The sequence below is a fragment of the Bifidobacterium primatium genome, assembly GCF_002802875.1.
Lineage (GTDB): Bacteria > Actinomycetota > Actinomycetes > Actinomycetales > Bifidobacteriaceae > Galliscardovia > Galliscardovia primatium.
In genome coordinates this window covers 416,038-460,876 of the sequence record NZ_PEBI01000002.1, presented here as the reverse complement: position 1 = coordinate 460,876, position 44,839 = coordinate 416,038, and the positions used below count along the sequence as shown (strand labels likewise).

General features: G+C 61.2%; 34 protein-coding genes (1 of these 34 cut by a window edge). 15 read left to right on the top strand and 19 right to left on the bottom strand.

The window, feature by feature from the left end:
* A partial coding sequence (purC, locus tag CS006_RS05735) for a phosphoribosylaminoimidazolesuccinocarboxamide synthase (RefSeq protein WP_100510817.1) occupies positions 1–603 on the bottom strand: 603 nt, incomplete at its 3' end.
* Positions 604–721: 118 nt separating this feature from the next.
* Positions 722–1,678: a sugar-binding transcriptional regulator gene (locus CS006_RS05730; protein WP_243386767.1), complete on the bottom strand. Its 957-nt coding sequence runs from the start codon at positions 1,676–1,678 to the stop codon at positions 722–724.
* A 280-nt stretch (positions 1,679–1,958) separates the two neighbouring features.
* On the opposite strand from CS006_RS05730, the gene CS006_RS05725 reads away from it, so the two are divergent.
* The 6 genes from CS006_RS05725 (at position 1,959) to CS006_RS05700 (ending at position 8,090) form a co-directional block, all read left to right on the top strand.
* Positions 1,959–2,948 carry a phosphotriesterase family protein gene (locus tag CS006_RS05725; protein ID WP_100510814.1) on the top strand — a complete coding sequence of 330 codons (990 nt, stop codon included), beginning with the start codon at positions 1,959–1,961 and terminating at the stop codon, positions 2,946–2,948.
* A gap of 6 nt (positions 2,949–2,954) precedes the next feature.
* Positions 2,955–3,632: a 3-dehydro-L-gulonate-6-phosphate decarboxylase gene (locus CS006_RS05720; protein ID WP_100510813.1), complete on the top strand. Its 678-nt coding sequence runs from the start codon at positions 2,955–2,957 to the stop codon at positions 3,630–3,632.
* A 144-nt stretch (positions 3,633–3,776) separates the two neighbouring features.
* Positions 3,777–4,754 carry a sugar kinase gene (locus CS006_RS05715; protein ID WP_100510811.1) on the top strand — a complete coding sequence of 326 codons (978 nt, stop codon included), beginning with the start codon at positions 3,777–3,779 and terminating at the stop codon, positions 4,752–4,754.
* A gap of 32 nt (positions 4,755–4,786) precedes the next feature.
* The gene (locus CS006_RS05710) at positions 4,787–6,127 is read left to right on the top strand and encodes an MFS transporter (protein ID WP_100510810.1); all 1,341 of its coding nucleotides are present in this window, start codon (positions 4,787–4,789) and stop codon (positions 6,125–6,127) included.
* Between the two features lie 160 nt (positions 6,128–6,287).
* Positions 6,288–7,175: an L-ribulose-5-phosphate 3-epimerase gene (locus CS006_RS05705; protein ID WP_100510808.1), complete on the top strand. Its 888-nt coding sequence runs from the start codon at positions 6,288–6,290 to the stop codon at positions 7,173–7,175.
* A 222-nt stretch (positions 7,176–7,397) separates the two neighbouring features.
* Positions 7,398–8,090 carry an L-ribulose-5-phosphate 4-epimerase gene (locus tag CS006_RS05700; protein WP_100510109.1) on the top strand — a complete coding sequence of 231 codons (693 nt, stop codon included), beginning with the start codon at positions 7,398–7,400 and terminating at the stop codon, positions 8,088–8,090.
* Between the two features lie 582 nt (positions 8,091–8,672).
* On the opposite strand, the gene CS006_RS10585 is transcribed toward CS006_RS05700, so the two are convergent.
* The gene (locus CS006_RS10585) at positions 8,673–9,752 is read right to left on the bottom strand and encodes a PASTA domain-containing protein (RefSeq protein WP_165777266.1); all 1,080 of its coding nucleotides are present in this window, start codon (positions 9,750–9,752) and stop codon (positions 8,673–8,675) included.
* 494 nt (positions 9,753–10,246) lie between these two features.
* On the opposite strand from CS006_RS10585, the gene CS006_RS05690 reads away from it, so the two are divergent.
* From CS006_RS05690 to CS006_RS05680, 3 genes are all read left to right on the top strand, one after another.
* Complete coding sequence (locus tag CS006_RS05690; protein WP_100510919.1) at positions 10,247–10,816, top strand: cupin domain-containing protein; 570 nt, start codon at positions 10,247–10,249, stop codon at positions 10,814–10,816.
* Between the two features lie 212 nt (positions 10,817–11,028).
* On the top strand, positions 11,029–11,970 hold the full coding sequence (locus CS006_RS05685; protein ID WP_100510918.1) for an AEC family transporter: 942 nt from the start codon (positions 11,029–11,031) through the stop codon (positions 11,968–11,970).
* Positions 11,971–12,126: 156 nt separating this feature from the next.
* Entirely contained in the window at positions 12,127–12,909 is a 783-nt protein-coding gene (locus CS006_RS05680) for a glycyl-radical enzyme activating protein (RefSeq protein ID WP_100510806.1), read from the top strand.
* Between the two features lie 168 nt (positions 12,910–13,077).
* Here CS006_RS05680 and CS006_RS05675 read toward each other — a convergent pair whose 3' ends face one another.
* Entirely contained in the window at positions 13,078–16,815 is a 3,738-nt protein-coding gene (locus tag CS006_RS05675; RefSeq protein ID WP_163200259.1) for an anthrax toxin lethal factor-related metalloendopeptidase, read from the bottom strand.
* 357 nt (positions 16,816–17,172) lie between these two features.
* On the opposite strand from CS006_RS05675, the gene CS006_RS10755 reads away from it, so the two are divergent.
* Positions 17,173–17,328, top strand: a complete 156-nt coding sequence (locus tag CS006_RS10755; protein ID WP_163200258.1) for a hypothetical protein — start codon at positions 17,173–17,175, stop codon at positions 17,326–17,328.
* Positions 17,329–17,516: 188 nt separating this feature from the next.
* The gene (gene hypD / locus CS006_RS05670; protein WP_100510804.1) at positions 17,517–19,943 is read left to right on the top strand and encodes a trans-4-hydroxy-L-proline dehydratase; all 2,427 of its coding nucleotides are present in this window, start codon (positions 17,517–17,519) and stop codon (positions 19,941–19,943) included.
* A gap of 105 nt (positions 19,944–20,048) precedes the next feature.
* Here hypD and CS006_RS05665 read toward each other — a convergent pair whose 3' ends face one another.
* Positions 20,049–23,531, bottom strand: coding sequence for a DEAD/DEAH box helicase family protein (locus tag CS006_RS05665; protein WP_100510803.1), 3,483 nt, complete (start codon positions 23,529–23,531; stop codon positions 20,049–20,051).
* A gap of 513 nt (positions 23,532–24,044) precedes the next feature.
* Between CS006_RS05665 and CS006_RS10750 the strand changes: the two genes are divergently transcribed.
* Complete coding sequence (locus tag CS006_RS10750; RefSeq protein WP_165777265.1) at positions 24,045–24,218, top strand: hypothetical protein; 174 nt, start codon at positions 24,045–24,047, stop codon at positions 24,216–24,218.
* 135 nt (positions 24,219–24,353) lie between these two features.
* Here CS006_RS10750 and CS006_RS05660 read toward each other — a convergent pair whose 3' ends face one another.
* The 14 genes from CS006_RS05660 to CS006_RS05595 all read right to left on the bottom strand — a co-directional run bounded on the left by CS006_RS05660 (position 24,354) and on the right by CS006_RS05595 (position 39,460).
* Positions 24,354–25,460: a restriction endonuclease subunit S gene (locus tag CS006_RS05660; RefSeq protein WP_100510802.1), complete on the bottom strand. Its 1,107-nt coding sequence runs from the start codon at positions 25,458–25,460 to the stop codon at positions 24,354–24,356.
* A 190-nt stretch (positions 25,461–25,650) separates the two neighbouring features.
* Entirely contained in the window at positions 25,651–27,138 is a 1,488-nt protein-coding gene (locus CS006_RS05655) for a type I restriction-modification system subunit M (protein WP_100510801.1), read from the bottom strand.
* Between the two features lie 255 nt (positions 27,139–27,393).
* The gene (locus tag CS006_RS05650; RefSeq protein WP_100510800.1) at positions 27,394–28,530 is read right to left on the bottom strand and encodes a proline racemase family protein; all 1,137 of its coding nucleotides are present in this window, start codon (positions 28,528–28,530) and stop codon (positions 27,394–27,396) included.
* A 103-nt stretch (positions 28,531–28,633) separates the two neighbouring features.
* Positions 28,634–29,212, bottom strand: a complete 579-nt coding sequence (locus CS006_RS05645; RefSeq protein WP_100510799.1) for a TetR/AcrR family transcriptional regulator — start codon at positions 29,210–29,212, stop codon at positions 28,634–28,636.
* Between the two features lie 230 nt (positions 29,213–29,442).
* Positions 29,443–30,180, bottom strand: a complete 738-nt coding sequence (gene prdB / locus CS006_RS05640; protein WP_094662941.1) for a D-proline reductase (dithiol) protein PrdB — start codon at positions 30,178–30,180, stop codon at positions 29,443–29,445.
* A gap of 57 nt (positions 30,181–30,237) precedes the next feature.
* Positions 30,238–30,426, bottom strand: coding sequence for a CBO2463/CBO2479 domain-containing protein (locus CS006_RS05635; RefSeq protein ID WP_100510798.1), 189 nt, complete (start codon positions 30,424–30,426; stop codon positions 30,238–30,240).
* A 51-nt stretch (positions 30,427–30,477) separates the two neighbouring features.
* Positions 30,478–32,271, bottom strand: a complete 1,794-nt coding sequence (gene prdA, locus CS006_RS05630; protein ID WP_100510797.1) for a D-proline reductase (dithiol) proprotein PrdA — start codon at positions 32,269–32,271, stop codon at positions 30,478–30,480.
* Positions 32,272–32,322: 51 nt separating this feature from the next.
* Positions 32,323–33,528, bottom strand: a complete 1,206-nt coding sequence (locus CS006_RS05625) for a proline reductase-associated electron transfer protein PrdC (RefSeq protein WP_100510917.1) — start codon at positions 33,526–33,528, stop codon at positions 32,323–32,325.
* Between the two features lie 396 nt (positions 33,529–33,924).
* Positions 33,925–34,662 (bottom strand): amino acid ABC transporter ATP-binding protein, encoded by a 738-nt coding sequence (locus CS006_RS05620; RefSeq protein WP_165777272.1) that lies wholly within the window; start codon positions 34,660–34,662, stop codon positions 33,925–33,927.
* A 212-nt stretch (positions 34,663–34,874) separates the two neighbouring features.
* Positions 34,875–35,765 (bottom strand): substrate-binding periplasmic protein, encoded by an 891-nt coding sequence (locus CS006_RS05615; protein WP_100510795.1) that lies wholly within the window; start codon positions 35,763–35,765, stop codon positions 34,875–34,877.
* Positions 35,766–35,917: 152 nt separating this feature from the next.
* A complete protein-coding gene (locus CS006_RS05610) occupies positions 35,918–36,583 on the bottom strand; it encodes an amino acid ABC transporter permease (protein ID WP_100510794.1) in 666 nt (221 codons plus the stop codon).
* Between the two features lies 1 nt (position 36,584).
* Entirely contained in the window at positions 36,585–37,229 is a 645-nt protein-coding gene (locus CS006_RS05605; protein ID WP_100510793.1) for an amino acid ABC transporter permease, read from the bottom strand.
* Positions 37,230–37,621: 392 nt separating this feature from the next.
* Entirely contained in the window at positions 37,622–38,329 is a 708-nt protein-coding gene (orn, locus tag CS006_RS05600; protein WP_100510792.1) for an oligoribonuclease, read from the bottom strand.
* 87 nt (positions 38,330–38,416) lie between these two features.
* Positions 38,417–39,460, bottom strand: a complete 1,044-nt coding sequence (locus tag CS006_RS05595; protein WP_100510916.1) for a LacI family DNA-binding transcriptional regulator — start codon at positions 39,458–39,460, stop codon at positions 38,417–38,419.
* A gap of 370 nt (positions 39,461–39,830) precedes the next feature.
* On the opposite strand from CS006_RS05595, the gene CS006_RS05590 reads away from it, so the two are divergent.
* From CS006_RS05590 to CS006_RS05575, 3 genes are all read left to right on the top strand, one after another.
* Positions 39,831–41,588, top strand: coding sequence for a glycoside hydrolase family 13 protein (locus CS006_RS05590; RefSeq protein WP_100510791.1), 1,758 nt, complete (start codon positions 39,831–39,833; stop codon positions 41,586–41,588).
* 249 nt (positions 41,589–41,837) lie between these two features.
* Positions 41,838–43,106 (top strand): MFS transporter, encoded by a 1,269-nt coding sequence (locus CS006_RS05585; protein WP_100510790.1) that lies wholly within the window; start codon positions 41,838–41,840, stop codon positions 43,104–43,106.
* Positions 43,107–43,973: 867 nt separating this feature from the next.
* Positions 43,974–44,839, top strand: the beginning of a protein-coding gene (locus CS006_RS05575; protein ID WP_243386765.1) for an aryl-sulfate sulfotransferase. Its footprint extends 907 nt past the window's final position; 866 of the gene's 1,773 nt are visible here — the first part of the coding sequence; its start codon is at positions 43,974–43,976; its stop codon lies off the right edge, out of view.

Here is a 44,839-nt window from a genome sequence, read left to right as displayed (position 1 = left end):
CAGTCGGCAGGTGTCGGGGGTGATCTCGTCGGCCAGAAGAATGGCGCCGTCGGAGGTTCTTCCCTCCTCGATCTTGAAGTCGACGAGCCGCACGTCGATCTTGGAGAAGATATCGGTCAGCGCGTCGTTGACGACGTATGCGATGCGGGAGATCTCGGCGAGCTTGTCCTCGGTGACGATGCCGAGCGCCATAAGCCCGTCGTTGTTGATGAACGGGTCGCCGAGGTCGTCGGACTTCACGCAGAACTCGAGGATCGGCTTCTTCAGCGGCGTGCCCTCCTCGACGCCGTAACGCTTGGCGAAGGAGCCGGCGGCGGTGTTGCGCATGATGATCTCGAGCGGGAACATGTCCATCTTCCTCACCAGCTGCTCGGTGTCGGAGATCCTGCGGACGAAGTGGCTTTCGATGCCGCGAGCGCGCAGCAGGTCGAACAGCACGGAGGTGATGCGGTTGTTGAGGCTTCCCTTGCCTTCGATCTGTTCCTTTTTCTCGCCGTTGAACGCGGTGGCCTGGTTCATGTATTCGACCCACAGCACGTCCGGTTCGTCGGTCGCGTACATCTTCTTGGCCTTGCCCTGGTAGAGCATTTCGAGTTTCTTCATGGTTCGCCTTCTTTGCTTGCGTTTGCCTGGCATGGTTGCCTGTCGTCGTCCCGCCGATCGGCACAGACCGGCCTGACGGGCAACAGCGTATCACCGAAGGAACGGCCACGCCCGTCGGTCAGTGAACATCTGTTAACAGCTGTTCGGCGGTGTAGTCGTCGGTGACCAGGGCGGAGATGAGGCCGCCGCGCATGCAGGCGCGAATCGCGGGGATCTTCGGATCTCCCCATGCCACGGCGATGACCAGCGGAATGCGCCTCAGGCGTTCGATGTCGATGGATATCGTGCGGTCGCATAGTTCGGTGTGCACGTGGTTGCCGTCCTTGTCGATGTGATGGCCGCAGATGTGGCCGACCACGCCGTGGCGCAGCAGGTCGCCGGCCTTGCGCTGGTCGATGTAGGCGTCGAAGATATGGCCGGAACGGACGGTGGTTACCGCGCCGATGCCGCAGATGGCCACGTCGGCGCCGCCGCCGAGCGCCAGCGCCGTGGCGATCTGCGGTTCCTTGCGCATGGCGGCGGCGAGTTCGGCGTTCGAAAGAATCATCGGCACCGGCAGCGCGGTGAACGTGCCGCCGAGCCTTTGGGCAAGCATGCGGCAGATGTCGGGAGAATCGGTCATGGGATTGTCGGGGCTCAATGTGCCGATCATCTGGGCGACGTTCGACTTCGGCCAGTCGAGCACGGGCAGTTCACGCACGGTGGCGCCCACCGCGTTGCCGTTGGAGACGGTGATCAGCGAATCCGGCGCGCAGGTTTCGGCGAACAATGCGGCCGAATACCGCGGCACGACAATCTTCGGGTCCTCGTCGGGCTTCACTTCGGCCACACGGGCGTGTTTGAGCCCATACTTCTTCTTCAGCCCCTCCTCCAATGTGCGCATGCGTTCCAACGCGTGGCCGATGCTGATGTGCACGATGCCGGCCTCGCGCGATTCCTTGAGCAGTCGGGATACGGTCGGCCTCGAATAGCCGATCTCCTTGGCGATCTGCGCCTGGGTCTTGTCTTCGAGATAGTAGGAGCGCGCCACCCGGAGCATCAGATCGACGTGTTCCCGTGATGTTGAGGTGGCCATAATCGATTCGTCGTTGAACATATGTTTATGTTATCGCGATTAACCATTGACACGCCAGCGAAATCACATGCTTTACAACAAAGGAAAATCAACGGTTTTTCATCACCGACAATCATGAACAGCCGTTCGTATGAACATGTGTTCACAGCATCGATGGATTGGCGTGTTGCATTGCCATAGATTGTGAATCGTCAACGACAACGACCACGGGAACGGTCCCGAGGCCAGATGAACAACCAAGGCCCGTCACGGATGACGGGTCGGAACAAAGGAGTACACCATGGCATTCGCACGCACTATCTTCGGAGACGTCGACCCCAGCACCCTCGGCGTCGTGGACTGCCACGACCACCTGATCCGCGTCGGCGCGGGCGAGGTCTACATCGACGGCGACCACCAGCTCGACTCGGTCGAGAAGGCCATCGAAGAGGGCGGCTACTTCGCCGAGGCCTCCAAGAAGTGGAGCCCCAACGGCGGCACCGTCGTCGACATGTGCCCCATCAACTGCGGCCGTGACCTCAACAAGCTGGCCGAGGTGACCAAGGCCGTCGACGGCCTGCAGGTCATCGCCGCCACCGGCTTCCACCGCGAGCACGTCTACCTCGAGACCCAGTCCCACTGGATCAACCGCTACAGCGTCGACAAGGTGGCCGAGCTGGTCATCGCCGACATCCGCGAGGGCATCGACAAGAACGACTACTCCGGCCCGATCGTCGAGCGCACCCCGTACAAGGCCGGTGTGATCAAGGTCGGCACCGCCTACGGCAAGATCACCAAGTTCGAGCGCAAGTGCATGGAGGCCGCCGCCATCGCCGCCATCGAGACCGGCTGCCCGATCAACACGCACACCACGTACGGCACCTGCGGCCTCGAGCAGGCCGAGGGCTTCCTCGAGCTGGGCGTGCCGGCCAACCAGATCGCCATCGGCCACATCCAGCGCAACGCCGACGTCTACTACCTTGAGCAGATCCTCAAGCTCGGCGTCTACCTCGAGATCGACGGCACCAACCGCATCAAGTACCAGCCCGACTCCAACCGCATGATGGAGCTCAAGGCGTTCTACGAGGACGGCTTCGCCGACCGCATCCTGCTCGGCACCGACTCCGGCAAGCGCGGCTACCAGAAGGCCTACGGCGCCACCTCCGGCGTCGACTACAACCCGGCCGTCGACGGCCCGCGCATGGTCGACGAGGGATTCGACCGCGAATACATCGACAAGCTGCTCATGAAGAACGCCCAGGAGTTCTTCACCTTCAAGAAGGAGGGCTGATCAACGATGGCGGAAGCAACCGAGAAGCTCGCCCAGCCGCGTCTGCAGATCGCGCTCGACACCACCGACATGCCGAGCGCCCTGCGCCCCCTCAACCAGGCCATCGACCAGATCGACGTGATCGAATGCGGCACCATCCTCATCATCGCCGAAGGTCTCAAGGCCGTGCGTGAGATTCGCGCCCTGTACCCGAACAAGACCATCCTGGCCGACGTGCGCATCGCCGAGGCCGGCGCCCTCATCGCCCGCAACTGCTTCGAGGCCGGCGCCAACTGGGTGTCCGTCGTGGCCGGCGCCTCGCTCACCACCGTGGAGCAGGTCGTCAAGGTCGCCGACGAATTCGGCGGCGAGGTGCAGATCGAGCTCGGCGAGGACTACGACGCCGACAAGGCCCGCAAATGGAAGGAACTTGGCGCCAAGCACGTCATCGTCCACCGCTCGCGTGACGCCGAGGTCGCCGGCACTCTCAAGTGGGGCGAGGACGACATCAAACGCATCAAGGAGCTGCATGCCATGGGCTTCACCGTCACCGTCACCGGCGGCGTGAACGTCAAGGACATCCCCTTCTTCGAAGGCGCCCCCGTCGGCGTGATCATCTCCGGACGCGGCATCGTCAAGGCCGACGACCCGCTGGCCGCGGCCACCGAGCTGAAGAACACCATCAGGACCGTCTGGCCCGAATGACGGCCGACGATGCGGCGACTACGACGACGGCGCATCACAAACCCACAACAACACAACGGGGCATCCCCCTGCACGGGGATGCCCCTATACGAAAACCCTTATCCAAAGATTTCCAACACGATTATAGTCACAAGGAAGTGCGCCATGACCGCATCCACCCCTGAACCCAGGACCCCCAAGTACGATCTGTCCACCATCGGCGAAGGCCAGATCCGATTCACCGTCGAACGCGGCGAACGACTGATGTTCACCCGCTCCGTACACATGAACCCCGCCTGCTCCGAAGCCAACGTCGCCGGCCTGCTCAGCCAGCTCGGCCGCGAGACCCTGTGGACCAGCTCCCTGCCCGAAGGCGACCTCGGCGACTACATCCTTTCCGAATACCGTTCCGTCGGCGTGCACATGGACACCATGGTCCGCCGCCCCGGCGGCCGCACCGCCCTGTACTTCATGGAGCCCGGCGAATACCCTATGCCCGCCAACGTCATCTACGACCGCGAATGGACCACCTTCCGCGCCACCGGCATCGAGGACTACGACTGGGATGAGATCCTCGACACCAAGGTCATCTTCCTCACCGGCATCACCGCCGCCCTGACCGACACCACCGCCGAGGTCGTGCGCTACGCCGCCGACGAGGCCGTGCGCCGCGGCGTCGAGGTGATTCTCGACGTGAACTTCCGCCGCAAGCTGTGGAGCGGCGAGAAGGCCCGCGAGGTGCTCGAGCCCATCGCCAAGGAAGCCACCGTGCTGTTCTGCTCCATCGCCGACGCCGAAAAGGTGTTCGGCATCACCGGAACCCCCGAAGAGGTCACCGCCGAACTGCAGAACCGTTTCGGATGCAAGTACGTCGTCTCCACCAACCACACCGAGGGCCCCTACCTGCGCGGCCGCGAGGGCTTCTACCCGTACCGCACCACCCCGGTGAACGTGGTCGACCGCCCCGGCGCCGGCGACTCGTTCGTCTCCGCCACCATCCACGGCTATCTCTCCGGCAACATCCGCGAAGGAGTCAAATGGGGCCAGTACGCCTCCAAGGTGGCGCTCACCCACAAGGGCGACCTGACCCGCGTGCGCCCCGGCGAACTCGACATCCCGCTCGGCACCGACATCGACCGCTGACCCACGGCATCCACCAACGTCAGGAGAAACCCATGGCCAACGCCACCGTCACCGCATACGAGCAAATCGACTCCCGAGCCCTCACCGGACACCAGAAAAGCCTCGTCGCGCTCGCCGTCATCGGCAACATCGCCGAATTCTTCGACATCTTCATGGTCGGATTCGTCATCTCCCTGCTCACCGGGGCATGGAACCTGACCGGCATGCAGGCGGGCATCATCACCTCCTGCACTGGTCTGGGCACCGTGGCCGGTTCGATTCTGTGGGGCCGCATGTCCGACCGCATCGGCCGACGCGGATCGTTCCGCTGTTGCGTGCTGTTCTTCCTGGTATTCACGGTGCTCACGCTAATCATCCCCGACGGCGCATGGTACCTGTATGCGGCCTGTCGAGTGGGCGTCGGCATGGGCGTCGGCGGACTCAACATCACCTCCATCCCGTACGTTCAGGAATTCGTGCCCTCCAAGCAGCGAGGCCTGCTTGCCGGACTCGCCTCCGTGTTCATCCCGATGGGCCTGCTGCTTGGCTCCGTATGCCAGCGCATCGTCGGCGACAACTGGCGCATGCTGGTCGCCCTGAGCCTCGTCTCCGTGCTGCTGCTCATCTGGATCCACTTCGTTCCCGAATCGCCGCGCTTCTACCTGATGCACGGCCAGCCGGACAAGGCCCGCAAGTCCCTCGCCTGGGCGATGAACATCCCCGAGGACGAGGTCGGTGAACTGCCCGAGATCAAGGAGGAGAAGAAGGCCTCCTATGGCGAACTGTTCTCGCATCATCTGCGTCCGCTCGTCATCGTATCCCTCGGCTCGTTCTGCTTCATCCTCGGCAGCTTCGCCATCCAGTCGTGGGGCCAGACCCTGCTCAAGGACGGCTTCGGATTCGACACCGAAATGGTCGCCTACCTGTTCATGGGCGTCGCCGTGGCCGACTGCATCGGCCGTTTCGGCTCCGCCTGGCTCGCCGACCGCATCGGACGCCGCTGGACGATGTTCCTCTACGGCATGATCGGCGCGGCCGCCTGCTTCGCTGCCGCGTTGTTCCACGGCTCCGGCTGGGCGTTCTACGTCGAGGTGCTCATCATCATGATGTTCGCCGACGGTGTGTTCGGCATCATCAACGCCTTCGGCTCCGAACAGTTCTCCAACGACGTGCGGTCCACCGGCATCGGCCTCGGCTACGGTCTCGGCGCCATCGCCAAGATCGTCGGCCCGTCGCTGATGGGCGTTCTCGTCGGCGGCAGCGCCGTCTCGCAGAACATCAGCCTGAGCGTCATCACCACCGCGTTCACGTTCTTCGGCGTCTGCCTCGTCATCGGCGCGATCATCTACCTGTTCGCCCAGGAGACGAAGAGCAAGGACCTCGAATCCCTGTGATTCCCGAAAATCCCGGTGTTCGTCGGGCATGAATCATGCTCCGACGAACACCGTCACCGAATCGACGCCTTCAACTGCGGCGATCTCCCGCACATTCATAAACCCATCTCCACCTGTATACCCATACTTTCCCGCATCCATACTTCCTAAGGAAATCATCATGACCGTCAACGCCGTCGGCATCTATGAAAAGGCCCTGCCCACCGGACTCACCTGGGAGGAGACCTTCGAACTCGTCCACGATCTCGGCTTCAACTTCCTCGAATTCTCCGTCGACGAAAGCGACGAACGCCTCGCCCGCCTCGACTGGACGCAGCAGGAACGCGCAGACTTCCGCAATGCCATGTGGAAGACCGGAAGCCGCATCAACACCCTCATGCTCTCCGGCCACCGCCGCTTCCCGCTCGGCTCCGCCGACCCCGCCATCCGCGCCAAAGCGCTCGAGATGATGGAGAAGGCCATCGACCTGGCCGTGGACCTCGGCGTGCGCAACATCCAGATGGCCGGCTACGACGTCTATTACGAGCCGAAGACCGAATCAAGCCGCGAATGGTTCATCGAAAACCTCAAGACCTGCGTGGAGATGGCCGCCAAGAAGATGGTGATGCTCTCCATCGAAACCATGGACGACCCGTTCCTCAACTCGCTGAGCAAGGTCGACTACCTCAAGACCCAGATCCACAGCCCGTTCCTGCAGGCCTACCCCGACGTCGGCAACCTCACCGCATGGCCGGAGAACGATGTTGCCCACGAGATCGAATCGAACATCGACAACATCGTCGCCGTGCACCTGAAGGACACCAAGCCCGTGACCGCCGACTTCCCCGGCCAGTTCAAGGAGGTGCCGTTCGGAGACGGCACCGTCGACTTCGAAGCGGTGCTCCGCCTCTTCCACCGACTCGGGTACAACGGCAGCTACACCGTGGAGATGTGGACCAGCAAGGCCGAGGACCCCATCGCCGAAGTGAAGAAGGCCAAGGCCTACTTCGACGACCTCTTCGCCCGAATCGGCATTATTCAAGAACCCGTCCTGAGCCGTGCGGCGTGATTGCATGATGGAGTGTCCGCGGCGTTGCTCCTCGGTCGACGTACCTGCACATGCCTTCCCTCGGTGCGCCTTGCGGACACACGCATCATGCAATCACGAGCCAGCCTCCCGACGTGAATCCCCGGTTAGTGCAATCTCCGGACCCCAGCGCACCTCTCGGATGCTGGCATACGTTCATCCAAGACTTACGAAAACCCAACCCTCTACGAAAGGAAACTGATTATGGCTACGTTGGCTGATTATGGTCCCGAAGTGCGTGCCGAGGTCAAGCAGGTGCGCGAGGTGGTCTCCAACCTCCACCAGCAGCTCATCAAGTGGAACCTGGTCGTGTGGACGGCCGGCAACGTGTCCCAGCGCCTGCACACCGCGGACCTGATGGTCATCAAGCCGTCCGGCGTGCGCTACGAGAACCTCACCCCGAACTCCATGGTCGTCACCGACCTCGAGGGCAACGTGGTCGACGGCTCCGAGGCCCCCAGCTCGGACACCGCCTCGCACGCGTACATCTACCGCCACATGCCCGACGTGTACGGCGTGGTGCACACCCACTCCACGTACGCGACCGCGTGGGCGGCCACGGGCCAGGACATCCCGTGCGGCCTGACGATGATGGGCGACGAGTTCGGCGGCCCCGTGCCGGTCGGCCCGTTCCGCCTCATCGGCTCCGAGGCCATCGGCAAGGGCGTCGTCGAGACCCTCGCCAAGTACCCGAAGTCCCCGGCCGTGCTCATGCAGAACCACGGCCCGTTCACCATCGGCAGGGACGCGGAGGCCGCCGTCAAGGCCGCCGCCATGACCGAGGAGGTCGCGCACACGATGTGGGCCGCCAGGCAGCTCGGCGACATCATCGAGATCGACCAGGCCGACATCGACAAGCTCAACGACCGCTACCAGAACGTCTACGGCCAGCACTGATTCGATGGAGTGTCATCCGCGTTGCGGGAGACTCGACGTACCTTCGTACGCCTTCGCCTCCCGCGCCTTGATGACACACGCATCGAATCAATGCTCCGCACCGACGGAACATCCGCGGCGTTGCAGACGACTCGACGTACCCTCGTACGCCTTCGCCGTCCGCGCCCTTACGGCCACATACGTCAGACGGAGTGACTGCGGTTTTCGGCCGCTTGAGAGAACCTATTTAATAGAAGCGTCGTGGATTGGACCGCATTTTGACGAATATGCGGTCCAATCCACGACGTTTTATCATTTCCATTTTCAAAAACCGCATGATTTCAACGTTCTTGAAAATCAAAAACATGGTTTTCGATGGATTACGCTGCAAAAATCCCAAATCGCAACGCAATCCATTGATATCACCCAGTTTTCGATGGACGACGTCGCGAAATCCCCCGATTTGCAGTGCCGTCCATCGAAACCGTCCCGAGCCGATGGACGACGTCGCGAATCCGGGTTTTCACAGCGTCGTCCATCACTCATTGCACACGGCGGCTCCCGAATGCTCCCGAAACGCCTCAATCCGAGGCATACAGCGCATCAGCTCCGTCCGAGCTTCTGCTTGATGCCGCCGTGACCGGAGCACATGCCGCGATAGTTCGGGGCACCGGGCGCGGAAACGGACGTGGTGCCGTCCTCGCACACGGCCGACAACGTGCCGCTTCCTCCGCCGCCGCCATTACCGTTGCTTCCGCTGCTCCCGCCGGAGGACTGCCCGCTACCGCCGCTGCCGCCGCCCTGCGTGGATTGGCTTTGCTGTTGCTGAGCCTGCTGTTCCTGCTGCTGCTTGGCCTTGGCGGCCTCTTCGGCGGCCTTCTGCTCCTGTGCCTTGCGAGCCGCTTCCTTCTGCGCCTTCTTTTCCGCAGCAGCCTTCTCCGCGGCGGCTTTCTCTGCAGCCGCCTTTTCAGCTGCGGCTTTTTCCTCGGCCGCCTTCTTCTTGGCGGCCTCTTCGGCGGCCTTGTTGTGCACGGTGACGACCGGCGTGGAATCGTCGGACACCGACACGATCACCCAATTGGACTCTTTGACCACGGCCTTGCCGGTATCGCTCTCGATCTTGTAATCGCCGGCGTCATACCCCGCATCGGACAGGGCCTCCTTGGCCTTGTCCAGCTTCATGCCCGTCTCCGCATAGCTTCTCACACGGGAGAGGTCCTTCTCCACGGTGAGCGTGATAGTGACCGACTTTTTCGCCTGTCCGCCATCAGGGTCCTGCGATTTCACCGTCCAGATCTCATCCTTGCCGCCGTCACGGCCCGATATCTCGACGTTTTCGAATCCGGCGGTCTTCAAGTCGGATTGCGCGTCGATGACGTTCTGTCCGACGGTGTTCGGCACGGCAATGGACGGTTCCACGGCATACCCGATGCCGCCGATGACGAACACCGCCGCAATCAGCCAGCACCACCACCGTTTCCAGAACGGCTTCTTGGCGCGATGGCCGCCATGGCTTCCATGACGTCCGCGTCCGCCATTGCCGCCGCGTCGACCCCGTCCACCGGCAGATGAGGACTCATTTCCCGCCGGAGGGTTTGAAGGCGGCACCATCGGAGGAAGCGCCACGGTATCCGCCGCCGCGGGAGCCGTCACCGGCGGCTCGACCGATACGGCCGTGCCCATCGGCGGTGCCGCATGCCTCCACGATTCCTCGGCGGAAGCAGGGAAAACCGTCGTCTTCTCAACGTCTTCGCCACCTGGCCGCGCTGTCGGATTCGATGCATGCGCCCGTCGTGATTCCCTGAGTCCCATATGACTTCCTCTCCCTGCTTGCGTGTTCGCCGTCGAACCATTGAACGAACATCCCGAAGATTCACTCAAGTCTGTCGGATATTCGCATCATCAGACGTCGAGCCGTCGAAATACACGGTTCGACAGACGTTCTACGATGAACGGCCTCCTCGTTGCCTCCATCATATAAGGCCTGATATACGGGTCGCCATGAAGACTCGCCCCTCGTCGAATGCATGGACGCAAGGCATTCCCCTCTACAGTGGAAACCGGCATTCCGTTGCGGCACCTATGCAAATGCCGTCGGCAGCGGAACGACGAGCATCGAACATCGAAGAGGAACAGCCGTCGAAGGAGAAATCATGTCGCAGAACAATTCCGACTCCATGAACGATTCCGACCGGAATAATCCTGCTCGGCCGGTGCATGATATTCCGCCGCTGAGCGATTACGCACGCTCGATCATCGACAGGCTCGGATTGGAGGCGCATCCGGAGGGCGGATGGTATGTGCGTGACTGGCAGTCGGCATCGTTGGCGCCCGCCGATTTTGCGGGCGCGACACAGCCCGGCACCGCCACGTCCACCGGCGAGCGCCCGCTGGCATCATTGATCTATTTCCTGCTGCCCAGGGGTGATTTCAGCGACTGGCATCAGGTGGATGCCGACGAACTATGGCTGTGGCATGGGCCGGGCCGAGTGACGCTTGAGCTCGCCGGCGACGGTGATGCCCCGAATTCCGAAGCCGCCCACCGTATCACGCTCGGCGCCGGTCTGCGAACGGATTCGGGGGCCGAGCCGTTGATTGCCGAACCGTCGGATGGCCCGGTGACCGGCCACGCGGTCGTGCCGGCCGGTGTCTGGCAGCGCACCATCCCCGGCGACGGGGACGCGCTGGTCTCCTGCGTGGTCAGTCCCGGTTTCACGTTCGCGGGCTTCACCCTCGCGCAGGAGTGATTGCCGGCAGTAAATCACCGGCGGCGATCAGCCGCAGCAGCGGCTTTTATCGTCGTCCCGTAGTACGGACGCCGCGAAGTCTTCCCATGCCACCGCGTCGATAATCGATAACCGGCATATGCAGGACGAACGCCCGGAAGAAACGTCATGACGGAATGGCGGGCTGTCCGGCGCTGCATGAAAACGACATCGAGACAACGGAATCGAGGCGAATCATGGGGCTCATCTCGGCGATGCAGGGGTTCTGCGTCATCGGCATCATCATTCTCATCGGCTATATCGCGGCACGCTTCCACATCGGCGGACCGACCGCGCAGATGGTGCTGAACCGGTTCAGCTACTTCGTCTCCACGCCGTGCCTGATGTTCGCCATCCTGTCGAAGGAGCATCTTTCCGACGTGTTCAAGCCGTCGATCGGCGTGGCCATCCTCTGCGCCACGATCACCGGCGTGCTGTTCCTCATCCTCAACGCCACGATCTTCCACCTCAAACCGGCGGACACCACCATCGGCGTACTCGACTCCATGTACATGAACGCGAACAACATCGGTCTGCCCATCGCCACGTATATTCTCGGCAATCCGGCGGCCGTCACGCCTATCGTGCTCATCCAGCAGGTATTGTTCACCCCGGCCGCGCTCACATCACTGGATCTTTCATCACGCGGCAAGGTGAGTGTGAAGGCCATCGTCTCCCAGCCGCTGCATCAGCCCATACTCATCGGCGTGCTCATCGGCATCGTCACGTCGGCGGCCAGCGACGCCGCCGGCTGGTTCGTCGTACCGAGCTACATCTACGATCCCATCAATATCGTCGGCAACTCCGCCGTGCCGCTGATTCTCATGGCGTTCGGCATGTCGCTGCATGGGTCGAAGCCGCTGGGCGGCGGCACCAGCCGTGCGGCCACCATCACCGCGGCGCTGCTGAAGAACGCCGTCATGCCGGCCGTGGCGTTCACCCTCGCCTATGCAATGGGATTCCGCGGTCATGAGCTGTATTCGTGCGTGATTCTGGCGGCGCTGCCCACCGCGCAGAACGTATACAACTACGCCGCCCGATACGACGCCGGCACCACACTGGCACGAGACGGCATCCTGCTCAGCACGCTTTCCTCCCCCGTGTTCATCTTCGTCATCGCCGCCTTGCTCGGCTGACCCGGCCCTTCCCCCATTGTTACGACCTCGTATAACGGCGTTAGAAACCGGTAACATACGGCGGACGTATGATGACGGCAGCCAAACAAGAACGTCGTATGCACCATGGTCCAGTTTCCGACCGAGGCATTCCCGACGACGAAAGGGGAAGGCGATATGTCAGGCAAGACACCATACGTATTCAACATCCAGCACTTCTCCACGCACGACGGCCCGGGCGTGCGCACGACCATCTTCTTCAAAGGCTGCCCGCTGCGCTGCGAATGGTGCCATAATCCCGAAAGCCAGCTGTTCACGCCCGAAATCATGACCGACAAGGACGGCAAGGTCCAGCATGTCGGACAGCAGTACACCATCGACGAGCTCGTCAAGGACGTGCTCAAGGACCATATGATCTACGACCAGTCCGGCGGCGGCGTCACGCTTTCCGGCGGCGAGGTGCTGGCCATGGACCATGACTACATCATGGAGCTCGTGCGCCGCCTCGATGAACAGGAGATCAGCATCGGCATCGACACGTGCGGCGTCGCCGCCTCCAAAACGGTCGAGGAGATGTGCGACTACGCCGACTTCTTCCTCTACGACCTCAAGTTCATCGACGACGACCTGCACAAGCGCTACACCGGCGGATCGAACCATCTCGTGCTGAAGAACCTCAAGATCCTCGCCGAGAACAACGCGCGTATATTCCTTCGCCTCATCATGCTGCCCGGCATCAACACCGACAAGGACATGATCGAACGCACCATGCTGTGGCTGCGCGCCAACCACATCCCCGTCGAACAGGTGGACATCCTCCCCTACCACAAGTACGGCATGGACAAGTACGCCAAGCTCGGTCGCAAGGCCATCTACTTCGAAGTGCCGTCGGACGAGCAGATGAACGAGGTCAAATCAGAAATCGAGAAATTCTACGACAACGTGACCATCGGCGGCTGACGGAGTCACGGCAGCGAGGATTTGCCTTCATTCAAGACATTCCGCTCATAGATATGGGGAGGGGTGACGATGGTTTCCACCGTTCCCCTCCCCTTTCTTATCAAGGCCAAATGGATTCTGACATGGCCCGGTCATGTCAGCGAATCCCCCACTTCCGGCTTTCGAGAATTATTCGGAAATCCTCAGCCTCCTTACGATGATGATTGCCACACCCACTATCAGCAATACGGCAACGCCCGCAATGACTTCCAATGCCACGCCGGTGCGGGCGAGACCACCAAAGGCAGTCAAGCCACCTTTCCTGCCGGTATCGCCGGATTGCGTGCCGAAAGATGCGGAAGTCGCGCCGGTCCCGTCCCCGGTTTTCGTCCCGGAATCGGCCGTCCGACCGGTGGGATTCGTTCCAGGCGCCGAGCCACCGGGACTCACCGACACCTCGGCGGGCCTCACATACAGGCCATCGACGTTTTTCGCATTCCTCGACTGGGTCACGTCCCGCAATCGCCAGGTCATCGTGTTCTTACGAATCGGCTTGAGCACCAACGTCGACCCGTTGTACTGGGTACCGGGCGTGGTCAGTGCCTTACCGTACTTCACGTTGACCAGATAGCCGTCATAAGGGTCGTCGGTATCGGTGTTCGCTGTCCACTTCCATTGCTGCGCGGGATTCTTGGCATCGAACACATGACCGGCGACACTCACCCGGCCATTGGCATCCGCCGTCAGACCAAGCGTCGTCTTCCCTCCAACGCTTTGGAAGGCGTAAACATCACCATGCCGCACGACCTTCCACGAATACATGGAATCCTGCAGATCATTGGCGGCACCCCATAGGGTATACAGATCGAGCTGCCCGCCGCCGGCCGCTGTGACCGACCGTTCAAGCAGATAAGTCTCGCCTCGGTCATCGGTATGGGCGGAAACCAGTTGGAACATGTCAGTGGCGAAGTCGGCGTTCTTGGTTTCTGCGGCATCGACCTTCGGAGGTGAGGTCCGTCCCATATCCACGCCGAAACGATTGGGAACGCTGTCCCATGGCGCAGGCAGAGAAACCGCGGGGAACAGTTCAGCGTAGACCTTATAAGTCATCGGATCATACTGCCTCATCTCATCTCGCGTGTTGATGGGGCCTCGTACGCCGTCATATCCGCCGTTGCCGCTTTCGCTCATCACATTGAACCATATGGCCGCCATAGTGGCGAAGAACTCGTCGGAATTCTGGTAGGCGTAGGTGTTCGCCCACAGCCCGGTCTTCTTGGCGTGTGCATATGCGGCATAGAACCGGTTCGCCAGGGTCTGGTCGGCCATGGTGTCAAGACCGCCGAGTTTGATGGCATGGCCGAACTCGTGGATGAGAATGTTCTCGTTCGTATACGCAGTGTTCTTTGCGGGATCGGCATTGCCTCTCGTGCGCAGAACGTTCTTCTCGGAAATCGAGGAGACGAATCCGTCTCCGGGATAACCGCCGTAGCCCTCCACATCGTACATGTCCTTGTTGAAGGCATATCGCTGCTCAGGAATGAGGTATACGTTCTCGTGCGAGCTGTAGATGGCCAGCGAATTACCGTTCCGCACCATTTCCTTGGCGATGCCCGTACCGGTTTTGCCGAGTTCGATGTCCACCTGTGTGGCGGCCGCCTCCATGGTGTTGCGGGCCACGGTATCGTCGGCCTTGATGACGATGCCTGTCTTCGACGTGATTTTCTGGGTGTAGAAGCTCACACGAGGAACTGTCTCGTACGTCGCATCCTGTGCGGCGCGACCTTCCGCATCCTTGATCGCAGATCCTTTGATCTGGAGGGTCAGCGGCTTGGAATCATCAATCTTGCCGTCATATGCGATGCTTGACATATGCAGGGTCGGATCGAGGTATTTCATACTGTTGGCGGAAGTGGCGCTGATTTCCTTGTTCTTCTGGTCGAAATACAGCGTATCTGTCACTCCGGAAGAGGGCTTGGATTTGAGCCGAATCGTCTCGCCGCCGTTCTTCAACGTGAAATTCTCGGGATTCACGGCCGCTTTCTCATCCACGTATTCGTTCCAGTACACTTCGAGGAACGTCCCTTCCTTAACGACCCGCACCTTGGAGACCTGTGGGCCAGCACGATTGCTGAGTTCCACGGTTCCGTCCGTTGAGTCGGGAACGAACGTATCGGGATAGAATCGTCCGTTTTGGGTTTCGTTGGTCACGGTCACCTTGGCAGCGTCCGCAGAGGCGACGTTCACAAGTATAAGCTTCGCGCCGTCCTTGGCTTCACCGTCGACGGCAAGCGCCTTCCCAGACACGACGTTCACCAGCAATGCCCTGCCATTACGATCACCGGGGGCGTCAAGGAACCGCCATTGCTGTGCGGTGTCACGCGAGGTCGGGGTCTTCGCAATCGTCACGGTATTGTCGGGACCCGCCGCGAGCGCGGATCTGCCGTCCTTGGCAAGCACTTGGTATTCCCCGTCGGCATCGGTGATTTTGGCGATCTTCCATGAATGCACGTCGGCCGCACCGTAGTTCCACCACAGGCACACGCCATCGTATCGTTCGAGGTTGTATTCGGTGCCGCCGGACATCAGACTAATGCGGAACGTATCAGTTGCGAAATCGTGCCGGGGCTCTTCAACGGGCTTCGGCGCGAACGGAGCCGGAACATATTCGTTCTTCGGCATGTCTTTCGGCGCCCACGGCGACGGTAGATCCGAAGCGGGGAATATCCTGGCAAAGAACGCATAGGTCTCGGGATCATATATCTTGAGATCGGAACGCGTGTTCACGGGGCTTCGTACCCCATCAGTCCAATCGGGCTTCTCCTGCATGACGTTGAACCATATGGCCGCCATGGTGGCGAAGAACTCGTCGGAATTCTTGATGGCATAGGTGTTTGGCCACATGCCTGAATCCTTACGGGATTGGTATAACCGCTGGAATTCGTTGCTCAATGTCTTGTCGGCGAGCTGGTCCATGCCAACGAGTTTGACGGCATGACCGAACTCGTGGATGAGAATGTTCTCGTTGGGGTATTTCGTCGTCCGTCCGTCGGCCGATTCACGGATACGCAGGATGTTGCGCTCTGCAATGGACGATACGGCGTTGTTGTACATGCTGCCGCCGTATCCTTCCACGGCATACATGGTCTTGCTGAATCCACCGCGATGCTCGGGCAAGATATACACGTTCTCCTGCGGCGAATAGATGGCCAGCGATGCATGGTTCTCCTTCATCTTCGCAGCGATGCCGTTATCGCTCTTGCCAAGTTCTATGTCCACTTGCGCGGCGGCCGCTTCCATGGCCTTGTCGCTCACAGTATCGTCAGCCTTGATGGTGATGCCGCTTTTCGAGGCGAGGAATTTCGTGTAGAAATTCATCATAGGAACGCCGGCATAGGTGGCATCTGCCGCAGCCTTTCCAGAGGCATCCTTGATTGCAGAGCCTTTGACCTCCAAGGTCAATGGCTTGGAGTCATCGATTTTCCCCTCATAGCCGATGCTGGACATATGCAGGTCGGGGTCGATTTGTGACATCACATTGGCATCGGTAGCCGCAAGCTCCTTATTACCTTTATCGAAGTAGAGCGTATCGGTATAATCGTTCCCCTTCGCTTTGAGTTTGATGGTGGTATCGCCGTTTTTTAATACGAAGTTCGCAGGATTCACCGCAGCAGTCTCGTCCACGTATTCGTTCCAATACACTTCGAGGTATGGAGCCTCGTTGAGAATACGGACCTTGGTTATTCTCGGACCATCTCCTGCGGTCGCGGATATGAAACCGCCCGTACCGACATTAATCCTGGTTGCGGCCTGGGCAGTCTGCGGACCTATCAATGCCGCCATGCAGCATGCGCATGCGGCCACGATGCCGATGCCACGACGTATTCGCGTGCCGGCCCTTCTCAATTGTTGTTGTTCTTCGTTCATGATGAGCTTCCCCTCGTATGAATGCCGTTCAATTCGTTTGCGACCAAATACCGCTGACGATGAAACAGGCATGGTGATGATGAAGAAAACAGAAACCTGCAATCGGGTCTGCACGCTCCGACAGGCTGCAATTCACTCTAGAACGCATTCTGTTGCGAACAGATGACGACAACGTGACCATCGGCGGCTGACGCCGGCGGCGTCGTTGACCGCCGGCCGTGCCATAATCGGCTATGGACGCCGTGTGAATCCATATGGGATTCTCGTGTTGCGGGACTGTTACGCCGATTACGACACGCATAACACGGCGGCGCTACGATAGCCGCAATACAACGCAATCGGAGGGAGGCCAAGGCGATGAACGATTTCGCAGCCGATATCGCATTCGATTCGCCGCTCTCCGCGTCCGCCCGCGTTTCCGGCCTGATGAACACGAACGCCTGCATGTATTCCCGCAAGCGCAGTCAGGGCCATCCCGGCGCACGAAGCGGCGCGGAAACCATTCTCAAATAACCGTCGAGCATATACGGCGAAGATCAACCGCTGCCTCGCCATCACACAGCCATAGCTGCATTCGACGGTCTCCCGACTGAGAGAATCTTCGCGATCACAAGCATTTTCCAGACGAGAGAATTCCGATATGGGATGTTCATACCCATTCCCCTGTTTCGTCATACCCGAAATTCAAAGGACTTTTCATCATGACCACTGCAACCATCACGCCGACCGATGTCGAGACCGGCATCAACTGGGACGAGAAGCGCGGCTCGACCATGCGCACCAAGCGTCTGCGCGAGCTGAGCGAGACCACGCATCCTAGCATCTCGCTCGAGCGCGCGCTCATCGAGACCGAGGTCTACAAGCAGTACGAGGGCAAGGTGCCCACGCCGGTGCTGCGCGGCATCTTCTTCAAGACGCTTATGGAGAAGCGCACGCTGTACCTGGGCGACGACGAGCTGATCGTCGGCGAGAAGGGCGTGGGCCCGCAGTCCGCGCCCACGTTCCCCGAACTGTGCTGCCACAGCCTTGAGGACTTCGACAACATGAACAACCGCGCGCACGTCTCCTTCTCCGTCACCGAGGAGCAGAAGGAGATCCAGCGCGACGTCATCATCCCGTTCTGGCAGGATCGCGCGTCCATGACCAAGATGATGAACATGCTGCCCGAGGAATGGCATCTGCTGTTCGAAGGCGGCATGTACACCGAGTTCATGGCCCAGCGCGGACCGGGCCACACCGTGGCCGACGGCAAGATCTACAAGTCCGGTTATGCGGATTTCATGAAGCGCATCGACGACGAGCTCGCCGCCATCGACTACAACACCGACATGGACGCCGAACACAAGCAGGCCGAGCTGCAGGCCATGCATCTCGTGTGCGAGGGCATGATCATCCTCGGCAAGCGCTACGCCGCCCTGGCCCGTGAGAAGGCCGAGCAGTGCGACGACCCGGTTCGCCGCGAGGAGCTCGAGCAGATCGCCGAGGTGTGCGACCGCGTGCCCGCCCATGCGCCACGCACCTTCCGCGAGGCGATCCAGATGTACTGGTTCACGCACATCGGCGTGACCAGCGAGATGAACAACTGGGACGCCTACTCCCCCGGCAAGTTCGACCAGCACCTCGAACCGTTCTACAACCGCGAGACGGCGGCCGGCACGCTCACCCGCGAGCAGGCGCGCGAATACCTCGAGTGCCTGTGGGTGAAGTTCAACAACCAGCCGGCGCCGCCGAAGGTGGGCATCACGCTCAAGGAGTCCGCCACCTACACCGACTTCTGCAACTTCAACACCGGCGCGCTGCGTCCGGACGGCACCTGCGGCGTGAGCGACGTGAGCTACCTGATTCTCGAGGTCATGGACGAGATGAAGCTGCTGCAGCCAAGCTCGAACGTGCAGATCAGCCGCAAGACGCCGGAGCATTTCCTGCACGAGGCCGTGAAGATCAGCCGCAAGGGCTGGGGCCAGCCGGCGTTCTACAACTCCGACGCCATCATCCAGGAGCTGCTGAACATGGGCAAGTCGCTTGACGACGCCCGCGAGGCCGGCATCGCCTCCGGCTGCGTGGAGACCGGCACCGCCGGCAAGGAGGCCTACGTGCTCACCGGCTACCTGAACGTGCCGAAGGTGCTGGAACTGGTGATGTACCGTGGATACGACCACTACACGGACAAGAAGATCGGCATCGACTGCGGCGACCCGCGCGACTTCACGAGCTTCGACGAACTGTATGCCGCGTTCGAGAAGGAGCTGAAGTACGTCACCGACGTCAAGGTGGCCGGCAACAACCTCATCGAGCGTCTGTTCATGGACACCCTGCCCGTGCCGCTGCTCTCGGTGATCACCGACGACTGCATCGCCAAGGCGCAGGACTACAACTGCGGCGGCGCCCGCTACAACACGAGCTACATCCAGTGCGTGGGCATGGGCACCGTCACCGATTCGCTCACCGTGTTCAAGAAGCAGGTCTTCGAGGACAGGCGCTTCTCCATGGACGAGGTGCTCGCCGCCTGCGAGGCCGACTTCAATGGCTACGACGACATGTTCGACCAGGTATTCAACCATACTCCGAAGTACGGCAACGACGACGACTACGCCGACGATGTGCTGCGCGAGGTCTCCGAATCGCTGCAGAAGATCGTGGCGGGCCGTCCGACGCCGAAGGGCTCCAAGACCATCGTGGAGTTCCTGCCGACCACCTGCCACGTGTACTTCGGCCAGACGATGATCGCCTCTCCGAACGGCCGCCACGAGCACATCGCACTGCCCGACGGCATCGCCCCGGAGAAGGGCGCGGACATCAATGGCCCGACCGCCGTGATTCGTTCCGCCGCGAAGATGGACCAGCTCAAGACGGGCGGCGCGCTGCTCAACCAGAAGTTCACGCCGCAGGTCGTGGCCGGCAAGAAGGGCATCCTCGGCATGAGCGCCCTGATTCGCAGCTACTTCGCCATGGACGGCCATCACATCCAGTTCAACGTGATCGACCGTGCCACGCTGATCGACGCGCAGAAGCATCCGGACCAGTACAAGGACCTCATCGTCCGCGTGGCCGGCTACTCCGACTACTTCAACAACCTGGACAAGGCCCTGCAGGACGAGATCATCGCCCGCACCGAGCAGACCCTGTAGTCAGTAGGTCGAATCAGAAGAAGTTCCCCGGACTCGTAAGAGCCCGGGGAACTTTTTTCATTCCACATATGCATATGCACGCCCATACACCCATACGCTCTGTCGTCATGCGGCCGGTGCCAGCGCATTCGCGTTAATCTCACGAATGCGCGCCACGATGCCGGCCATATCTTCCGTCTTGAACAGTTTGAGCATCGGCCGCGGCCTGTCGAACGGGGACTTGAGCAGATCGCCCGGTTCCAGGTACCCGTTGCGTTCCACGTAGTCGGCGACCTTGTGCATGAAGGCGATTTGCGCCTGGCTCCACTCCCCCTCATGAAGATAGTCGCCGAGCGCCGCGTTGACGGCGTCATGGTCGAGTCCGGCTATGCGTCGGATGAGCACGCCGAACTGCTCGCCCCGATACGTGGCCTCATAGTCGTCGCGGCTGCCGAGCTGTTCTACGAAGATGCGTTCCAGCGCACTGTAGTCGTCGGCGGTCATCGGCTCGTTGTGCCGCAGTTTGCGAATCACACCGTCGTCCCTATGCTCATTGACGTAGCGGTTGACCTTGGCCTTGTAATCCGAATAGTCCTCGCGCATGTCGAACGACTGCCCGACGACGCGGCTGGTCACCGGGTCGGTCAGGTCGGTGATGACGGACTTGCGTCGTCCTTCATCGGCGATGAACCGGATGAGATCACGCAACGCCACGCGGATGTCGTCAAGTTCGGCGATGGATGCGCCTTCGAGATATCCGCCGTCGGACGAGACGCGGTCGATGACCGCCTTGTGTTCACGCACCGCGCCAATGGTCATACGCTCGCGCAGCTGCCCGACCGTCTTGCGTATCTTGGCCACGTATCCACGTACGTCACCGGCCGCGGAATCCCCGCCGTCGCCACCAGCCGCCGCGACCATGAGTCCGTACATCAGCACGTCGAACCGCAGCGCATACACGTCGTCGCCATACGCCGCCATCGGTGCCAGTTCGTTGACGATCTCGTGCACCGCAGCGCTTGAGAGGAACTCGAATGCCTTGCGCCGCCGGTAGCGTTCCACGGCTTCGCGCCTGAGCCGCACGGCGACAGTGGTGTCGTCCAGGGCGGCGATCTGCCCGCAGACGTCGTCGATGCAGCGTTCCCGCAACGCCATCGCCGATTCGTCGTCGGTGAACGCACTGGACTGCAACGACTGGATGAGTTCGGTTTTGCGGGAGAATATCCGTTCGCTCAGCGACGTGGGTACGCTGCTGCTTACCGTCTGCTGGTGCTGTCGGAAGAACGCGAAGTTGCCGCAGTAGTCGAAAATGACGAAATGATGTTTGCCCACATATTCCCCGTCATGTCCGTCGAGGTTCTCCACGCAGTCGAGTTCGGGGCACAGTCGGGTGCCGCGGCCGATCATCTGCAGGAATTTGATTTTCGACCGGACGCGTTTGAAGAACACGAGGTTGACGACCGCTGGCACGTCGACGCCGGTGTCCATCATGTCGACGGAGACGGCGACGACTGGGTTCGGCTTGTCTTTGAATTCCTTGATGATGCTGCTGGAGCGGTCGTCGCTGCTGACCACCACTTTGACGAATCCGTTCGCGCTCATCGTCGGTTCGAGCGCGGCGAACCGTTCGGCGATGAATCGCGCATGCGCCTGGTTCTGCGCGAAGATGATGGTCTTGCCGATTCGTTCGCCGCCGTCGGTGCGGATGCCGTGGTCGAGCAGGTCTCGGATGACCGTGTCGACGGTGTCGGCGTTCATCACGTACGTGTTGATGTCGGAGGCGGCCACATGGTCGGGCACTGACGGCGAACCGTCAGCCGACAAACCGTCAGAGACCTCGCCGCCGTCGGGAATCTCGCCGCTGCCGAAGTCCTCCTCGAACCGTTCCTTGTCGGCGTCGGAAAGTTCGTCGTAGGTGATGCCCTCGTCGATGAACTTGGTGGAGGCCTCGACGTTGAGGTATGGCACGAGCACATTGTCACGCAACGCGGTCTCGTATTCATACACGTAGGTGGGTACGCCGTGTTCAGCGTCGAAGAAATCGTAGGTGTTGCGGTCCACTTCGTCGCGTGGAGTGGCGGTGAGTCCCACCATGAGCGCGTCGAAATGCTCGAAAATCGTGCGGTATTTGCGGAATATCGACCGATGCGCCTCGTCCACGATGATGAGGTCGAAATGCCCGGACGAGAATATGGGACGGTCGCCGCCGTTTCCGTCGTCGGCTCTCGTGGTGTCGATGGCATTGATCATGGTCTGGTAGGTGGAGAACACGACGGTCGCGTCGGCGTCCTTCTTGTTCTTGCACAGGTTGCACAGCCACCAGTCGGGATAGTAGTCGCCGAACGCGCCCTTTGCCTGTTCGACGAGTTCCACACGGTCGGCGAGGAACAGCACGTTCTTCACCAGCCCGGACCGCATGAGCACGTCGGCGAGCGCGGCGGCGGTGCGGGTTTTGCCGGTGCCGGTGGCCATGACGAGCAGGTTGCGCCGGCGGCCTTCGTGGATGTTCTCGCATACCGCGTTGATGGCTTCCAGCTGGTAGTAGTGTTTGTCGTCGCCAGCGACGTTGCGGTTCACCGGTATCTTGCGTGGGTCGATGGCCTTGCCGCGCCGGGTCATGAGTCGTTGCATGTCGTCCTGCGCGAACACCTGGCCGACCTGCCGGTAGTGGCCGTGGTCGTCGACGATGTATGTCATGTACCCATTGGAGAGGAAGATTAGCGGACGGTACCCGTATTCGCGTTCCAGACAGTCGGCGTAGAGCGTGGCCTGCTGGAGTCCCTTGCGCGGGTCGTATGAGGTTCGTTTCGCTTCGATGATAGCGAGCGGCCGGCCGTCGCGGCCTTTGAGCAGGTAGTCGATGAGGCCTCGCCGACCGGGTTCGCCCTCCATGTCGGCGACTTCGCGTTCGGTTTCCACGTCGCGGTCCATATTCCATCCGACGGATTGGAGGTCGAGGTCGATGAACCGTTTGCGTGTCTCGTATTCGGAGTAGTCGAGTTCGTCGGAGACGGTGACGGGCGGCTGCGATTCCTTGCGTTGGGCGAGCTGGTCGCCGAGTTCGCGGATCTTGCGTTCGAGTTCGGCGATGCGGCCGTCTTTTTCGTTAAGCTGCGCCTCGGCCTGTTTGCGTGCTTCATCCTCACGGGCCTTACGTTCCTTGGCGTCGATCGCGCGGCGTATGGCGGGTATGGCATTGGGATCGAATCCGCGTTTGACGTAGTGGGTGCCGTAGCTGTAGTCGATCCATTCAATGAAGGCGAACAGCACCTGCAAGGAGAATATGGCGTCCTCGGGCTTGAGCCGGGAGTTGCGGTGGGCTGCGATGTTGCCGGCTTTGATGACGTATTGGAACATTTCGCAGAGTTTTTCGTCCATGATGGCGGCACGGAACGTGGGCTCATGGACAAGTGACTGCAGGTTGTCCTTGTAGGGCATTCGTATGGTCTTGTCGGCGGCGTACATCCATTTGACGGCGAGTTCGAAGGCACGTCGGGCGCTCAGCGCACAGATGGTGGGTGAGAGCGAGAGCGCCTGTTCGGCCTCCACGCACGCGCGGGCGAACATCGCATAGTTCGGTTCGTCCATCAGAAACGTGAAATTCCCCATGCCCGGCTCCTTCGCTTCGCAAGTCACGACATTTCTCACTTTACCCGCGCGACGGGGGCCACTTTCGTATTGTGCTCACTGATTCCCGCCGCGACACGCCGGCATGGGTGGGGTTTCATGGCGGGATTTAGTGAGTGATGGATGTTTACGGCGGATTCGGTGGGTAAAGCGAAAACATGAATGAACTTGAATGATGTCACTGCCGCACGCCTTTATGACAAGAAGTCTGGCCACCTTGCGGAGACCAGACTTCTTTTTAGCATAAATGAGGAGGTTAGTCCTGGGCGTAAGCCCGATAACGGTTCGGCCCGACAGGGCGAAAGTCTTTGGCGCCCGCCTCGATATTTGCCCTGAAGGTAACGCAGCCTTACCGCTACAACACAGCATAGCACCGGACTGTGAAGGATGCCGATAAACTAGGGGGACCAAACCGGATTCTGGTAACGCGGTCTCCGGCAAGGTGGCGGCCGGCCAGCCGGCCGACTGCCGGCATAAATGAACAAGGAGGTTTTCATGGAAGGCAACAACCATGACAACCGTCCTGAGCGACGCGACCGGGAATACCGTGAAGGATTGATGACCGGACTGCTGCTTGCCTTGGCCAACCAGGTTGGTCAGGAATGGTCGGTAGCCATCATCATCACGGCATTGGTGCTTCTGGCGCTGAGCCTGAGACGAGGCCACTGAGTCATTTCAGTGGAAACGGCCGACGCCCTTGCGGGGGTCGGCCCCTCGTTGCAACAGAGCTTCGATTCCTGATGGACAACGGCGTAATTAAGCTGAAATGCAGCGTGGTCCATCGTTCCGGCATCGGGACGACGCTCACGCGAAGTACTGCTGGGCAAGACTGTCGTAAAGCGTCCGCAGACGGTCACACTCCGCGGTAATCGTGGACTTGAGCAACTCCACCGACGTGACAAACTCCGCGAACTGATTCTGGAGGGCAAGAGGCGGGACGATAATCGGCAACTCGGCAAGCATACCTTGGCTGAGATTCGAGATGTTTGCTCCACGGGTGCTGCCCAACAACTGCTGTTTTAATTCATGATTGGACAACAGACTGTTTACGAAAAATGGAGTGACTTCCTTTGCGGTTATCCTAAGCCGAATGCAAAAACCACTGTATGCGACTCGTTCAAAAGGAGAATTTACAATCATATTCCGACCAACGAGTTTTTTGTTTCCGTTGGATCTCACAAACAAGATATCGCCATCTTCAAGGAAGCATTCCTTAGCAGGAGAGGAAGCAAGACTGACAAAGGGCACTTTTTCATAGGAAGATATAGATGTCCGTGACCCGAAGTCCGATACCCCAATAACCCGTATCGATTCTCCCTGTTCCGAACGTTTGAAGTTCAGACCATTTTTCAATGTTCCCAAAGACTTAAGGTATCGCTTCTGCCATTTCCTCGGATTGTCTACGGGATCCCCAAACATCTCGATGAATCGGGATTGGATAAGGGCGTCGGCCTTCTCCAACATCTGATCGGCGAGAGTGATTTGCCCTTGAACAGAGTCCAAAATCTTGGCGATTCGCCGCTGCTCCGCCGCATCGGGAACACGGAATGTACATTCCTTCAGCCATTTGAAATGACGAGTATAGCCTTCATCCGGCAAATCAACAGCCCGTAATGCATGGAATAGATATCGGAGGTTGTCTTCCTCACGCACCTGTTTGAGCACCTTCGTGCCATCGGCACCGATGAAGAACGGTCGTTCGGCATATTTCACAGCACGGGTATGATCACCGAACACAATGGCCGGCACATCACTGTACAAACCTTCCGTCGAATCCGCATAACCGGCAATGGCATTCATGCTTTGATCGATGATTGGATACTTGCCGGATTTCTTATACTGTTTGGCTGGAATTTTAGTCGCCTTGCGGGTCGCGTCAGAGAACACTTGTTTGAACGCGAGTCTTGTCATCGTTGTTTCCTTTCTTGGCCTCCGCTGGCGGGGGCTGGCTCGCGTAGCGAGACTGGGGGTGGTTGGTCACGGCCGGAGAGGCGTCCAACCACCCCCAGTCGGCTTCGCTGACAGCTCCCGCTGGCGGGAGCATTCTCCCCTCAGTCGGCTACGCCGACAGCTCCCCTCCAGCGGGGAGCCAATACGTCAATCACTCACCGTCCTTGGCAAGCATTGTGTCGAGATCGTTGAGGCCATTGACGAAACGGGCATTCAAGTCGTGCAGGTCGGCCATCAGTTCGGATGTGGGCGGGTATTCCTTTTTCTCGCATTCGACCTTCACGTATTTGTTGAAGCTGAAGTCGTAATCGTTCTTCACGATGTCGTCGCGGGTGATGAAGAAGCTTTTCTCCGTACGCTCGCGCGACTCCTCAGCATCCAGATCATTCCAACGCTCGATGATGTCGGGAATGTCGTTGTGGTCCGGATCCTCGTCTCGCTTGTCGTCAAGGGTGTATCCGTCGTGTTCCATGTTGTACAGCCACACGCGGTCCGTGCTATCCGGGGCATCGGTCTTGGTGAACACGAGCACGGCGGTGCTCACGCCCGAATACGGTTTGAACACGCCGGACGGCATGTAGATGATCGCCTCAAGACACTGGTTCTCCACCAGTTCCCGACGCAACTCACGATACGCCTTGGCGTTGCTACGGAACAGCACGCCGTTCGGCACGATGCACGCGCATCGACCACCCAATCGCAACATGCGCAGGAACAATACGACGAATAACAGTTCCGTCTGCTTCGTGGTGATGATGGTCTTCAACGAATCATCCACGTCCTCGGCGTCAAGCGAGCCGGTGAACGGCGGGTTGGCGAGAATACAGCTGAATTTCGAGCTGATGGTGTTCAGGCGGGAGAGACTGTCCTGATTGCGCACGTCCGGATTCTCCACGCCATGCAGCAGCAGGTTCATGGAGGAGATGCGCACCATGGTCTGATCGGTGTCGAAGCCGGTGAACTGCGGGCCGTCGAACAGGTCCCAATCATCGGAAGTCATCTCGCTCTCGTAATGGGAACGAATCCATTCGGCCGCGGAGATAAGGAATCCGGCCGTGCCGCACGCCGGGTCGCAGATCTTCTGCCCGGGCTGCGGGTCGACCAACGCGACCATCATGTCGCGGATGTGCTTCGGCGTACGAAACTGGCCGTTCGCACCGGCCGTGTTGAGCTTGCTCAGCATGTATTCGTACAGGTCGCCCAGATCATCCTGGTCCTTCACGTAATTGTCGAGCAGGTCGTCGATGCCTTTGACGGCCTTCTCCAGCGTCTTCGGCTTGTTGAACCCGAACTGGGCGTCCTCCATGCTGTGCGCGAAGGCGTTGTCGGCGTGCAGGTTGCGGATGAACGGGAACGCCTGCTGGCCCACGATGGCGAACATCTCCTCCGACGTGCTCGCATCCTTGAAATTATGCCAGCGGACGGCCTGACCCTCCGGAGTCTGCGGGAAGATAGGATCAGGGACCGGCACGCCGGTGAGTTCAGCCATGCGTTCGGCGGCAAGCGCCTTGTCGTCCAGTGACTTCATGAACATGAGGTACGTAAGCTGGCTGATCACCTCGACCGGGTTGGTGACGCCGCCCTCCCACATACGCTGCCAGATGTCATCAACCTTGTTCTTTACCGCCCCGGTGATCATCGCCGCCCTTTCGTCGCCAGTGTCGCGCTGTTGCGCTATCGCGTTAGTGCGCTATCGCGTTGTCGCGCTCCCCCAACTGTACGGCAAAACACTGTGCCGGCATAACGCTTTGCCGCTTTGCCGCTTTGCCGGCAAAGCAGTGTGGTTCATCTACGGGTTTGTGGGTCTACTGCATACATGGGAAGACCGTTTTCGTGGTCCTCACGTATGCAGTAGACCCACAAACCCATCTGATAGACCCACAAACCCATCTTCCTACACCAGGAATCCCTCGGGGTAGATGTCGGTGGAGTCGAGTTCGAAGGTGCTGACCCCGGTGATGAACGCCTTGCCGGTGATCTGCGGGATAATGGCGTCATGACCGGCGACCGTCGTGCGCGAGGCCGGGCATCCGAGGAACTTCGAGCCGGTGATCGACTCGAACACACGGGTCTCGCCGATGTCCATCTTTCCGTGGGCCACGAGCGCGGCGAGTTTGGCGCTGGTGCCGGTGCCGCATGGGGACCGGTCGACCTGACGGCCGCCGAACACCACGCCGTTGCGATAATGACCGGTCGCTTCATCGTATTGGCCGAATTCCACCAAATCGACGCCGCGGATGTCGACCAATGGGTGCCGCACGTCGATCTGTTCGCGGGCGGCGCGCAGGATGGCCATGCCGACGTCGGCTATCTCCTGCGAATGCGAGGCCTCGATGTCGTATCCGAGACCAAGCGAATCGAAGTCCACGAGCGCGAAGAAACTGCCGCCGAACGATATGGTGGCCTCGACGTCCCGCACCGAGTCCGGAATGCCCGGCTCGTCCACGTGAATCGTCACCGAATCCATGGCCACGAACGCGGGCACGTTGGTGAGCGTGGCGTTCTCCACCTCGTGATTGCGCACGTGTACGGTGACGGTGATCAGACCGGCCGGGGTGTCGAGACGCACGTCGATGTCGTCGTCCGCGATGGCGGCGAACGACGGGTATCCGCCGGTGACGAGGCCGGATTCCACGGCGAACGTGGAGACGCCGATGGACCCGTGCCCACACATGTTGAGATAGCCGCCCGAATCGGTGAACACGGCTCCGAGATCGGCGTCGGGACGGGTGGGTTTGAACAGTATGGCGCCGAACATGTCGCGGTGACCGCGCGGTTCGAGCATGAGAATCTTGCGGACGGCGTCGTATTCGTTGATGAGCTTGTCCCGTACGGCGATGGCGTTCGGCTCGGCGTCGAGCGCGGACAGCCCGCTGACGAGAATGCGCGTGGGCTCGCCCTGCGTATGCGACTCCACGGTGGTCAGCCTCGGACTGGATGCGAACATCGCATCATTGAGAACGGCCTTCGCGGCCGCCAAGGTCTTGGTATGGAAGGCGGACGGAACCTGTATCGTGCCGGCAACGTTCATCGTGCATCTCCTTGAAACGGCGCCTCGAACGCGCCTCGCGGAAGAACGATGCCGGCTGCGGCTAACGGACGGTTGCCGAGGGACCCCGGACCGGCCGCCGAATCTACAGATGCCGCACGAAGCGGTCGAGCACTTCGGCGACGATTCTGGTGGGCTCCCCCACCAGCGGCTGCGAGCCCTGATGCAGGCACCAGTCGTACAGCATCGATCGTTCCGCCATCGCATACAGGCGGACAATGTCATGCGTGGAATAGTCCCGCGTGATCTCGCCGCGGTCCTGGCCGCGGGCGATGAGCCTGCGGTGGATGGCGAAGTAGAAGCGGTCCTGGTTCACCAGCGACCGGTCTCCACGCTCGTTGAGCTGCGACGCCAGCTGGGCGCTGAGCAGTTCGACCGGCACATGCTGTTCAATCCAGCCGAACATCTGCACATTGAGATACGGAATCTGCTCGACGACCGATCCGTCGGGGTCGAGTTCGGCGTCCATCTCGCGGTATTTCTCGTCGAACACGTCGCTCAGGGTTCCCAGCAAAGCCGATTTGCCTTGGAAATGATGGTAGAACGTACCCTTGGCGATGCCCGCCTTGGCGATGATGTCATCGATGGTGGTCTTCTCGTAGCCCTTCTCCTTGAAAAGGTCCCAGGAAGCGTCGATGATGCTGCCTCGTGCGTCTCGTGCCATGGACAGGTCCCGCCTTTCAACCCATGTTCCCTCATGAAGTCGTCACGTAGACATGGATACGTGAGTGACTCCATCATAGAACCGTATCGTTTGGACGTGTTCCCGCCGAATGCACGGGCCGGCTGGATATGTTGTTTGATTCGTTGTGATTCGATTGGATTCGTCGTGATGTGGGCGGCCGGCCTTGCACGACATCCGTCCGTGCGTGGCCGGCCGGTTCCCGACGTCTGTCACACGTTGTGGCGGTATTCGTAGGGCAGGGCCTTCATCTGGCCGAAGTGGTCGAACTCCTCCATCGCGTTGAGGGTGTCCTTGAGGATGCCCATCTGCATCTGCGGGTTGTTCGGCTCGCCGGCGTTGGACCCGATCGGCACGAGCGGCGCGGTGATGCGCGGGGCGCCCTGCTGGCGGGCGATCGGCGGCAGGGCCGCGATGATGCAGGTGCTCATGCCGGCGGCCTCGCAGCAGCGCAGCACCAGCGTGCAGGAACGGTGGCAGGTGCCGCAGCCGCCGGTGGCGAGCACGATGTCGGCGCCTTCGGCCTTGAGCTTCTTGGCGATTTCGGGGCCGGTGACGTGTTCGAACTTGTCGACGTTACCGCCGCCGCCCATGAATCCGAAGAACGTGGGGACGAGCGAGCCGATGAAGCCCTCCTTGACGAGTTCGCGCAGTCGGTCGATGGGCAGCATGGCGTTGACGTCCTTGTTGATGTCGGAGTTGTCGAATCCGCCGTGCGTGACCATGAGCTGGTCGGACGGGGTGTCGCTCGGGATCTCGCGGTAGCTCCAGTCACCGGCGGTGTTGAACGGCGTCTGGTCCTTCTTGTGGATGCCGCCGGAGGTGATGAACGCGACCTTGCACTCGCTCAGCGGCTTGGTCAGCGGCGTCCAGACCGGCTTGGGGGTCCATGGCACGTAGATTTCGGACTTGAGTCCCTTGGCTGTCGTCAGCTTGAATGCGGTAGGCATGATGTGCTCCTTAGAATTCGATGACGTTTCGTTTGTGTGTTGTCGTTATGCGACGGGTCAGATGACGTTGACGTAGCTGAGGTAGAACTCACACTCCTGGCCGACCTCGAGCGGCTTGTCGGTGTAGATGAGCCGCAGCGGCAGCGAGAGCACGCCCATGCGTCCGTTGACGCCTATGCGCACGCCCACCTCGGTGACTTCCTTGATGACTCCCTTGAGCAGGAGCGGCTTGAGTTCCACCTGCATGACGTCTCCTTCATCGTCGGTGATTGGATGGCCGGATGGCCGTTGGTTGTCTTACTTGACGAGCTTCTTGTTGGCCTCGATGACCGCCTCGTCCCACTTGTGCTCCGGCGGTTCGATGGGGATGCCGGCCATCTTGGTCTTGAGCATGAGGATGGCGCGGGCGGCGTCCTCCGGGGTGGTGGTGTTGTCGGCGAGGATCTCGTTCTCGAAGCCCTCCGGGTCCTTGTTGAGCTCGATCATGGCGTCCATGTATTTGTTGCCGACGACCAGCTGGCCCTGGTAGGCGGCGAAGGTGACGCCCACGACCGGCACTCCGCGCGAGCCGATGGCCGCGATGTTCTCGGAGAAGTCGATGTGGTTGTTGCCGAAGCCTTCGGTGGTCACAATCGCGCCGTCGACCTCCATGGCCTCGATGAGGGCTCCGAGTCGTTCGGAGACGAAGGTCTTCTCGTCGTTGACCTGCGGGGAGCCGATGAACACCACGCCGGTCAGGTCGAGCTCCTCGTCGGTCTGCAGGGCCTCGACCATGGGCTCGCGGAAGAAGTGCCTCGTGATCTCCTTGGTGGCCGGTCCGATGCAGGCGAGCGCGTGGATGCCGCCGTCGAGCACCTCGTTGGGGCTCAGGACCACGGGCACGTTGCCGAGGTCGACGTTCTTCTGTCCGCCCTTGACGCCGCAGGGTTCGGTGGGCACGAGCAGGTTGTCGTGCATGGCGCCCTGGCCCATGATCTCCTTGACGAGTACGACGCGCGGCTTTCCGGGACGCTTGACGTCCCTGAAGGTCTCCTCCTTGACGGGTTTGACGCCGTCGAGGTTCTTGATGGCCTCGCGGCAGGCGTGCACGATCACGTCGACGGCGCTGTGGGCGGCGAACGGTCCGCGGCGCTCCATGCCGGTGCCTTCCTGGATCTTCACGTCCACGCGGATCATGATGTCGCCTTCGTCGGGGCAGCCGGGGCGGCCGTAGCGGATCTTCTCGTCCATGTAGCCTTCGCAGGAGCCGAACTCATGCACCTGCACGCCGGCCTCGTCCATGCCGGTGAGCACGAATACCGCGCCGGAGAGCACGTTGGTCACGCCTTCGCCGAGCTTGCCTTCGGCCTTGGCGGCCACGGGGATGACGTCCATGATGGTGTTGGAGTAGACGTGGCGGTCGGACGGGTCGATGATGGTCATCTCGACGTCCTTGACCAGCGGGTCGGCCTTCTTGGCTGCCTCGACGAGGGACTCGTCGATGGTGAGCACGCCGTCCGCATACGACGTGGCGTCGCCGATCACGACCTTGGTGACCGGATAGTCCTTCTTGACGAGCGTGCGCATGACCTTTTCTGCCGGCTCGGGTTCCTCGGCGGGAGCGGGCGCGGAGGTCGGGGCCGAGGGAGGCACCGGGGCTCCGGCGACGGGCGCGCCGCCCGCCGGGAACACGAGGTCGAGTCCTTCGGCCTTGTCGAGGTGCAGGTGCACGTAGCCGTCGGATGCCGGAGCGGCCACGGGCGCGACCGACGCGGACGCACAGCAGGAGCACGGCTCGGATTCGTCGTCGGCGCCGTCATCGTCGGAAGTCTCGTCGGCGGGCTCCTCGGCCGGGACCTCCTTCACGCCGTCGAGCAGGTCGGGGGTGAGTTGGGTGAGCGCCTCGCCGTCGTTGACGAGCGTGGCGCCGAGGGCCTGCTGGATGGTGAGCCCCCCTTCCTTGAGCGTCATGAGGTTGGAGTCGACGAGGTCGGGGAAGATCGTGGGATCCTCGAAGTCGGCGGCGCTCAGCACGGTGCCGGCGGGACGGCGGCAGCACAGCACCGCCGGGTCGTTGAGATGCGCTTCGAGCGTTTCCTTGGAGAGCGACATTTCTGGTTCCTTTCCCTGTGATTGTTGGTGTGTTACGTTGTGGAAGTCTGGTTATGCGGCCTTCACGGTCTTGCGGAAGGCTCTGATGATGGGTTCGTCGCCGGCCCTCATGAAGGCGTCGGTGGCGTGGTGCACGCGCATGCCGAGTTTGGGTGCCACCTGCATCACCGTGTTCGAGCAGTCGGTGCAGTGCGAGATGAGCACGCTGGCCGCGCCTTCCTTCTTGAGTGCGATGATGTTCTGCGCCTGGCCGGGGCAGATGCCGGGGTTGCGGCATTTGAGCCGTCCGTTGGGCAGCCTGCATGCGTTCTTGCACAGGCGCACGTCCACGAGCGGCGCGCCCTTGGCCTTGACGATGGCCCGCAGCCTCTCCTCGCTGGCGCCGCATGCGCAGACGATGATGCCCATCGGGCCGGGGTCGGGGATTTCGGGACCGGCGATGATGATGCCGCCGCAGGTTTCGGATACCGTGCTGTCGAGCGAGCCGAGGCTGCCCATGTACGGGCCGCCGATCATGATCTGCTCGTCAGCGGTCGGTTCGTGCACATGCAGTGCGGCGAGCACCTCGCGAACCGTGATGCCGATGGGCACGTCGTAGACGACGATGCTCACGTCGTCGTCGAATCCGCTGCCTTCGATGTGACCGGCGACGGTGAGGTCCTTGGTGGTGACGGCCAGGTTCTCGACGACGGCGTCGTGCACGCGCATCAGCGATTCGACGTTCATGACGACGGCGCCGGCCGCGCTGGGGATGGCGTCGGGCGGCAGCAGCGTGCCGAGCACGTCGCGTACGATGGCGCGTTCGTCGCCGGCCGGGTAGCGGTCCTTGAGGAACGCGATCTCGATGCCGGGGTCGACGTCGAAGTCGTATGCGCCGGCCGCGGCGGCGTCGAGCGCCGCCTGCAGCGACCGGACGGCCTTGATGTTCTTCGGCTTGATGGCCACGATGCCGCGCTTGGCGCCGACCTGCCTCATGGCGATGGTCAGTCCGGAGAGCACCTTCTCGGGGTCGGTTTCGAGCCGTGCGGTGTTGTGTTCGAGTAGCGGCTCGCATTCGGCCGCGTTGGCAATGACCGTCTCGCAGCCCTTGCCGAACTTCAGCTTCTTGAATGTGGGGAATCCTGCGCCGCCCATGCCGACGAGTCCGGATGCCTCGATCTTGGCGAGCGGGGTCGCGTCCACGTCGGTGAGTTTTCTGACCGGTATTTCGGCGAACAGTTCCGCGGATCGAATGACGTGATGCTGTCGTGCTGTCATGAGATCCACCCCTTTCTTTATGCCGTCCACGTTCGTGATTGCCAAGGAATTTTATATTCGTTGTTCTAGAACGTGTTCTATTTTTAAAGTATAGACTTCCGTGTTACACGGCTTATTTTCTTGTGTTACCGTCAAGTTACCGTCGAAACATCTAGAACACAGTACAAAAAATGGTCTTCTTCACTTCAGCAAAGAAGACCACTGCACGGGATGGGCTCCCCATCCCCTCAGTCCGCTCTCGCGGACAGCTCCCCTTCCCCGAGGGAAGGGGAGCCAGAGGAAAAATACACCCGAAACCTACCTCCCCACGCGCACACTCTCCGGCTCCCCTCCCGACGGAGGGGAGCTGTCGAGCGCAGCGAGACTGAGGGGAGCACCCAAACACCCGAAACCTACCTACCTCCCAACGGCGCTGAGGAACTGCTTCGTCCGTTCGTTCACCGGATGCGCCATGATCTCCTTGGGATCGCCCTCGTCGATGATGCGTCCGTCGGCCATGACGACCAGATGGTCGCCGACGTCGCGCGCGAAGCTCATCTCGTGCGTCACCACGCACATGGTCATGCCGCCTTCGGCGAGCTCCCTCATCACGTTGAGCACTTCCCCGCTGACCTCGGGGTCCAGGGCGGACGTCGGCTCGTCGAACAGCATGACGGCCGGGTCGAGCGCGAGCGCGCGGGCGATGGCCACGCGCTGCTGCTGGCCGCCGGAAAGCTGCGAGGGCTTGTGGTCGGCGCGGTCCTCCAACCCCACGCGCTTGAGCAGTTCCATGGCCCGTTCCTCGGCCTCCGCCTTGCCGCGTCCGAGCACGTGCATCTGCGGGAACACCACGTTCTTCAACGCGCTCATGTGCGGGAACAGGTTGAACTGCTGGAACACCATGCCGCATTTGCGACGCAGCGCCATCAAATCGGTTTTGCCGAGGTTTTCGGTGAAGTCCACGAACTGCCCGTCGATGACCATGTTGCCGTCGTCGGGCTGCTCCAGCAGGTTGACGCAGCGCAGCAGCGTTGATTTGCCGGCGCCGGACGGGCCGATGATCGAGCACACCTCGCCGCGTTCCACGCGCAGCGACACCTCGTGCAGGATGGTGTTGCCGCCGTATGACTTCACCACGCCGCCGAGTTCGATCATGTATTTGCTGTGATCGATGTCATCGGTAGTGTTGGCGGCCACGGATTGCGAGACCAGCGTTGCCAATGTCATGATGATTTCTCCTTTGTCTGCGGCCTTTGCGCCGCATTCGTCCGTTCGATACATGCCCGCGGAGGCCGCCGAACGCGCGTCGTATGCGACGTTCGGTCGGCGGCTACCGTAGGCGGATATCGGTCCGCGTCTCCGTTGCGTCAGTTCGTGGCGGGGACGACGTACTGCTTGTCGCGGATCTTGGCGAGGCCTTCGTCCAGACCGTACTTCTTGAGCGTGGGCTTGACCTTGTCGTCCTTGATGATCTTCTCGATGCCCTTGTCGAACGCCTGGCCGAGCGAGGTGTTGCCCTTGGTGTAGGGATAGCTCACCTCGGGAGGCTCGACGAGCGAGTTGATGCGCTTGTCGGGGTTCTTGTTGGCGTATTCGACGACGATGTTGCTGTTGCCCTTGAATTCGTCGACGGCGGTGCCGTACGCCTCCATGATCATGTCGACGCGGCCGGCTTCGAGGTCCTGCTTCATTTCGACGGAGCTCGGGTAGGTCTTCACCTTGTCGCCGAAGACCTTCTGCATGTCGGCGAGCCAGCCGTAGCCGTCGCCGATGCCGATGGTCTTGATGCCCTTGGCGTTGATGTCGTCGATGGCCTTGATGTCGGTGCCTTTCTTGGAGGCGTAGCCGACGCCTTCGAGGTAGATGGAGTGCGGGAAGTCGACGACCTGCTCGCGCTTCTCGGTCACGTTGATGTCGCCGGTGGCGGTGTCGATCTGGCCGGAGGCGATGGCCTGCATGGCGTTGGCGAAGGAGGCCTGCTGGTATTCGACGTTCAGGCAGTTGGCGCCGGCGATCTGCTTGATGAAGTCGATGTCCATGCCGGTGGGGTTGCCGTTGTTGTAGCTGGAGTACGGCGGCTGGTCGATGACGCCGACGGTGAGCGTGCCGGATTTGATGGTCGCGATGTTGGAGACCAGCGGAGTACAGTTCGCCTTGGCTCCCGACGAGCTCGACCCGCCGCAGGCGGCGAGCGCGGTGACGCTCATGATTGCGGCGCAGGCCGCGGCCATCAGCTTCGTTCCTCGTGTGATGCGCATGATGTGTTCCTCTCTGTGATTGGCCGGCCGTGTTGTGGGCCGCGACCGGCTGGTTGGCGACCGTGTTGTGATTGTTGTGGGATTTTTGGCGGGCGGCGGTTGGTCGGGCCGCCGCGGGCACGTCCGATGGGCGTTCGGCCGACGATGGGGCGTCAGTAGCTGAGCGCGAGCCGGCGTTCGAGCCAGCGGGTGATCCAGGAGGCGGGAAGCGTGACGACGGCATAGCACAGTCCGGCGAGCACGAAGACGCGCAGGTATTGGAATGTGGTGGAGCCGTACGTGTAGGCCTCCTTCATGAGTTCCGGCACGGCCACGGTGTAGGCGAGCGACGTGTCCTGGAAGAGCAGGATGGTCTGGCCGAGCAGCGCGGGGATGATGGACCGGAACGCCTGGGGAAGGATGACGTAGAAGAAGGTGATGCGGTCGTCGAGGCCGAGGGCGTCTCCGGCCTCGTTCTGTCCGCCGGGCACGGCCTGGATGCCGGCTCGGAATATTTCGGAGCAGTAGCACGAGTAGTTCCATGCGAGGGCGATGATGGCCGAGGGGAAGCTTTCGAGCAGGATGCCGAAGCTGGGCAGTCCGAAGTAGACGAGGTAGAGGATGATCAGGGCGGGCATGCCTCGTCCGATTTCGACGATGACGAGGCCGATCGTGCTGACGACACGGTTGCGGCCCATCACCATCATGCAGAAGAGCAGGCCCAATGGCAGGCCGATAATCATGGAGACGCCGGCGAGTGCGGCGCTGATCTGCAGGCCGTGGAGCATGTTCGGCAGGCCTTCGCCCCAGAATTGCAGCAGTGGTTCCTTAGGCACCATGTCAGATCACCGCCTTGCGGAGGTTGGCATCGAGTTTGCGCGACAGCATGGCGATGGGGATGCTGAGCAGGATGTACAGCAGTCCGGCGATGGCGTAGGGCATGACGCCGGCCACGGAGTTGATGTTCTGCTTGGCGTAGCCCTGGGCCATGAAGACCATTTCGGCCACGGCGATGGTGGATGCGATGGATGAGTTCTTCAGCAGGCCGATCGCATATGTGGCGATGGATGGGCTGACGATGCGTGCGGCCTGCGGCACGATGACGCCGAAGAACGATACGACGCCGGGGATGCCGAGCGCGGCCGCAGCCTCATACTGACCTTTGGGCACGGCCTGCAGTCCGCCGCGGTAGATGTCGGCGAGATAGCCGGCGGAGATGAGGCCGAGTCCGAAGATCGCGGCCTCGAGCGCGGTGATGCGGAATGTTGGCGTGGACAGTCCGAATTTCAGCAGGAACAGCCAGACGATCATGGGTATGCCTCGCAGCAGGTCGACGGCGAGGCGGACTATCCATCGGACCGGTGCGATGCCGGTCCGCAGTCCCAGCGCCATGGGAATTCCGAGCACCGCGCCGATCGCGAAGGCCGCGACGGTGATGAGCAGTGTCATCGGAAGTCCGGAAAGCACTACGAGAAGCGGCTCCATACGAGCTCCCTTCACTAGCAACGCAAATGAAACCCCTGCAGGGAAAATCATGGGAAACGTTGGAATACCAGCCGATTCGGCCTGTTCGCTTCCTCCCTGCGTTGGTCATTATTACAGCGAGGGAAAAGTCCCTTTTGTTTGCCGCCATGTAAAACGGGAGTGAACCATGGTCTAGTTCGTAGTCCATTCGTAACACATCCGACCGCCACCCGATACAAAACGGCCGCCGCGGTCATCATCGACCGCGGCGGCCATCCATATGTGAATGGAGGACGATTTAGTAATCGACCTTCTCAGGAGCCGAGCCGCCAAGCGGAGAGTCCAGTGGACTCTCTGTAGGCGAGGGGAGCGACCGCCAAGGTCGCGCACAAATACTCCGAGAGAAGGACGATTTAGTAATCGGCCTTCTCAGGAGTATTGACGTCCTCGACGGGATTGCCGTTCTCCTCGTACTTGCGCAGGAGGCTGGTGGCCTCGATGTCGGCGGCGATGGCCTTGGCCTCGTCGGCGTCCGGACCGGGGGCGGGCGCGAAGAACGCCTTGCGGTAGTAGCGCAGTTCGTCGAGCGATTCGATGATGTCGGCGAGCGCGCGGTGACCGCCGTGCTTGGCCGGCTTGTTGAGGTACACGTTCGGATACCAGCGGCGCGAGAGCTCCTTGAGGGTGCTCACGTCGATGACGCGGTAGTGCAGCAGGCTCATGAGGTCGGGCATGTAGCGGTCGAGGAACTTCTTGTCGCTGCCGACGGAGTTGCCGGCGAGGTGGGCCTTGCCCTTGGCGGGCAGCCACTGCTTCACGTACTCGATGACCTTGCGCTGGGCCTCGTCGAGCGGCAGGCCGTTGGCGTTCCACTCGTCGATGAGGCCGGAGGAGGTGTGCATGTTGCGCACGAAGTCGTTCATATGCGCGACGGCGGCGTCGGACGGCTTGATGACGAGGTCGATGCCTTCGTCGAGCACGTTGAGGTCGAAGTCGGTCGGGACCACGGAGACCTCGCACAGTTCGTCGTGGAAGATGTCGAGTCCCGTCATCTCGCAGTCGATCCAGATCATGCGCGAGGCCGAGGAGTCAAAGGTCTCGTTGTCGTTATGCGATGCCATGTTCGCCCTTTCACCTGTGGTATTGGAACAGGCAAGCATACCTCGGTATCGCGATTTTCGCCGGGACGAACGTCTCCGAACGACGCCCTACGCTTCGGATTCGACGGCGGGGCCGGTGGTGTCGCGCAGGACCATCGATGTGGGCATGATGGCATACGGCTCCGAGGGGCATTCGCCGCGCATGAGGGACAACGCCCGGGCGGCGGCCTGCCGACCGGTCTCCACGGGGTTCTGATGGATGGTGGTCAGTCCGGTGATGTTGGCGATGTAGCTGTCGTCGAATCCGATGACGGAGACCTCGCCGGGGATGTCCCATCCGAGGCGGCGCAGCTCCTTGATGAGCGCGGCCGCGCAGGCATCATGCTCCACGCAGATACCGGTCGGGCGTACGGGGGCGCTGAGCAGCTGGGCGGCGATGCCGGAGTATTCCTCCTGCTCGCCAGGGCCTCCGGCGCGCGCGACGGAGGGGACGATGAGCACATCCTCGTCGCGGCAACCCACCTCCCTGGCCGCCTCGCGGAATCCATTCAGCCGGATCTCCGCACTGCATAGGAAGGGCGAGACGACCGGCTGCTCGATATAGGCCAGATTGCGGTGCCCGAGCGAATGCAGGAGTCTCACGGCGCTGCGCATGGCGGCGAAGTCGTCGATTCTTGCGGAGGCGTCCAATCCGTCGTCGGTGGGCGTGTTCACGCCGATGACCGGCACGGTGAGTTCGGAGAGGATGCGCTTCTTGTCGTCGTCGAGGTCGAACGAAACGACGATGACGGCATCGACGTTCTGGTTGTTCGGCAACGCCTTGAAAAAGCGGTCGAGGTCGCGTTGCTCCCACATCACGTTGGGGATGACGTCATACCCCTGCTTGGACAGCACCTCATAGATGCCCTCGAATGCGTGCGCGTTGAACCATCCGCTGATCTCGTTGGGCAGCAGCACGGCGACCTTCATGGTCTTGCCCCTTGCCAGCGAGGACGCGCTCTTCGAGAACGAGAAGTTGAGCCGTTCCGCGGCCCGCTCGACCTTCTTGCGAGTGTCGGGATTGACCTTGTCGAGGCCGCGCAGCGCACGGGATACGGTGGACACGGAGACTCCGGCCGCCTCGGCCACGTCGGAAATCGTGGTTCTTGCCATCATTCGCCTCCTTTGCCGACGTATGGCTGCTTACTCAGGTACTGGTCATTATACATAAAAACGTTTGCATATTTGACCATCGTTGCAATACCAACGTTTTAGCGCTCACATTATTACGACACGCCGATAACGTTTTGATAAATTTTATGCAAACGCTATTATCAATACCAACGCAACATCAACCGGAAACGGCACCCAAACAATCGCCTAAGATTCAACAGTCAAAGGAGACAACGAAAACGTAGGCAAAACTTAACATTTTCGAACCTTTGATTATCGTTTCCGTTAATGCAAACGCTTTTATAGAAAACTGAACACGCTGATACAAACGTTTTGACTAGAACGTTCAAAACCGATTCAAGGAGGAGTTATGGCACAGAACGCAAGCAGCGACCCGGCTCTGTGGTGGAAGCAGGCCGTCGTCTATCAGGTCTATCCCCGCTCGTTCAAGGATTCGAAGGGATCCGGCCTCGGACAGATCGCCGGCGTGACCGAGAAGATCGACTACCTCGCCAAGCTCGGCGTCGATGCCATCTGGCTCAGCCCCTTCTATCCCTCCCAGCTCGCCGACGGCGGCTACGACGTCGATGACTACCGCAACGTCGACCCCAAGCTCGGCACCATGGACGACTTCGACGAGCTCGCCAAGGCCGCCCATGAGCGCAACATCAAGGTGGTCGTCGACATCGTCCCGAACCACTCCTCCAACCTGCACCCCTGGTTCCAGGAGGCCCTGAAGGCGGCCCCCGGCTCCCCCGAGCGCGACCGCTACATCTTCCGCGACGGCAAGGGCCCCAACGGCGACATCCCGCCGAGCAACTGGGAGAACCACTTCGGCGGCCCGGCCTGGACGCGCGTCCCCGACGGCCAGTGGTACCTGCACATGTTCACCAAGGAACAGCCCGACTGGAACTGGAACAACCCCGAGGTGCGCGAGGACTTCCTCACCACCCTGCGCTTCTGGCTCGACCACGGTGCCGACGGCTTCCGCGTGGACGTGGCCCATGGCCTCGCCAAGGACCTCGACCGCGACGACCTCGACAACTACGTCGTGTGGTGCACCTCCGACCAGCCCGACGACGGCTCCCACCCGGTGATCGACCGCGACGAAGTGCACGAGATCTACCACGAGTGGCGCAAGGTCTTCAACGAGTACGACCCGCCGGCCTTCGCCGTTGCCGAGGCCTGGGTGCAGCCCAACCGCCAGTACCTGTACGCCAGCCCCGACGACCTCGGCCAGATCTTCAACTTCGAGTTCGCCAAGAAGGACTGGATTCGCGACGCCATGCACCAGGCCATCGAGGAGGGCATCGAAAGCGCCGACCGCTCCGGCTCCTCCGCCACCTGGGTGATGAGCAACCACGACGTGGTGCGCCACACCACCCGCTATGGTCTGCCGCAGGTGCCGACCAGCGAATACCACCAGCTCGCCAAGGACTGGGTGCTGCGCGACGGCACCACCTATCCGCTCGACAAGGAGCTCGGCACCAAGCGCGCACGCGCCGCCATCCTCATGGAGATGGCCCTGCCCGGTTCCGCCTACGTGTACCAGGGCGAGGAGCTCAGCCTCTTCGAGGTCGCCGACATCCCGTGGGACCGCGTCGAGGACCCGTCCGGCCACCGCACCTCGCAGGCCGCCAGCACCAAGGGCCGCGACGGCTGCCGCGTGCCGCTGCCGTGGACCGCGGCCGACGCCCCGAAGCTTGAGCACCCCGACGACGAGTTCGGCACCGGAGGCTCCTTCGGGTTCTCCCCCGCCGACGCCGCCGAGGAACCGCATCTGCCGCAGCCGGCATGGTACAAGGACTTCGCCGCCGACGTGGAGGACGCCGACCCGGACTCCATGCTCAACCTCTACCGCAAGGTCCTGGAGCTGCGCCACAAGCTGCAGACCACCGACCTGAGCATCGAATGGCTGCCCGAGGACCGCTCCAGCGGCAAGCCCGATGGTGCCAACGGCTTCACCGGAGGCACCATCGCCTACAAGCGAGCCAACGGCTGGGCCTCGATCACCAACTTCGGCGCGGATCCGGTCGACCTGCCCGCCGGCGAGTTGCTGCTCACCTCCGGCCCGCTGACCGAGGACGGCAAGCTCCCCCAGGACACCTCCGCGTGGATTCAGCTCTAAACTCTCTGACCGTTCCGGATAGGGCCAATCTCTCTGTCGGGAACGGTCGGGACCGGCACATATGTCGCTCGACACACTCAAGGCCGTTCGGCCTCGCGTCCGGGCAAGCCGGCCGCTAGCTTACGGTCGGGCAACATACATGCCGGTCCCTCCCCTCGAGAAATCCGAAGCCATCCGGCAGAGGGATTTCTCGCAAGCGAAAGACTTCACACGAATAATCAGCAACTCAAGGAAGAGGAGAAAAGGAAAATGACCACTGCAACAGTGAATCCGACTCCCGCAAACACCAAGTCGGAGAAGTGGCGTTATGTAGGCGGCTTCATGGCCTTCGCCGTGCTGTCCGGCGTCGCGTTCTTCGGCACCATGTCGGTGCTGGTCCCGCAGCGTCTGCGCGCGGACCTCGGCATGGGCGCCACGGAATCGACCGCCGCGCTCGGCGCCATCAACTCGGCCGGTTCGATCGCCTCGATCTTCATCGCGCTGTTCATCGGCGCGCTCTCCGACCGTACCGCCAGCCGTTGGGGCAAGCGTACCCCGTGGATCTTCACCGGCGCGTTCATCTACGGCATCTGCTTCTGGTCGCTGAGCCGTCCGTCCACCGCCGTGCTCATCGGCATCTTCTACGTCATCGCCCTTATCGGCCTGAACATGGTGCAGGCACCTATCTACGCGTTGATCTCCGACCGTGTCGAGGAATCCAACCGTGCTACCGTCTCCGCTGCCATCGGTGGCGGCGGCGTGATCGGCCAGGGCATCGGTACCCTCATCGGCTCCCGCTTCATCGAGAACGTCGAGGTCGGCTTCATCTGCACTGGTCTGTGCGCTCTCGCCGCCGGTGTGCTCGCCGTGGTCATCACCCCGAAGGAGCCGTCCTCCAAGGACATGGTGAAGGACACCTCCAAGCCGATGTGGAAGGTCATCGTCGAGTCCCTCACCCCGCCGCTGAAGGATTGCGGCGACTTCTACCGCGCGTTCATCTGCCGTACCTGCCTCATCGTCGCCTACCAGATGATCTTCAGCTACCAGCTGTACATCCTGACCGACCACATCGGTGAGAGCACCAAGCAGGCCGCCGTCTCCATGTCCGTGATCTCCGTGCTCACCATGGTCGCCTCGATGGTCGCCTCCCTGATCTCCGGCCCGATCGCCGATGCCCTCCACCGCCGCAAGGCCCCGATCGCCGTCGCCTGCGCCGTGTTCGCCATCGGTCTGGCCATGCCGTGGATCTTCCCGACCCAGATGGGCATGTTCCTCTTCGGCGGCATCGCCTCCTTCGGTTACGGCATGTACCTCTCCGTCGATCAGGCTCTGAACGTCGACGTGCTGCCGAACAAGGAGACCGCCGGCAAGGATCTCGGCTTCATGAACATCGCCACCTGCGCCGGCCAGGCCATCGGTGTGGCGATCACCTCCAGCATCGTCGCCGCCACCGGCTCCTACAACTTCGTGTTCCCGACCGCCATCGCCATGGCCGCGATCGCCGCGATCGCCGTCCTCGGCATCAAGCGAGTCAAGTAACACCCACCTGTTGGTGCCCCGGCAAAGTCGGGGCACCAATCCCAACCAACAGACTTACCGTTTCCGTCCATCCCTCCCCCGAGGCCCTGCAGCCCAAAAGGCAGCAGGGCCTTTTTCACATTCCGCCGACGCCGCCACACGCACTCTTCGGATACTCCATCCCAAGCCACCCAAAATCCTGTGAGTCGTTCAATATCAATCACTGCGGCAGACAGCGGCGATGCCCATAATGGACGACACCGCATTGGAGCGGATTTCTCGCCATAATCCACGAGAATCACGGCGATTCCGATGGACCGCGTTGTGAAATCAGCGATTTGCGTCGCAGTCCATGAAAATACCGGCGTTCTCGATGGATTGCGTTGCAAATCGGTGGTTTTGCAACGCAATCCATCAGAATTTGGTATTCGTGATTTTGGGATTGTTGGAATCATGCGGTTTTGAGCAATCGATAATTCTGAATGTCAGGACCGCGCCGCAATTTACGCGAAATGCGACGCGGTCCATGGGAATCGACCCGTTTTTGATGGACGGCGGCGCGATACGGGCAAAATGCGGCGTAATCCATGACGGCCGACGCAACACGACAAATCACGACGACGCTCCCGATGAACCACGGCGGCATTTTCTAGCGAATATCATCCTCAGGGATGATTGCGGGAGTTTGCACGCGGCTTTCAGGTTCGCTCCAGATTCGGCGGAGATGACGTCCGTAGATTGAAGACGTTCCACGCATGCGACCGTCCGGCAGGATCCGTTCGGCATGGTCGTCCGGAGGCCGTCGTCCGACACGACCGTTCGTAGGCCATCATCCGGCACGATTACCCGACTTGGCATGCGCGTAATCGTTTCGTCGAAAGGCCCATCATGCAGTCCATCGCGCAAGCCATCAGATCGCTTCTGCCCCGGCAGTCCCGGCAATTCCGGCAGTCCCAATCCCAATCCCAGAAACCGCAATCGACGCCGACCATCAGCCGTACCTGCGGCCGCACCCGCCGTACCATGCAGACCGTGTGCAGTGCCGTCGTCGCCGTCGCCATGACCGCGACGGTGAGTATCGTCGCGTTCTCCTCGCAGCGGGCGGCCGCGAAGACCAGCGCCAGCGCCGACATCGAGAAGATATACACCGAGGAATACCAGACTGCGGCACAGACCAAGATCGACGAGAAGAAAACGTCCGGCACATGGACGGCCGACCACATGCTGGTGGAGAACAATCCGTACGGCACCAACACCACGTCGCTGTACGTGTATTTCAAGACCGACGACATCGTCAAGGTCTCCTATACGGTGAGCGCCCCGAAGACCGACTACCCCGACTTCTCGGCCACGCCGTCGGGCGGCGACAGCTACTCCACCGTGCATGAGTTCCAGGTGCTCGGCCTCATCCCCGGCAAGGACAACGACGTCACCATCACATTGACCAAGCGAGACGGCAGCACCACCACCAGGACCATTCATCGCAAGGCTCCGGCCACCATCGGAGGCGAACAGATCCAGCTCGACCATTCCGTCACCGAAACGGGAACGCAGACCGAATACGCCGGCACGATGGGCAACGGCCTGTACGCGGTGCTCGGCAACGACAGCAACGAGCAGGACCTCATCTACCTGTACGACGACTATGGCGTGCTGCGCGGCGAGATCCCCATCCTCTATTATCGTGCGCAGCGGCTCGTCTTCAAGGACGGGCTCATGTACTACAGCGCGTCCACGCACGACATCGTGGCGAT

What these genes read in the sequence shown, in the direction of transcription:
- CS006_RS05665 (WP_100510803.1), bottom strand. Translation starts at nt 23,531, where the DNA reads ATGGGGAATTTCACGTTTCTGATGGACGAACCGAACTATGCGATGTTC.
- CS006_RS05615 (WP_100510795.1), bottom strand. Translation starts at nt 35,765, where the DNA reads ATGCGCATCACACGAGGAACGAAGCTGATGGCCGCGGCCTGCGCCGCA.
- CS006_RS05730 (WP_243386767.1), bottom strand. Translation starts at nt 1,678, where the DNA reads ATGGCCACCTCAACATCACGGGAACACGTCGATCTGATGCTCCGGGTG.
- prdA (WP_100510797.1), bottom strand. Translation starts at nt 32,271, where the DNA reads ATGTCGCTCTCCAAGGAAACGCTCGAAGCGCATCTCAACGACCCGGCG.
- CS006_RS05620 (WP_165777272.1), bottom strand. Translation starts at nt 34,662, where the DNA reads ATGATCGAACTCGGCGGCGTGGTGAAGTCATACGGCGGCAACACCATC.
- CS006_RS05680 (WP_100510806.1), top strand. Translation starts at nt 12,127, where the DNA reads ATGTCAGGCAAGACACCATACGTATTCAACATCCAGCACTTCTCCACG.
- CS006_RS10755 (WP_163200258.1), top strand. Translation starts at nt 17,173, where the DNA reads ATGAACGATTTCGCAGCCGATATCGCATTCGATTCGCCGCTCTCCGCG.
- CS006_RS05585 (WP_100510790.1), top strand. Translation starts at nt 41,838, where the DNA reads ATGACCACTGCAACAGTGAATCCGACTCCCGCAAACACCAAGTCGGAG.
- orn (WP_100510792.1), bottom strand. Translation starts at nt 38,329, where the DNA reads ATGGCATCGCATAACGACAACGAGACCTTTGACTCCTCGGCCTCGCGC.
- CS006_RS05705 (WP_100510808.1), top strand. Translation starts at nt 6,288, where the DNA reads ATGACCGTCAACGCCGTCGGCATCTATGAAAAGGCCCTGCCCACCGGA.
- prdB (WP_094662941.1), bottom strand. Translation starts at nt 30,180, where the DNA reads ATGCCTACCGCATTCAAGCTGACGACAGCCAAGGGACTCAAGTCCGAA.
- CS006_RS05655 (WP_100510801.1), bottom strand. Translation starts at nt 27,138, where the DNA reads ATGATCACCGGGGCGGTAAAGAACAAGGTTGATGACATCTGGCAGCGT.
- CS006_RS05605 (WP_100510793.1), bottom strand. Translation starts at nt 37,229, where the DNA reads ATGGAGCCGCTTCTCGTAGTGCTTTCCGGACTTCCGATGACACTGCTC.
- CS006_RS05690 (WP_100510919.1), top strand. Translation starts at nt 10,247, where the DNA reads ATGAACGATTCCGACCGGAATAATCCTGCTCGGCCGGTGCATGATATT.
- CS006_RS05725 (WP_100510814.1), top strand. Translation starts at nt 1,959, where the DNA reads ATGGCATTCGCACGCACTATCTTCGGAGACGTCGACCCCAGCACCCTC.
- CS006_RS05635 (WP_100510798.1), bottom strand. Translation starts at nt 30,426, where the DNA reads ATGCAGGTGGAACTCAAGCCGCTCCTGCTCAAGGGAGTCATCAAGGAA.
- hypD (WP_100510804.1), top strand. Translation starts at nt 17,517, where the DNA reads ATGACCACTGCAACCATCACGCCGACCGATGTCGAGACCGGCATCAAC.
- CS006_RS05675 (WP_163200259.1), bottom strand. Translation starts at nt 16,815, where the DNA reads ATGAACGAAGAACAACAACAATTGAGAAGGGCCGGCACGCGAATACGT.
- CS006_RS05700 (WP_100510109.1), top strand. Translation starts at nt 7,398, where the DNA reads ATGGCTACGTTGGCTGATTATGGTCCCGAAGTGCGTGCCGAGGTCAAG.
- CS006_RS05660 (WP_100510802.1), bottom strand. Translation starts at nt 25,460, where the DNA reads ATGACAAGACTCGCGTTCAAACAAGTGTTCTCTGACGCGACCCGCAAG.
- CS006_RS05650 (WP_100510800.1), bottom strand. Translation starts at nt 28,530, where the DNA reads ATGAACGTTGCCGGCACGATACAGGTTCCGTCCGCCTTCCATACCAAG.
- CS006_RS05610 (WP_100510794.1), bottom strand. Translation starts at nt 36,583, where the DNA reads ATGGTGCCTAAGGAACCACTGCTGCAATTCTGGGGCGAAGGCCTGCCG.
- CS006_RS10585 (WP_165777266.1), bottom strand. Translation starts at nt 9,752, where the DNA reads ATGGGCACGGCCGTATCGGTCGAGCCGCCGGTGACGGCTCCCGCGGCG.
- CS006_RS05720 (WP_100510813.1), top strand. Translation starts at nt 2,955, where the DNA reads ATGGCGGAAGCAACCGAGAAGCTCGCCCAGCCGCGTCTGCAGATCGCG.
- CS006_RS05645 (WP_100510799.1), bottom strand. Translation starts at nt 29,212, where the DNA reads ATGGCACGAGACGCACGAGGCAGCATCATCGACGCTTCCTGGGACCTT.
- CS006_RS10750 (WP_165777265.1), top strand. Translation starts at nt 24,045, where the DNA reads ATGGAAGGCAACAACCATGACAACCGTCCTGAGCGACGCGACCGGGAA.
- CS006_RS05715 (WP_100510811.1), top strand. Translation starts at nt 3,777, where the DNA reads ATGACCGCATCCACCCCTGAACCCAGGACCCCCAAGTACGATCTGTCC.
- CS006_RS05595 (WP_100510916.1), bottom strand. Translation starts at nt 39,460, where the DNA reads ATGGCAAGAACCACGATTTCCGACGTGGCCGAGGCGGCCGGAGTCTCC.
- CS006_RS05625 (WP_100510917.1), bottom strand. Translation starts at nt 33,528, where the DNA reads ATGACAGCACGACAGCATCACGTCATTCGATCCGCGGAACTGTTCGCC.
- CS006_RS05710 (WP_100510810.1), top strand. Translation starts at nt 4,787, where the DNA reads ATGGCCAACGCCACCGTCACCGCATACGAGCAAATCGACTCCCGAGCC.
- CS006_RS05590 (WP_100510791.1), top strand. Translation starts at nt 39,831, where the DNA reads ATGGCACAGAACGCAAGCAGCGACCCGGCTCTGTGGTGGAAGCAGGCC.